The organism is Pontibacter kalidii, assembly GCF_026278245.1.
GTDB classification, from domain to species: Bacteria; Bacteroidota; Bacteroidia; order Cytophagales; family Hymenobacteraceae; genus Pontibacter; species Pontibacter kalidii.
In genome coordinates this window covers 1-57,671 of record NZ_CP111080.1, presented here as the reverse complement: position 1 = coordinate 57,671, position 57,671 = coordinate 1, and the positions used below count along the sequence as shown (strand labels likewise).

The following is a 57,671-nucleotide window of genomic DNA, read 5'->3' as shown; positions in this document are numbered from 1 at the left end:
CTGTGAAGACTCCGCCGGCCGCCATAGAATTGGAAATCATAGGATATAAAGGAGGGAAGCAGACTGATAAGAAAGCCTACGCTTATACAGGAGGAAAACACTTCCTTACCTTCGAAAGCCAACCAATAGCCAATGAGATATAGCGGAGTATTACCAGGAAAGGAGGCTGTGCACGGCCTGGGCGATTTCTTATTATTTAATTCTATAGTTTGAGGAGCAGTTAATCCCACAGCTTGTGGGACTAATTACACTAAGTCAATGCTACCTATCTGACTTAACTCTTCCTGCCTCCAAATACCTGGAGGCGGGCACCGACCGTTCCCAAGACGGCAATTACCTCCTCCGGGGCAGGCAGCGTGCCATACACGAGGGATCGGAATTCCTGCTGGTAGGCCGTCTCTAAAGAACTCCAGGCTCCTCTCACATCTGCAAACAGCAGGCACGCATCCAATGGCTGCTGAGCCCAGTCCCCCTGGAACTCGCTGTTGCGGGCATCATCGGCCTGTACAGCTTGGATCATCTCGAAGAAGTCCTCGCTGTGCAGAAAGGCGGTCACTGCAGGTGCTTTCAGCATGGCGTGCAGGTCATATACATGGCGGATCTTGCTACCTAATTCATCTACTGGGTTTTCGGCATAAGAAGCCCGCACTAGGGCCAGTACTTTCTCTGTGAAGGTGCGCTCTAGGCTCACCACATTTACCTCAAAAGGCTCTAGCTCGTACTGGCGGATCATTTCCAGCAAACCACGTTGAGCCATAAACTGGCTGATATAGGTCTTGATCGGCATCAGCTGGTGTGGATTAGGGCTGGCAAAGGAGTTGATCTCGACCAGAATCTTGTCAGTTGCTTGTCCGTAGTCTCCCTGCACGGAGGCTCCGTAGTCGTGCAGTGTTTTGCGGAAGCGGGAGCCTTTGCTGGTCCGGTGCGGGTCATCTACTTCAACCATGTCCTTTGTGATCTCTTTTGAGATTTTGCGGATCAGCTGCATGACCTGGTTGTTTGTCATGCCCTCGTCGGCGTTGATGGCCAGGTCGATGTCCTCGGAAAAACGCTCGATCAGGTTGTAGGCTTTGGATAGGGAGGTGCCGCCCTTGAAGATGGCTTGCTCCACGTAGGGGGAGTGGGCCAGGCGGTAAAGCACCAGCGTCACCCAGTAGTCTTTCTCCACATACACATCCCTGATCTGCAAGGCCTCTGCCGTGGCCGTAATGGCATCCCGGAATACCTCCGGGTTTTGGTGCAGGTTCATATAATATTCCAGTCTTTTCTGTTGGGCAAAATGCTCTCGCTAATGCCCAGTTTGTATTTAGTCAGCGGGTTGAGTGACTGCTTTAGCCTGTCTGCCTCCTTAGCATATCCCAGCTGCTCCAGCAGGGCTCCCAGCAGGGCACGGGTAGCTGGGTTGTAGTCCAGCGCCAGCTCTATAAGACGTGATGTGTCACGCTCAGTCAGCTTCCTGATGTACTCCAGTAAAATGAGGATGGTCTTTTTGTTGTTACGGTCCGGAATCTTCTTGTAACCGCGCAGGGCGTCCAGGATTTGAAGCTTGTCTATGTCGGACTCCTTGAAGCTGGTGGGGCTTTGGACATAACGGATCTTGGTCTTCCCGACGCTGGCCACCCGCCGCTGCTTGCGGGTCACCAGCGTCACCTCCCGGGGGACCTGCGTGGTCAGACCCAGCTGGTTGTAAAGCCCCAAACCGCTCTCGTAACCTTTGACTTTGCCTTTGGAGGTGCTAAGACTCTTGATGATCTCTTTTTCGGATGGTCTCACTTTCCCGAAAACAGTTTCCTTTGGCTTGTAGTAACGGCCTTTCGCCAGCCGGTTGATCACCCCCTGCCTGGTCAGGCGGCTGAGTGCCGCTGCCAGGGCCTCCAGCTGGCTGTCGCTTACCTGAAAATCGGCGTAAGTCAGCAGCTGCCCGGGCTGTGCCTGCTCGATTCTTTCCCGGACTTTCTGCATAATGCTCATCACTTCCTTTCTAAGTTGTGCACTGGTTTAGCCTAATGGTTCTATAAAGGTAGTAGCTTAGCTATTACATGTCAAGTTTTTTTGTTATTAAACTTGACAAAATAAAAGAAAGTGCTTTAAAAGGAGCCTCTTAAATCATCCAGGACGCTTTTCAAGCTTACCACCTCTGCTTGCAAAACGCTTATCTCACCATCTAATGCTTCACTACTGATTTCAATATTCGATTTTTCGAGTTTAGAGTCAGCTATCTCCGCTTCAAAAGTTTGCTTTATCCTATCTTGCAATTGAATCTTTAACTCTACTTGCATCTCGTCAATGCGCGAAATAGATCTCTGGCAAGCCTCTACTTTATCAGAAAAGGTCAATACATCCTGACCATGTTCAACCAAGAGAAATAAGCTGCTCTTGGTAAAGACCTCCAATAGGTTAGTTTCAGAAAGCACAGACCGAAGCTCAGCCCCCTCGAAAAGCGTTCCCACAGCTGACTTCGGTATATATTTCACTCGAGCATAATGAGGTCTTATCAGCTGGAAGTATTGATCTACCTCAGGTAGAATTTGGTAACTTACTCCCGCTATTGTTATTTGCCCCAGTGTAGGAAGGTCGGCCTGCTTCTTCAGCCAGTAACCTTTCTCTACGAATGCCCGCGCAAAGCTTGCCTCTAACTCTTTGCCAGTCTCCAGGAACTCTGCACGCAGTGTGTTCACCATTTCATAATGGCCGTATTCGAAGTTCCTGTGGAAAGGGTTTGAGCGGCTTTTACCAGTTATGAGGTCATAAGTTTTATCAGCAAAAGCTATAAGATTTGTTAGGATTTGCATCCTGTTCTCTACTCTTTCCTGTAATCGTTGTGCTTTCCTCTCCGCACTATCTTTCTCCTGTTGGAGCCCGTGAAGCTGCTGGGTTAATTTTGACAGGTTTTCTTTTAACTCGGTATGAGCAGCTATTCTTCTTTTCTCTTCAGCCTTTCTTTGCTCCAGGATTCTGGCCTGTGCGGCCCTGCGTTTTTCGGCTTCATTTTCTTGTTCCCTTTCAAGGAGGGCTCTTCTGTTTCTTTCCCGGGCAACGGCGAGTTCCACTTCTCTCTTCTCCTTCTTCGCATCGTGAAAGTAGACTTTATAGCTTACGGTATCAAAGGTCAGGTCGGAAAGGGTAACATAAGTCATTTCCCAGGTATCCATTATCTCAAGCCCCTGCCGGTAATACTTCTTGTAGTAGCACTTCAGCACCAGATCGTTCTCAAGATCTGATTTCCTGCTACATTCCTCGTCGAAAACATAAGCATTATGGTGATTGGTAAAGATCACATCATTATAGGTTAGCTTTCTGACATCATCATCCAGGCTGAACTTATGAAACACCCAGGGTATATAGCTGCCCTCTTCCTGATAGAAATGCTGCCTGCCGGTAATCACACTCAGCCAGGTGGTGGAAAGCTGCAACTCAATAGCCACGCGCTTATCCTGGAAAGAGGCATTGATGTCAGGCTTACGCCACTCCTTTTCAATGAGCTTGCTTTTAACAACCTTTTCTATCTCAACAGAGGATACCCCCTTTTTAAACAACCTGTTTTTGTTCAGGTAAGCAGCGATCTGTTCCTTGAGGTGAATGTGCAGTGCGCTCTCTTTGGCACCATTGTATTTGATGCGGTCAACCTCCTCCCGTGTGTATACATGGTTGGTTTTTATATGGCAGGCTGCGCTATCTTTTAGATGAGCGAAGTGGAAGCTGTCCTTTTTACTTTTTCCGCTGTTAAAATTCCCACCCCTGATCCTGATCAGCTGCTTGCAGTAATAGCAGACGTACAGCGGCTCCCGGTAACCTTGAATAGCTTTCTGTAACTCTGAGCGGTGCTCTGTGATTTCATCTAAAGGCTTTTTAAAAAAAATATATGCGCTCACTTGCTCTCCTGTTTCATAATTCAGGACATCTTCAATGGTCAGTTTTCCTACTTGTCTCATAAGCCTCAGTTGATGAGGGAGTAGAACATAAAATTTATGAAGTTGTGTTAAATCCTCTAGTGCTGAAAATAGTGGCAATACTGATACCATCGGTTGTACCATTGAGTAACATTTGCAAGTATTTAAGTACTTGCTTAAATACTTATCATTTATTAAATTTGCTTGACAGAAATTGCTATGGAAGAAGAGAAGTTATGTATTCGGGTTTACACCAATAAAGAAAGACTGCAACTATGCTCTGATCGGCTGGAGACTGCAGCCGGTATGATACAGACCCTGAGCCAGGTCTTTAGCCTGGCAGGGAGTGAGACAAGGCTTAAGCTACTATACCTGTTGGAGCAGGAGGAATCGCTGTGCGTCTGTGATCTAAGCGACGTGCTGCAAATGACCATGCCCGCTGTCTCGCAGCACCTGCGCAAGCTCAAGGATGCTAACATCATCCAAAGTAAGAAGGTAGGGCAGACCGTGTTCTATTCCCTAAAGCAGGAGCGCCAGGAAGTAATAAAGCCCCTGTTGGAGCTAATCATCAGGGAAATAGAAATAAAAACAAACTAAGTGAAATGAGAAATACTTCATCTAAGCTTGCGGGTAGCAGCATAGTGGCTGCATTTACGGCCTCTCTTTGCTGCATCACACCGCTGCTGGCCGTAATGGTAGGTGCCACAGGGGTTGCTTCTTCTTTTGACTGGGTTGAACCACTCAGGCCGTATCTGATAGGCATTACCATCGCAGTCCTGGGCTTGGCGTGGTATCAACGTCTGAAACCGGGCAGGTCAGCCTCTAGCTGCGACTGTGAGCAAAATGATAAGTTCTCATTCTGGAAGTCGAACAGGGTGTTGCTATTGGTGAGTTGCCTTGCGTTGCTTCTGCTTACCTTCCCAAATTATGCAGGTGCTTTCTATGGGCAAACAAATCCGATAGCCAACGGTGCCGAGGGCGACATTAAGCAGACAATGGAACTGAAAGTGGAGGGAATGACCTGTGCGGGCTGTGAGGCGCAGGTGAGCCAGGTGATAGGCGAGGTGCCGGGAGTCTTTCATGTGAGCACCTCGTACAAGGCTGGAAGCGCCACCATCTCCTACGACAGCACAAGGGTGAAGCCCTTGGATATCCTACAGGCGGCTAAAAAGACGGGCTATACAGTGGAGGTAGCTAAGAAGAAGTAAGCATGGGAGAGACTAGTCTAAGCTCAGTTATCACCTGTCCGGAGTGCGGGCATCGAAAGGAAGAGCAGATGCCCACAGATGCCTGCCAGTACTTTTATGCGTGTGAAAAGTGCAAGAAGCTTCTGAAACCGAGGCCAGGGGACTGCTGCGTGTACTGCTCCTACGGCACAGTCCCTTGCCCGCCTATTCAGCAAAGCAGAAGCTGCTGCTAGGTTGTTTATCACTATTTTTATCATTGGATAGTGTAAACCAGCAGAATTTGCAGCGTAGAACGCTCGAGCTATAGATTAGCACCAGCTAACTCTTAATCTTTTAGCAAGTACCATCTTAAAGGCGTAAACTAACGTAACATTATATTGGCCCTTTCAAGGGATCATTATAGGAATAATTTCAACATCCGCAATGCCATTGCATTATTTTTTCTCTTACCTTTGCACTGAATGAGGTTTATACTCTCCATATTGATTCTGCTATTGCTCACGCTTTCCCTGAAACCATGCATGGACAGGGCAAGTGCGGTTTCGAGTGAACGGCAGGCAGTGGCTATGGCTGGCACACATCAGGACCATCAGGATAATATTGCGGATGGATGCTCCCCATTTTGCTCCTGCCATTGCTGCCATACCCATTTTCAGGCACAAAGCACAGCCGTAATCGAGCACACCTCCCCACAGCAGGCAATTCAGAAGGTGGATCTGTACAAGAGTAGTTTTATCCCCTTCCTTTCCTATTCCATCTGGCAACCGCCGAAGGTAGCCTAACCCGTTTCCCTTTCTTTTTTGTGAACAGACCTGTACATAACCGGCACTGGTATGTACGTGTCCTTCTGTTCCTGTTTATTCCTTCGAATTCAGAACGCAGTAACCCGACGAGAGCATTCTAAAACATTTTGCCAATCGGAATTGAAAAAAGTAAGCAAGAAAAAAGCCAATAAGAGAAGGAAACCAGGGCAGAGAAATAGGCAACACAACTGGCGGGGGCGGCAACCTAAGTGGCAGAGGCGGCTAAAAATGGCCGTCCTGATTGCTGCCACCCTCCTGGGCGCTTTAGCCGTCATCGCCAAGGCTTACCATTTCTTCTCTGTTCATTTAAAATAACCTAACAGAATTTTGATTTAAAAACTTTAATTATGCTTGACCGCATTATACATTTCTCCATTTACAACAAGTTCATCATCGGTATCTTCACCCTTGCGCTTGTTGTCTGGGGCAGCTATTCCGTCACGCAGCTGCCCATCGATGCCGTACCCGACATCACCAACAACCAAGTGCAGGTGATTACCACCAGCCCCTCCCTGGCAGCCCAAGAAGTAGAGCGCCTCATCAGCTTCCCGGTGGAGCAGACCATGTCCACCATCGCCGATATTGAGGAGGTGCGCTCCATTTCCCGCTTCGGCCTCTCGGTGGTGACCATTGTGTTTGAAGACAATGTGGACATTTACTGGGCCCGCCAGCAGGTGAGCGAGCGGCTCGTGGAGGCCAAAAACATCATACCCCCAGCCATAGGCAGCCCGGAGATGGCCCCCATTTCCACAGGCTTGGGCGAGATCTACCAGTACGTCGTGCATCCCAAGCCTGGTTATGAGAAGCAGTATGACGCGATGGAGCTGCGTACCATCCAGGACTGGATCATCAGACGGCAGCTTCTCGGAACGCCCGGCGTGGCGGAGGTTAACAGCTTCGGGGGCTTTGTGAAGCAGTATGAAGTGGCCATCGACCCTGCCAGGCTCCGCAGCTATAACCTGAGCATCAGTGACGTGTTGGCTGCGATGGAGCGCAACAACCAGAACACGGGTGGGGCTTACATCGACAAAAAACCCAACGCCTACTTTATCCGCAGCGAGGGGCTTATCAGCAGCCTGGATGAGGTCAAGAAGGTCGTGGTCACTAACACTGCCAATGGAACTCCTGTGCTAATCTCTGACATTGCCCAGGTACGCTTCGGCAGTGCCAACCGCTACGGTGCCCTTACGGACGCCACAGGGGAGGCCGTGGGCGGTATTGTGATGCTGCTCAAGGGCGAGAACACCAACCAGGTGGTGGACCGGGTCAAAGAGCGGCTCGAACAGATAAGGAAGTCACTGCCCGAGGGCGTGGAGATCCAGGCGTTTCTCGACCGGAGCGAGCTGATCGGGCGCGCCATCGGCACAGTGGAGAAAAACCTGATTGAAGGGGCATTGATCGTAATTTTCGTGCTGGTGCTCTTCCTGGGAAACTTCCGCGCAGGGTTGGTGGTAGCCTCTGTCATTCCGCTGGCCATGCTCTTTGCCATCATCCTGATGAACCTGTTCGGCGTGACAGGTAACCTGATGAGCCTGGGAGCCATCGACTTTGGCCTTATCGTCGACGGGGCCGTCATCATCGTGGAGGCGACCATGCACCACCTGGGGCTGCGCAGCAAAGGCAGGCTGACGCAGGCGCAAATGGATGAGGAGGTGTACGAATCGGCGCGGAAAATCCGCTCCGCCGCTGCTTTTGGCGAGATCATCATTTTGATCGTGTACCTGCCGATACTCGCGCTGGTTGGTATAGAGGGCAAGATGTTTAGGCCCATGGCGCTGACTGTTTCCTTTGCCATACTCGGGGCCTTCATCCTCTCGCTCACCTACGTGCCCATGATGTCGGCACTGCTGCTGAACAAGAACATTACACACAAGCGCACCATCTCCGACCGCATGATGGATTTCTTCCAGCGGCTCTATACTCCGATCATCCATGGAGCGCTTCGCTTCAAGGCACTTGTTTTGGCCATAGCCGTAGGTTTGTTTGCCCTGAGCCTGGTGCTTTTCTCCCGCATGGGCAGCGAGTTTATCCCCACCCTGGAGGAGGGCGATTTTGCGCTGGAGACAAGGCTGCTGACCGGGAGCTCTTTGTCTGAGACGATTGAAAAAGTAACCTTGGCTTCCCGTATCCTGAAAGAGCAGTTTCCTGAGGTTAAAGATGTGATCAGCAAAATCGGCGCGGCAGAGATACCGACAGACCCCATGCCGATGGAGTCCGCCGACGTGACCATTACCTTAAAAGACAAGGAGGAGTGGACCAGTGCGGAGACACGGGAGGAGCTGGCCAACAAAATGACAGAGGCGCTGGAGGCCATACCGGGAGTTACCTTTGGCGTTTCACAGCCAATCCAGCTGCGCTCCAACGAGCTGATCTCCGGGGTGCGCCAGGACGTGGGCATCAAGATCTTTGGAGAGGACCTGCAGGAGCTGACCCGGCTGTCCCAAGAGGTTGGCAGCATCGTGTCCACCGTGCAGGGGGCCGAGGACCTGTACCTGGAGCAGGTGTCCGGCCTGCCGCAGATCGTGGTGGACATCAAACGGGATCAGATAGCCAGGTTCGGCTTGGACGTGGAGACGGTGAACCAAGCCATCAACGCGGCCTTTGCCGGCCAAAGCGCCGGGATGGTCTACGAGGGAGACCGCCGCTTCGACCTGGTCGTGCGGCTCACGCACGAGAACAGACAGGACATAGCCGATGTGCGGCAGCTCTTTGTCACTACACCGAATGGGGTACAGGTGCCCCTAGAGCAAGTGGCAGACATTGTGTTTCGGCAAGGGCCAAACCAGATACAGCGCGAGGACGCCAAGCGCCGCATCATCGTGGGGTTTAACGTCCGGGGGCGGGATGTCGCCAGCGTGGTGGAGGAGGTGCAGCAGAAAATAGACCGGCAGGTGCAGCTTCCCACGGGCTACTTTGTCACGTATGGGGGGCAGTTTGAGAACCTGCAGGAAGCCAACAAGCGGCTCTCGGTGGCTGTTCCGGCTGCCTTGGCGCTGATATTCCTACTGTTGTATTTCACCTTCGGCTCCGTGCGCCACTCGCTGCTCATCTTCACTGCCATACCGCTGTCGGCCATCGGGGGCGTACTGGCCCTGTGGCTGAGGGATATGCCCTTCAGCATATCGGCCGGTGTGGGTTTCATTGCCTTGTTCGGGGTGGCAGTGTTAAACGGTATTGTGCTCATCGCTGAATTCAACCGACAGCGCAAGGAGCACAATAGCCTGAGCCTGCGGGATGTGGTGCTCAACGGCACCTCCACACGTCTTCGCCCCGTGCTGATGACGGCTGCGGTGGCCTCCCTTGGCTTTTTGCCGATGGCGCTCTCCAACACGGCAGGGGCTGAGGTGCAAAAACCACTGGCCACGGTAGTGATCGGAGGGCTTATCACCTCCACCATGCTGACGCTGGTGGTGCTGCCCGTGCTTTATATTCTCATCGAAGGGTATCTCTCCAGCAGAAAGCAACGCAAAGCAAGTGACAGTGGATTTCCGGCAACCGCGATAGTGACGGTTTTGGCCACGGTTGCCCTGCTTATGGGCAGGGCGCAGCCGGCACAGGCCCAGCAGCAGCATCCGGTAGAAGTGTACACGCTCGATGAGGCCGTTGCCAAGGCAATTAACCGAAACCCCTCCGTAGAGGCCGCCAGGCTTGGCGTCAAGAGGAGCCAGTCGCTCAAAGGGGCAGCCTGGGACATCAATAAGACGCAGCTGCAGTACTCCACCGGTAAGCTACAGTCTGGAGAGTATGACACTGAGGTTTCTGTGTTGCAGACGTTTGCCTTTCCGACTCTTTATGCCAGACAGGCAAAGCTTGCCGGGGAACTCACCCAGGCAAGCAGGATCGGCCTGACCCAGCGCCAGCGGGAAGTCGTCCGCGACGTGAGGCTCAACTACTACGGAATAGTCTATGCACGCTCCCGACTCAGCTTGCTCACCTATCAGGATAGCCTGTACACAGCTTTCCTCCGGGCCGCCCAGGTCAGGCTCCGGACCGGTGAGACTCACCTGCTGGAGCAGGTGACGGCCGAGACGCAGCTGTCGGAAGTGCGCAACAGCGTCTTTCAGGCGGAGGCCGACAGGGCCGTGTTCCAGGAGCGCCTGCAGGCCTTGCTGGCAACCGACACGCTGGTAGCCACGGCAGACACGGTACTCAGCCGCTTGCCCCTGCCAGGCATAACCGAGGAAATGCTGGAGCGGAATCCGCGGCTCCGACTGGCCCGCCAACAGGTCGAGGTGCGGCAGGCGGAAACCAAATTGGAGCGGTCCAGGCTACTGCCGGACCTACAGCTGGGCTATACGAACCGAACCATTGCCGGGAATCATGGAAAAAGGGGGGGAGAGGAGTTCGAGGCGCCCCAGGAGGTGTCCTTCGGCGTGGCCATCCCACTGTGGGCAAAGCCACAGAGGAGTCGTATAGAGGCGGCTAGGATACAGGCAGACGCAGCTCAAATGAACCTACAGGATACACAAAACGAGCTGCGGGCAGACGTAGAGGGTGCACTTCAGCAGGCGCTGAAGCTGCAGGGTAGCCTGGACTATTATGAGCAGACAGCCCTGCCACAGGCAGAGCTAATCATCAACCAGGCTACCCGGGCTTATCGCGCAGGGGAAATTAACTACCAGGACTACATCCTTAGCCTGAACAGGGCATTGGCCATCAGGACCAATTACCTGGATACCCTCTACCAGTACGACAGGGCAGTCATCGAGCTGAACTTCCTGATAGAAAACCAATAATAAAAACTTTAAAGCTGAATTTGTCCCACATGAAAAGGATTCTGAACATAAATCTATTTTTTATCGCAGGCTTACTGTTTTTCTCCTCGTGCAATGAGGAAACTGCCCCTACCCATGAAGCAGAACAGGAGCAGGAAGCTGGCCACGGTGAAGAGGAAAACCCCAACGTAGCGGAACTGACCGCGGAGCAGTACCGGGTGGCAGGCATTGCGCTGGGCAAGCCGGAAATGCGCAACCTCAGCAAAGGCCTCGTTGTGACGGGGCAATTGGAAGTACCACCTCAGAGCACGGCCTCGGTGAGCGCCCCTATGGGGGGATTCGTCAAGGGTACCAGTCTGCTGGAAGGGGAGCGCGTGAAGAAAGGGCAGCTGATCGCCAGGATCGAGAACCCTGATTTTGTGACCCTGCAACAGGATTACCTGGAGGCAAAAAGTAGGTTAGGCTTTATGGAGCAGGAATACCAAAGGCAGAAGGAACTGGCGGAAGAACAAGTAACGGCCGCCAAGACCTTCCAGCAGACAACAGCCGAATACAGAAGCCTGCAGGCACGTGTGCAGGGATTGGAGGAAAAGCTAAGGATTATCGGAGTCAATCCAAGCTCCCTAAGAGCGGGCGGTATTAGCCGTATACTTCCCATATATGCCCCCATTGATGGGTATGTCACATTCATAAACGCAAGTGTCGGCCAGTATGTCGCCCCCACGGATGTGCTGTTCCGGATAGCGGATACAGATAAAATGTTTGTGGAGCTTACTGTATTTGAAAAAGATGTAGCTGCCTTAAAAGTTGGGCAGCCTGTCTGGTACGCCTTGCCAAATGAGCAGGCGGCGCAGCGTGTGGCCACGATTCACCTTATTGGCAAAGAGATAAGCCAGGAGCGAACGATTCAGGTACTGGCTCAGATGAAAGAGCAGGACAAAGAGCTGACTCCGGGGATGTTTGTGAAGGCCAATGTCGAGCTTAACGGACAGCAGGTATTAGCCTTACCGGAAACGGCTGTGGTCCAGGATGCGGGGAATGACTACATCTTCCTCTTCACAGGAGAGGAGAAAGAAGGTGAGGCAGTCATGAAGCGCTTCAGGATGGTACCGATAGAAAAAGGCGTGGCAGAGAGCGGTTACGTGCAGGTGGCGCTTCCTGCCGGTGTAGATACGGCCTCAGCAAATTTCGTCACCAAAGGAGCCTATTCACTGCTCTCGAAGATGCGCAATTCAGAGGACGAGGGCGGACATCATTAAACCTGGACCTGCAATAGGTTTCTCTGCCTGCAGAGAAACCTATTGCAGGCAATCAAAGGGGCTAAGCGCTCAGTATCCGTGCCGTTTTCACTTTCTTCAGGAAGAGAACATGGTGGAAGAGTTAGCCGCAAGAGCTTCTTCCAAGGTAGTGAATAAGTCGTTTATGTCCCGCGCAGGTAACCGAATGAGCTTGTAGAGCGTGCTTCTTCACCGTGTAGTATGTGGAAGAATGAGTGTAAAGTCAAAAATACTATGGATAGTGGCATGGATAGCAGTTGCTATGGTATCCCTATACCCACTGATGCTTTCTGTGGGCAACATCGAGGCGCCACATAAGCAGAAGTCTTGGCTGGGAGAAGTTGTCCTGATAATTCAGGGCAACTTCTCCTTTCAAGATTCAGAGCAATACATCCTCTGGCTGCTGCTTGGGCTCTTATTAGCAATCTTCCTCCTGAGAGTAGCAACCGGTAATAAAAAGCTTCAGGCAATAAGGGAGTTTCAGGTCGTAAGGCAAATCATGGGCCTCATTAAAGTGGGAGAGACTCAGGTTGTTGCCCTACTGCCAAGAATGCTGGGAGCTCCTGGGCAATCAAAGTTCTCATCTGGTCCGGCGCTGGCTGTAGCTAGTACAATGGCAGGCTTGATGAACACGCAAGGGGGCTTTCTTTTTATTGGCGTGGACAAGGACGGCAGCTGTAGGGGAATGGAAGAAGACTATAAGGTTTTGGGAAACTCAGGCCGCGAGAATTTTCGTCAGCACCTCCTGCAGGTGGTAGAAAGCGTGTTGGAACCTAGCTGCTGCGCACTGTTAAAGGTAAGCTTCCAGGTAGTTGAGGGAAAAGACATTTGTCGTATACAGGTAAAACGTGCTTCCTTCCCTGTCTACGTGCACGTGGGTGAGCGCTCGCATTTTTATATCCGGGAGGGCGTAAGCACCCGGGAACTAGAGGTAACAGAGGCCCTGGAGTATATTGAAAGAATGAGCTAGGAAGGCCTCTGAAAGTACAGGGTCACGCAAAAGGCAGCATCTTAAACAGAAGAATTATGAACAGTGAAGACAGCAAGAATAAAGCGATAGAGACGGGTTTCAAGCCCCTGGAGATCACTTCCCCGAGGACAGCGGAAGCACCAGGGCCGAATGTGGGGGCAGAATGCTGCTCTACAGATGGAAGAACAAAAGTTAAGGGGGCTCAGGAGCATGAGGAGGCAGAAGAAGAGGCAAAGGCTTCCTACATCCCCACGGCCATCAGCCTTGTCCTGCTACTGGGAGGCATTTTGCTTGACTACCTGGACACCCCTTGGTTTACAGGTTACCTTCGTTTTGCAGTTTACAGTATAGCCTATGTGCTGGTGGGCTGGCGGGTGGTGTGGCATGCCATCAAAAGCCTGCGTTCCAGCTTCTTCAATGAGTTTTTCCTGATGAGCATGGCTACGTTGGGTGCCTTCTATATTGGCGAATATGCAGAAGGAGTTGCTGTGATGCTTTTCTATGTCATAGGTGAGCACTTCCAGGAAGCAGCTGTGCTGCGCTCCAGGCGTTCTATCAAGGCACTCATCGACAACAGGCCGGATGAGGTTGGGCTCGTGACCGCTAATGGGGTATTGACGGTGAAGGCGAAAGAGGTGCAAGTGGGGGATGTAGTACAGGTGAAGGCCGGCGAAAAGGTGGCTTTGGACGGGGAGCTGCTCTCTGAACGATCCTCCTTCAACACCGCCGCCCTGACAGGCGAGTCTAAACCAGATACTAAAAAGCAGGGCGAGACGGTGCTGGCCGGGATGATTAACCTGGACCGGGTAATCGAGCTGAAGGTAACTTCTGCTTATGAAAACAGTGCCCTTTCCAAAATATTGCAGCTGGTGGAGGAGGCCGGTAGCCGCAAGGCCAAAACGCAGCAGCTTATCACCCGTCTGGCCAAAGTGTACACGCCTGTTGTCTTCTTCCTCGCCCTTGGCCTCACTTTCATCCCCTACTTCTTCGTGGAGGCTTATGATTTTAATCAGTGGCTCTACCGGGCGTTGGTCTTCTTGGTCATCTCCTGCCCCTGCGCGCTGGTGATATCCATCCCGCTCGGCTACTTCGGGGGCATCGGAGCCGCCTCACGTAACGGCATCCTGTTTAAGGGGGCTAATTTCCTGGACCTAATGACGCAGGTAGACACGGTAGTGATGGACAAGACCGGCACGCTGACCGAGGGGGTATTTAAGGTACAGCGAGTAGAGACATTACTGGATGATAAGGCCTGGTTCCTGGAGGCTGTAGCCGGACTGGAGAGTAAATCCACGCACCCGATCGCCCAGGCTATTGTTTCAGAAGTGGGGCTGACCTACCAGAGCCTCTCGGTGAGAAACGTGGAGGAGATTTCCGGTCATGGACTGAAGGGCCAAGTGGAGGGCAGGCAGCTGCTGGTGGGAAATACCCGATTGCTGGATAAGTACAGTATTGTCTATGATTCCAGCGTGAAGGAGATAGTGGAAACGATCGTGTTGGTGGCCGTAGACGGAACCTATGCAGGTTACATCACCATTGCTGATAAAGTTAAAGAGGACGCTCCCTTGGCTGTGAGGAGAATGCGTGAGCTGGGGGTGAATAAGCTGGTGATGCTTTCCGGTGACAAGGAGAGCATCGTGCAGAAGGTTGCTGGTGAGCTGCAACTGGATGAGGCATATGGAGGCCTACTGCCGCAGGATAAAGTAAGCGAAGTGGAGAAGCTGAAAGCAGAGGGCAGGACAGTTGCCTTCGTGGGCGACGGAATCAACGATGCGCCGGTGATCACACTGGCCGATGTGGGCATGGCTATGGGGGGGCTTGGCTCGGACGCAGCCATTGAGACGGCGGACGTGGTGATCCAGACAGACCACCCTTCCAAGATCGCTACGGCCATCGACATTGGCAAGAAGACCAAGCAGGTCGTGTGGCAGAACATCACGCTGGCCTTCGTGGTGAAAGCCATCGTGCTGATCTTGGGGGCTGGCGGCCTGGCCAGTCTATGGGAGGCCGTGTTTGCCGACGTGGGCGTCGCTTTCCTGGCCATACTGAACGCAGTACGGATCCAGCGAATGAAGTTTAAATAAGCATAATAGTCATCTTTGTGGTGTGGCTCATGTATTTTCATTGGAAGCTACTGGTAACTTCCTGTTTAAGCGAAGAGGCTGGCTGGCTGTGCTGGACTTGGCTTTAAGGACACTCAAGCGCCACGCATATTGGTTTGAAGAGAGCGAGCGCTCTTTACTACCCTGGAGTGCTACCTAGTTGCCAGTAGGCACGTAACCTGCAAGAAGGTATTAATCTAGGCTATACAACAACATCGAAGATCAATGGAGAAGCTCAAAATAGAAATCCCCCTCCTTTTACCCCAAGTGCCGGATGAAAAAGACCGCTGTGTACGTGAGCTAATGGACCGGCTGCAGGGCCGGGAAGGCATAGAAAGCGTGCATGTCTCCAACGGGCAGGAGGATGGCGTGCCGCAGCTTTGCTTTCACTATAATCCGGAAGAGATTTCCATGGCCCGCATCGAGGCGCTGGCCAGGCAAACTGGAGCTTCACTGGCTGAAAAAATTGGGCATAGGCTCCTGGCAGTAGACGGTATTCGCCATGCTCGCCATGCCCGCCACCTAGAGCAGGCTTTACAACAGTCAGAGGGGGTGATTCAGGCTTCCGTTGCCCCCACAGGCATGGTGCGACTAGAGTTCGATAGGTCCAGCACCAGTGAAGGAGAAATTATCTCTACTCTAAGGAAGGAAGGCGTGAATGTTCTGGACGCCTCTGTTAGTGCTGAAGACTATACACGCCAAACTGGAGGTCGTGTAGCGGAGGCAGAAGCAGAAGGGCACCAAAGGTTAAAAAAGAAAATGGAGCCAGGCAGCGACCACACGCACGAGCATGGGGGCATCTTTGGCAAGAACACCGAGCTGATCTTTTCCATTATCTGTGGTGTGCTGTTAGGTACGGGCTTCGGCTTGAGCTTCGTGGAGGGTGCGGCGGATTGGGTAAGCCTCTCGCTCTACATTGGAGCCTACTTTTTTGGAGGCTTTTTTACCACCAAGGAGGCGGTGGAGGAGATACTTAAAAGGAACTTTGAGATAGACTTCCTGATGCTGGTGGCAGCTATCGGGGCCGCTATCCTGGGAGAGTGGGCCGAGGGGGCGCTGCTGCTGTTCCTCTTCAGCATGGGGCACGCCCTGGAGCATTATGCTATGAACAAAGCCCGCAAGTCCATTGCAGCGCTGGCGGAGCTGGCGCCCAAAACAGCCTTGCTCAAACGGAATGGCAAAACCGAAGAGGTGGGCATCGAGACTCTTCGCTTGGGCGATGTGATCGTGGTGAAGCCTAATAGCAAGATTTCGGCGGACGGGGTGGTGGTCAAAGGACGCAGCAGCGTGAACCAGGCTCCTATTACGGGCGAGAGTGTGCCTGCGGATAAGCTGCCGGTAGAGGACCCGGAGCAGGACTTTGGGCCGGATAGTGAGATCAGGGCCGAAAGCCGCGTGTTCTCCGGGACTATCAACGGGAATAACACGTTGGAAATAAAAGTGACCAAAGAAGCAAAGGACTCCACTTTATCACGCCTGGTACAGCTGGTGAACGAGGCTCAAACCCAAAAGTCCCCCACCCAGCGCTTTACCGATAAATTTGAGAAGCACTTCGTGCCCTCCGTACTCCTGCTGGTGCTGCTGCTGAACTTTGCCTTTTTGGTCGTCGACGAACCGTTCAGAGCGAGCTTTTACAGGGCGATGGCCGTGTTAGTGGCAGCCAGTCCCTGCGCCCTGGCCATTTCCACGCCAAGCGCCGTACTGAGCGGCGTAGCGCGCGCCGCTCGCGGAGGTGTCCTCATTAAAGGAGGCCGCCCATTAGAAGACCTGGGTGTGCTGACCGCACTGGCCTTCGATAAAACCGGCACACTGACAGAAGGCAAACCTAAGCTCACGCACGTTATTCCAGTTAGTGACATACAGGAGCATGATCTCCTGAAAAAAGCCGTCGCCGTGGAGGCGCTGAGTAACCATCCGCTGGCCAGGGCTATCGTCAGGGACGGAAAGGGAAGGTTGAAAGGCATGCCTGTTCCCAATGCGGAGGACCTAGAGGCTGTGCTGGGGAAAGGCATCAAAGCCTCCCTCGAGGGGAACAGGATTTATATCGGCAACCTGGAGCTCTTCGAGGAACTGGATGCCGTAAAGCCTGGAGAGGAGCTGATAGACAGAGTGCAGGCTTTGGAGGCAGCGGGAAACACCACCATGCTGGTGCGCGAAAATGACCGCTATATCGGTATACTGGCCTTGATGGACACGCCGCGTGCAGCGGCAAAGGCCACCTTGGAGGAGCTCAGGAAGATAGGTATCAAGCGGATGATCATGCTCACCGGCGACAACCAGAAGGTAGCGGACGCAGTGGCTGCGGAAATCGGCCTCACTGACGCCTGGGGTAGCCTGTTGCCTGAAGAGAAGGTGAACGCCATAAAAGAGCTTCGCCAAAAAGAGAGCAAAGTAGCGATGGTGGGGGACGGGGTAAACGATGCCCCGGCTATGGCCAACAGCACGGTTGGCATCGCGATGGGGGCCGCTGGGTCGGATGTGGCTTTGGAAACCGCCGACATTGCCCTGATGTCCGACAAGCTGGAGAACCTTCCCTTTGCCATTGGGCTGAGCCGCAAGTCCAGGAGCATCATCAAGCAGAACCTTTGGGTAAGCCTGGGCATAGTGGCGCTTTTGATCCCCGCCACCATTCTGGGCCTCGCTAACATCGGCGTGGCGGTGCTGATTCATGAGGGGTCTACCCTGCTGGTAGTCTTCAACGCCTTGCGGCTTCTGGCATATCAGAAAAAGTAACCCTGCGATGCTGATCAAAAATAAATACCTGCCGGCTTGCTGCTTAGCAAGACCAAATAGGAGCTACTAGCCATCGTATAGGCAGCTTATTAGGAGAAGTACTAGCGGACATGTTCAACGTATCCGAAAAAAACTAAGCCTGGCGCTGCACCTGGCTGCCGGGGTCGTGCTGGCAATGATCGGTATAGAATTAGTGCCTTAGCCTGAGGCTGATCCGCCTTATATACCTATTCTGGCAACTATGTGGAAAGTAGTTGTTGCCGATGTGGGTGTAGCTTTTTTTGGTTAAATTTAAATGTTATGAGAATCTAACGGATGAGGTGTTGATTTTCTGGTAAACCTATACATTCCCCACCAGGCGAATGGAGCAAGTACAAAGACACTTGCCATTCCTGGGAAATAACTGTCGCCTCCATTCGTGAAGAATGGAAAAATAAAATGAGCGAGTTCTGTAATACCCATAGCTGCAAAAAAGGTCCAGGCTAAATAATATCCAAAGGCATACCCCCTGCCATGGAGAAATGGAATGGACAACCAAGCACCTACAGATGTAAGCACAAGCAAAGTTATAGGTACAGAAGTTATTTCAGAAACCGGAACCCTTGTAAGGTCGAAAGTCAGGCAAAAATCCCGAAAAAAGTTTCTTCTATTCTATGGACCAGGAATAAGCAGAAGGTTACCCAAAAATTGAATTTTTATAGATGAGAAATCTGGATTTGTGGGCATAATTAGCCATAAAATAAATCAACCTTAAAAACCGGAGGTAAAAATAACCGTAGGCCATATGCCAAAAGAAATATAACCCAGGGTAAGAATAACTATTGTAATAATAAAGGCAGTAATAGTTATAGATGTCTTTACCCTCATGTTTTGCATTGGTTTAAACCCAAAGCCAATGCACAGACTTTTCTCGAAATAATTTAAATTTAACAAAGATTTAAATTCCTTATTTATAGCTTCAATGGAAAAATATGATGCAGTTATTATTGGCTCCGGCCCTGGGGGTTATGTATGTGCCATCCGATGTGCCCAGCTTGGTCTCAAGACAGCCCTTATAGAAAAATACAGCACCCTTGGCGGCACCTGCCTGAATGTGGGGTGCATACCGTCTAAAGCGTGGCTGGAGGCATCGGAGCACTACCATAGGCTAGTGCATGACTTCCCGAAGTTCGGGGTGACTTTTGAGAATCCTGCTGTGGACATCGCTAAGATGAACGGGCGCGTGAAAGCAGTGGTAGAAGAGATTATCAATGGGGTTTCCTTCTTAATGAAAAAGAACAAAGTGACCGTGTATCAAGGGACAGGCACGATCAAAGATAAAAACACTGTTAAAATCACCCAAGAATCCGGTACACAAACTATAGAATCCGCTAATATCGTCATAGCCACAGGCTCAAAACCCAGTTCCCTTCCTAATGTCGCGCTGGATAAGGAGCGGATCATAAGCTCTACGGAAGCGCTATCCTTAACAGAAATCCCTAAACACATGATCGTGATCGGAGGGGGAGTTATTGGGGTGGAGCTTGGATCAGTCTTCAACCGCTTGGGGGCCAAAGTAACGGTGGTGGAATATATGGACACCCTGATTGGCGCAATGGATTTGGCACTGGGCAAAGAACTGCAGCGGTCTCTCCGGAAGCAGGGGATAGAATTTCTTTTGCAGCACAAGGTAACAGAGGTGATACGTACTGGTGAAGAAGTGACGGTGACCGCGCAGGCGCTTGAATCTAAGGAAGAAATTTCCCTGACAGGAGACTACTGCCTGATGGCGGTAGGCCGCAGGCCTTATACCACTGATTTAGGGCTAGAGAATATTGGCATCGGGACAGACGGAAAGGGCATGATACCGGTGAATGAACAACTGCAGACAGCTGTTCCAGGCATTTATGCCATAGGAGATGTTATAAAGGGCGCTATGCTGGCGCATAAGGCCAGCGAAGAAGGTGTTTTTGTGGCAGAAACCATAGCAGGCCAGCGACCCCTCATTAACTATAACCTTATCCCCAGTATCGTGTATACAGCGCCGGAAGTGGCCGGAGTAGGCGTCACGGAAGAGCAGCTCCGGGAGCAGGGCATCGCCTACAAGGTGGGTTCTTTCCCGTTCAAAGCAAATGCCCGGGCCAAGATAAGCATGGATACGGACGGCTTTATCAAGGTGCTGGCATCCGCGCAAACAGACGAAATACTGGGTGTGCATATGATCGGTCCCCGTATCGCCGATACCTACGTGGAGGCCGTCGTGGCCATGGAGTACAGGGCTTCTGCAGAGGACATCGCACGCATGACGCACGGACACCCTACCTTCTCAGAGTCTTTCAAAGAGGCTTGCTTGGCGGCCACAGGGGGCAGGGCTGTTCACATGTAACGGGAAGGTGATAGTCTCCTTTGAATTACACGCGCTCTGCAGCCCGATGGACTTGCGTCACGCTCCCGTTGCATCGCTCTCCAAAGAGGATCGATCCAGGCTCAGAGCTTATTTTGCTTCAGTATACCATATAGGATATGCCATGTTAATACTTGCTACATGGCCTTTGCAACAAAATAATAGACCCTACTATGTCCCACTGGCCAGCCTTGATTAATGACCAAGCTAACTGGCAGCGTTGGTTTAGGAATGGAACAATCAAGGGTCGTCATGGTGTTCTATCGGAAAAACGACATGACAGGAAGACATTTTATGAAATCCATCAGCTTCGCTCTAGTTGTCTTTGCTGTTGCTCTCAGCATGGGCTTTGTCCTCAAAGGCAGCGGCAAAGGCAGCGGCTCTCCCCCAGTAAAAGCAGAAACAAACCTGCATAAAGCGGCTGTAATATCAGAGAGTCCTGTTGACAAGAGTGCTTCTGTCACTGATTCCGCTCCCAAGGCTGTGTTTGAGCAGTATGTAGAGGGCTCCTATAAAGAGGCAGGTTTAGAGTTGATGGGGCTCTCGCTCGAAACATTCAGAGAAGCAGTTACGGGGTATCATAATCTGATGTCAACGGACTCTTTATCACAGAATAAGGCATTGATCACCATTGTGGATTTTAACCAGTCCAGCAAAAATCGTCGTCTGTGGGTCATTGACTTGGCTACAAACAAAGTGGTGTACAATACTTGGGTAGCTCATGGGCAAGGCAGCGGTGGAGAATTCGCAACTACCTTTTCTAACGTTCCTAACTCGTACCAGAGCAGCTTAGGATTTTATCTTACCCAAGAGACCTATGTCGGCAAGAATGGGCTCTCGCTAAAGCTGACAGGATTAGACGCTGATTATAATTCAAATGCCTTGGGTAGGTATATTGTGGTGCATGGAGCAGCCTATGCCAGCGAAGGCTTTATCAAGGCCAATGGCCGCTTGGGTCGCAGCCAAGGTTGTCCTGCCCTTCCTGTGGAGGTAACCAAACCTATCATTGATACAATCAAAAATAGGACAATATTATACGTAGACGGTCCCTCTAGTGGCTATACTTCTCCTTTCCTAGATATTGAGCAGGCAGCTCTGTGCTTGAGTGCTGACAAAGATGGAAAGGGTCATCTTCAGGTTTGATGTGTTCTTCTCTTGGGCTATCAGGTATTGGAAATACAATTGGTATAGAAAAAATCGATTAACCCACAAGCCTGAACGATAGTACTTGTAGGTAGTGGGCATCAAAACTCTTTAGTAGGCATAATATATCCATGTTCCCTTCTATACTTTAACCATATAAAAGGGAGCTTATGTGCTATAAGATTATTCGGGGCAGGGAATCTCTGTCGGTTCGATTTGGGCCATGATAGCGTAGAATGGAGGCAATGTGCCTGTATCGTGTATCGTGCCCTTCGTCTCGTGCGCTATCTGGTTCCTCTACGTAACAGACAGAGTCTAGTCTACCCAGAAATGCCAGGTATGTACGTCCGGATGGTTCATAAAGTCCATTTTCCTGGGCTGACACTTCTTTAATCTTATGAGCCCGGCACCATTTGCGACAGCAGGCTATCGGCCTTGAACATCACCATTACCAAGGTAGTGGTGATGTTCTCAAACCCGCCGCTCTTTCCTCCAAAGCGGGGAGAATAATATTGTAGCTTGCTTTATATCAAGCCACAAGAACTGCGTTGTGCGCATTCAAAACTTTTTTGTCAACTACTGTGGTGGGGTGTGTGAAACCTTAATGTGGTGCTATCTTCCCGAAGCTGTATCCCTAACAATATGATAGTCGTCCCGTACAAATTACACCACAATAAAAGCTAGACACTAATTGATAGATAAGCCTATGCCACAGGGACACGCTGTATCTGCAAGCAGCCAAAATAAAGGCCGGCTTAAACTGGTACTAGCCTTTACATCGCTGTATTTGATTGTTGAGGTGGTGGGAGGCATTTTAACAGGGAGCCTTGCCTTGCTTGCTGATGCCGGCCATATGCTAACGGACGTGGGAGGGCTTGCTTTTGCGCTCTTCGCCATTATACTGGCAGAGCGGCCTGCCTCCCCTGCACGCACCTACGGCTACTATCGTGCTGAGATATTGGCTGCGCTTGCCAATGCGGTGGTTCTGATTGGCATCTCGCTTTATATCCTCTACGAGGCTTATCAGCGCTTTCTTGACCCACCAGAGGTAGAGAGCAAAGCCATGCTGCTGGTAGCAGTAGTCGGTTTAGTAGTGAATCTGACAGGTATGTTTATCCTACGGAAGGGGTCTAAGGAAAGCCTGAACATGAAGGGAGCTTACTTTGAAGTTCTTTCTGATATGCTTACATCTGTAGGAGTAATCGTAGCAGGTATCATCATGTGGACAACCGGTTGGTATTATGCCGATCCGATTTTGTCAGCAGGAATAGGGCTTTTTATCCTTCCCAGAACCTGGATACTGCTTAAAGAGGCAGTTGGGGTGTTGTTAGAGGGAACGCCTTCAGACGTGAACATAGATGAATTGCGCACCTCCATGAAAGCGATAAAAGGAATTGAAGAAGTGCACGACCTGCATGTCTGGTCTTTGACTTCTGGCGTCAATGCGATGAGCGCGCATGTAGTCTTAGCTGCTGATAACAAGGCCTCTTACGACGAATTGCTAAGCAGAATAAACCAAACTGTCACCTCTAACTTTAAAATATCGCACACCACCATCCAACTTGAGAGCAGTGGATATAAGGAGAAAGGAACTCACTTGTAGTGGCGCCTGAGTGGCACGGTGTTCAGTAAAAAGAACAAGATGCTACCAACAAGTTGCTTACACACATGCAAGAAACCGAAACCGGCGGGATCATAGGGTTGAGCACTGCAGTCCCTAGAAGAAGATTCTGCGTGGCACAGTACGACCAAGTGGGGCAACAAACGAGCTGATCACCAGCAGTCTCATGAATTAATTCTCCTTGCAGGAACTTTGGAAAAACAAGCATACCATCGATGTTATTTAATGTAAATTACCCTGATTCCATTGCAAATAAAATCCTCAAGCCCTGAATGTATTGCAAGTAAGGGAACTAGGGACACCTGTTTCCGTTTAAAGAACGGCAGTCTTATGTTTGTGTTGATTGCGTTGATTGTGCCCCAAGGTCTTTATCTAAGGTCTTGGGGTTATTAACCTCATGCTCCTCCTCAACCATGCGTCTTGAGTAAGAGATGCGAAACATTGTTCATCCGGTTTCCCAAGCTTGGTATTGCCTGTCAGTAGTATAACTATCAAAGCCCATGTTCCTTACTGTCAACTAAAAAGAAGGCAACTTATTCTTAAACTTTTGGTGCAGCTAAGACCGCTCATAATGATGAACTTCCCATGACTATTTTAAGTTATAGCATTAGTACATCCTCTTACATAATGTGAAATGAATTCGATCAGGAAAGCAGCTTTGAGTTGCATATTAACCATCCTTGCCATTACTTCTGTAGCTGCAAAAGACAAGGATGATTTACATCAAACCATCAAGGCTATAGCGGCTAAGTTTGAAGCAATGGGTGTAGGCGCTTCGTATGTCACTGCCAAAGGGAAGCCGGTGGTGCAGCAGGTGTCGTTTCTGCAGGAAAAAGACCTGACGTTCCCTGTTAACGGCAACCTGCGTCAAATTGCTCTCATTCGACATGGCGAACCTGATTTGCGAAAGACGGGTAAGTTTTCTTATATGGAAGCCAGGAAGTTTGCAGTAGATTATGATAGTGTAGGCATAGTGACGCCAGATGCTCCTTTCTTTGAAATTCAGAACCCAAAAGAGGTGGCCGTATTCGCCAGTTCTATCAACAGGGCCAGAGCGACAGCACAATATGTGTTTGGGGCAGATAGCCAAATGACCGTCTCACCGGTTTTTAGAGAGTTTGAAACGGCCATGGGCGAGCATAGCCCTAGCTTACGCATGCCAATCAAATTCTGGACCACTGCTGCCCGCATCAAGTGGGTGTTGGGTATAGACCGGCAGGGGGCTGAAAGTTTCGCGGATGCCCGCCGACGGGCACAGGAGGCAGCCCAAATCCTGGTCAGTGCAAGCGCGGATAGGCCTAAAGTAGCACTTGTAGCCCATGGCTTGTTGAACCGCTATATTCAGGAGAACCTAGAAGACATGGGGTGGCATGTCGTGCGTGACGGGGGGAGTGGCTATCTGGGAACCACCATATTAGTAAAATTGGACAGCTAATCAGTGGTACGGGCCTTTCAGGCGGTGCTACTCCTAGGCCAGGCTGAATGCTAGTACATGATATACCTGTTGTGGCTCCACTTTTTCCTGTATTTATCTTCCACTCTTTGGTGCCGTTAGGCCAAAGGGAGTTTTGGCTGGCTCTATTCTTTCCCCTTTTCCAGACTTTATCATCTGTGCAGCCCCGCTTCTTCGTCAGCAGAGTGAGCAACACTGTCCGTGGCAATAAAGCGCCTATATGGCCATTCGTTCAAGGTAAGTCGCCAAATAGTCAATTATCGATGTGATGCAGTTGGAATTAGCTGCCAATTATAACTCTAAAAGTTAATTCAAAACTAATGCTTTACAATTATTGGCTTCTATGATAAATAAATATACTGTTTTATTAATAACAAGCATTAACTATTTAACATAAGGTAAATTATAAGACAATTTATATATAGGGATGTTATTCATAAATAATTTACCGTATGTTAGATAAGAGGGATGAGGTTGGAAATAGCAGACTTGTGAAGTTTCCCCCTAGCAAGAGGCTGTAAAATAAACTGTGTCAAAGGATTAGCAGTATTACCTTTAACACAGTCAACATGGAAGACAAAAACGAGCTGAATCTGGAGAAGATCAAGCGCCAGTTCCTGGATGAGTTCCGGAGCGGCAAACCCACCTTTGGCAAAGATGGCGCCTTAGGCCCCCTGTTAAAGCACTTTCTGGAGGCCGCCCTGGACGCGGAGATGGACCTACACCTATCGGATGAGCAACGCCAAAAGGGCAATAGGCGCAATGGCAAAGTATCCAAACAGGTGCGCACCTCGGACGGGGTGATTGATGTGGAATCATCCCGCGACCGCTCGGCAAGCTTTGAGCCGCAGATCATTCGAAAGCGGGAGACGGTGCTGGCCGAGAACCTGGAGCCCCGTATCCTGAGCATGTACGGTTTGGGGATGAGTTTGCGGGACATTTCGGCTCATCTCAAGGAAATGTACGGCATGGACATTTCCCATGATACCTTAGCCGCCCTCACCGAGAAGATCGTGCCCCAGGTCAAGGAGTGGCAGGCAAGGCCGCTGGACAGGCTCTACTGCATCGTCTGGCTGGACGCCATGCACTACAAGGTGCGGCAGGAGGGGCGTATTGTCAGCAAAGCCGTCTACAACATCCTGGGCATAGACCGCCATGGCCACAAAGAGCTGCTGGGCGTGTATGTATCAGAAAGTGAAGGAGCTACCTTATGGCTCTCAGTGCTCACCGACCTGCAGCAGCGGGGCGTTGCCGACATGCTCATTGCCTGCATCGACAACCTAAAAGGCTTTGCGGAAGCCATCAGCAGTGTCTTTCCACAAACTGAAGTGCAGAGTTGCATCGTGCATCAGATACGAAACAGCATCAAGTACGTCGGCTCCAAGGACCAGAAGGAGTTCCTGCGGGACTTAAAGCCGGTGTACCGGGCTGAGACAAAGGAACTGGCTGAACTGCGGCTATTGGAGTTGGAAGAGAAGTGGGGCAAAAAGTACCCCAAGGTGCTCGAGAGCTGGCAGCGGAACTGGGAGAGGCTCACTACGTACTTTAAGTACACCGAGCCGATTCGCCGCCTGGTCTACACCACCAACACGATAGAAGGCTTTCACCGCCAGGTGCGGAAGGTGACCAAGACCAAGGGGGCTTTCCCCTCTGACATGGCCCTGCTGAAGCTCATTTACCTCTCGCACCAGAACATCAGCCGGAAATGGGTCATGCCGCTAAGCAACTGGAGCCAGACAGCCCAGCAACTGGCCATCTGGTTCGGCGACAGGATGCAACTGGACTTGAAGTGAACCTTGACAAAAGGGAAATGATGACACAGTTTGAATTACACTCCCTCATTATTTTTTACTATACTTGGTAAACTCACCTGACTGCACTTATGAACTTAGAGAACCAATTAGGCGTCAAATCATTTCGGAATGAATGGCAGAAAGCCAGCATGAGTATTCTGTATACGTATGGCTTTCTTTCGAACAGCTACAACAGATTCTTTCAAAAGTATGGCCTGACGGGGCAGCAGTATAACGCCCTGCGCATCCTGCGCGACCAGTACCCCCGGCCCGTGTCCACTTCCTTCCTGCGCGAGAAGATGTTGGACAGGATGTCCGATGCCTCGCGGCTGGTAAGCCGTTTGCAAGGAAAGGGGCTGGTGGAGGTCACTACAAACATAGGAGATAAGCGCTTGGTCAATATCCTGATATCAGATAAGGGACAGAAAGCTTTGGGAGCTATTGATAAGGATTTGCACCAAGTGGATGCCATGATAGAGAGCCTTACTGAGGAAGAAGCTAAAGAATTGGCAGAGCTGCTTCACAAGGTAAGAGAGTCCCTAAGAGAGAGAGCTTGGGGGAACGCTTGCTGCAGAGCAGACTGACGTGCAAGAATAGCTCACCACTAGCAGGACCTTTTCCTACAGTCTTTTCTTGCCCTTAAAAGTGCCAACAGCGGCACCCCTCCAGGAGCCTGCAAACGGCCTTTCCCTTATAACAGCTATTATATAAATATTACTCTTTATATGTGCCAGTTAAGAGCAAAGCCTTCATGACATACTTACAACACGCTTTGTGTAGAAGAAATAATTAAGTCTATACTGTTTTGGCAATCTCTTTTACCAGATGGCGCAGCATGAACAGGATGAAAAGTGTCTACTATTTAGCCTTATAATTCAAGTATTCGTTCTTCTCCCCTGAAGCCTCATTGTAATTGAAGGTCTTCTCATCTATCTGCTTACCGTTCTTGTAAATAACAAAGCGCATCTGCATGGAAGCAGGGCCATCCTCTACAGCACTGAACTCATTGGCAGCGTGTACAGTAAGTTCCCTTACATTATCCGCTTCAAAGGAATAGGACGTTTCCGAAAGGTTCCCGTCAAATAACACGGCCGGCATAGCTTCGCTAGTACCCCTCACTTTGAAATCGCCACCTCCAATAGTAATAATCTTAATGAATTTCTCATAATCCCCAGACTGGCTGTAATCTACCCGATAGGTAGCAGTATCAGGCAGGACCGGGCCCTCGCCTTCGTCATCACAACCAGCAAAGAGTAGAACTATGCACAACAGAAGGGAGAAGAGAGATAGCTTTTTCATAGCCTAAAAACTAAATGGTTTATAGTTAGGTGAAAAATATTTTCTACAGAGACTTAATTAACCGTAACAGCCATGCGAAACACAGAAACTGCATTTCATCTCCTACAGTCTTTGACTGCTATACTAGATTCCAGATCATAACTTCACTTTCACAGGGGTACGATTCTCTTGGTTGTTTTTGGGATGTATGATGTCGTTATAGTCTTTATGGCCAAGGGGCTTATGCACCTGAAGTCCGGAACGAATACCGGAGTTCTTCTCAAAGGCAAAAAGGCTCAGCTTGTCTACGGGAATATCAAACTTTTTCTCATCCAAGTTGAAGGTGATACTGTCGGCATTCTTTGTAAAGGTGTAAGGCTTACCTGCTATCGCCGTGGCCAGATAGATATCATAGATCTTTCCCTGGTAATCATTATCGAAAATGGTATGCTTTTGGGCATGCAGCCATGCCTTCAGGGAAAGCTCCACCTGCATTCTCGACATCCCCCCGCCAAACGAGACGAACACTGAGTTGCTGAAGTCCCGCTTACCCTTCTCCAGCTGATAGAAGCTCATGGCATCTATAGGGTTCTCCGCAAAGTAGACATGGCGTGTAAGAACCGGATTCTGCGCAAAGTCGGCTACCCAGACACCGTGCTTGCGGTCGCTGCCCGCTGCCACGCCCTTAAAGCCATAATTACGCAGGTCGTAGCCTATCGTTTCGCTACTAGCTGGCCTTTGCAGTGGGAAAGCGATATTGGTATAGGCATTATCCTTCTCTGCGTCCCGCACCAGCCTAATGTAAGGCAGGAACAGCTGCACCGTCTCGCTAGAGAGACCTCGTTCCTTGATCAGGTAATGCAGCTTAAAAACAGAGGCCTCCGATTCGACAAACCTGCTTTTGTCAAAGGGCTTTGCTTCCGTAACATTGTAGATTGGAGCTTTGGGTTGAGAGGCATAGGCATACCTAGATAGCACCCTATTGATACCGTCGATCTCATTGCGAAAGCTTCCCTGGAAGCGGTGCAGCCGGTTGGCCACAAAATCTATCACCGACCCCTTGTCGTTGCTTCCATCCCGGTTGAAGTACATCTGCCGGGAGCTGTCGCCTGGGTTGTTGATAATGATTCTGTCTCCGTCAGGGTGCTTGAACTCAGGGCTCTTTCTCCCCTTCAAGGGATCAAACACATAGCCTAGCGATTCGGCGACCTGAATGATCGACACCTGCTCTCTGTATTCCTGAAAGGTCATAGGCAAGTTAACGTTTGATAGACACAACAGGGGTTTCCTTCACTGCCAAGGTGTGGCTTTCTTTTAGGGAGACCTGTCCCTCCACTATCTTTAGTCCTTTAGGATCATTCAGATCCAGGCGGGCCGAGATCAGCTGATCTTTTGCTTTGGAATAAAGCTCCAGGGTGCCGCCTTGCCGCAGGTGCTCTTTCTGATCAGTACTCAAAACTATATCCTTGATAGCACTAGGCACTTGGATATCACGTACCCTCACCCTTAGAATCTCGTTGGTCTCCTTATCCAGTTGGAAAACATACAACTCCTTCTCCCCATTAAGCGATTTAAATGGCTTTACCAGTAACTCCCCGTTTTGCAGTTTCTCCAACTCCTGCTTACTGGCGCCAATCTCGTTCTGTATCTCCCTCCGTATGGGGTGGATCAGCAGTGATAGGGTGTTGTCTGGATTCATCTTCAGGCTCAATTTTGCATCCACGGTAAGAGGTTCCAGACCGGCATCCTTGATAGTAAAGGTATGCAGGCTCGTGCGCCTGCCCGTCAGCAGGCTGACCAAATCGCCAGACTTCATGGAGAGCACGTCTTTTTTGCTCATCCCCAAACGCTCGAATTGACCATAAGGCAGGTCCTTTATATCAAAGTTCATAGTTTACTTATATCGTAGATATTGCTAAATAAATCTACGTAAAAATATTACACGAGTATAGATTTACGGATTATTTTTAATTATTTCAATTATATTATATATAATAATAAATAAAATACTTATAATTTATATAAACAGGATTGTTGTTACTCTTATTACCGTGCTTAGCAATTTGCTTATCCTAGAAAAAAGTCTATTCTATTAATTGTATCAGGGGTTATGGCTTTCCCCTATAGGAGATAGTGAGAAACGGCAACAGGAAACAAGAATGGTTGTGCCAACAAGAACCGCTTTACTTAACGTACCTAAATGCGTGTGTCGCCTCAGCTATAACCATGTTGCAGCAAAAAGCACATCCCAGTTGACATACCGACAGCGCTATCACCGACCCACATCCATGTAGGGCTGCCAATTCACGATCAATACCTTCTCCTCAGGCAGGAGCATATACCCATAGTCATAGCAGAGATAGTAGGTGTTTCCCTTCTGGGTGCGGTAGACCTGGGTCAGGTAGCGGAAATCAAAGCCTGCCAGCTCCAGGTACTGGCGGGGCAGGGTGGTCTTACCCTGCGGACTGAGCTGTTTGAGAATGCTGCGGTTCTTTCTTAATGCAGCATTGATTTGGAGAATCCTGCGTTCGTGTTGGTTCTGTACCTTGACCATATTGTTGGCCAGGTGTCTGCAGGGGTCAGAGCAGTAGCGCTTATCGCTCCTGCCTACAATGGCTGTTCCGCACTGGATGCATGTTCTGGCTTGGCTCATAACTTACCCGCGTTTGTACTCGCGTATATCCGTGTATACTCGCGTAATAACACGGCTACGGTTTTGAAAGGTTTTACCTTTGCCTTCAGTAACTGTCTCATTTGCCATGGCTTATCCCGATCAAAAACCTATTTTGTACCTTAACCCGCTGGAGCACGCGGGCAAAGCTATTATCCGCATCTGGCACAAGCCCAACCCCTTCCTCTCCAAACGACTGAAGGAGGCTGGCTGGATCAAGTACAGCAGGACCTACAAGTGCTTTGTGATGCACCGCAGCAGCCAGGCCATCGAGATGACGCACCAGCACTTCCAGGGGCTGGCCAAGGTGGACACAAGGTACCTGTTCCGGCCCAAGCGCCTGCGCCCGGCGGAAGGAACCGTTATCCTGCAACAAGATAAGCATGTGGCAGAGCCATTGGGAAAGGTGCCCGCACGCCCCGTCGTGCGCCTGCAGCCCCTGGAACACCAGGGCAGACCGTATGTACAGCTCAGTTATCTTTACAACAAGGAAATCCATACCTGCCTGAAGCAAAGCAAAGTGGCCAGGTGGCTGCACGACATGCAGTGCTTTGTCATCCGCACCGAAAGCAGCAGTCTGCACACGCTGCTAACCGAGGTAGAGCGAGTAGCCCAGGTGTGGCTGGCGCAGACCATGCAGGTGAAGGACATGGCCCTGCAGGCCCGGCTCTGGGAACAATGTTACCGGAAGGGCGACGGCTATATTGCCTGCCCGCTTCACTACGTGGAGAAGCTGTTCCTGCTCAATTACAGCCTCAGTACCATCCGCACCTACCACAGCCTGCTACTGCGCTTTCTGAATGCGCACAGGGATAGCGGGCTGGAGGGCATACATGCTTTCTCGGAAGAGGCCATCAACCACTACCACCGCCAGATGGTGCAGGCCGGCACCTATTCCGTATCGTTTGTGAACCAGTCCATCAATGCCGTGAAGTTCTACTACCAGCGCGTGCTGCTGCGGCACGAGGTGCAGCTGGGCCAGGTGGAGCGGCCCGAGAAGCCCGAGCGGCTGCCGCAGGTGCTCAGCAAGCAGGACGTGCTGAAAATCCTCTCTGTGACCGAGAACCTCAAGCACCGCTGCATGCTGCAGCTTTTGTATGCGGGTGGCCTGCGTATTGGCGAAGTGATCAACCTGAAACTTACGGACGTGCAGTCGGAGCGCAACCTGCTGCTGATCCGTGGCGGCAAAGGCAAGAAGGACCGCACCACGCTGCTCTCCCAAAAGCTGCTGGAAAGCCTGCGTGCTTATTACAAGCAGTACAGGCCCAGGGTGTGGCTCTTTGAGGGGCAGACGGGCGGGCAATATACGGTGGAGAGCATCCGCAGCGTGTTCCGGGCCAGCAAGGAGAAGGCAGGCGTGAAAGCACCCGCCACGCCACATACCCTGCGCCATTCTTTTGCCACTCACCTGCTAGAGCAAGGAACGGATTTAAGGTATATCCAGGTGCTGCTGGGACATCGGAGCAGCAAGACCACCGAGATCTACACCCACATCACCACCCATGCGCTGGATAAAATTGTCAGCCCGTTGGATAATCTCTAGCAATCACCTATATTAGCTTAACTATATAAACGCATGCGCACTACAGCCACAAGTATCAGATCCAGTAAGCAAAAGTGGACTCAAGCAGTGTTTAGCTACTACGTACATAGTGCAGATAAGCGTATGTTGTCGTATATACTATAGTTATGTATCATAAGTAATAATGAAAAAGGTTTTAATAGCTTTTTTAAGTTTTATCGCTCTCATATCTGTTACATCCTGCCAATCATATGTAATTAAGAAAAAGGGTTATTTGACACAGGAAAATAAGAGAATCACTTATAAGTTAAATCCACCAGATGGATACATAGACAAAATTGAGTCGCAGGCTCATGGTACGTCTTATGAGTTCAAATACGAGAACGACGGTTTATTTTATTTTTCTACTGAAGACTTTGGATGGAACTATGAAGAAGTTGCAAAGGCTGGAAAATTCATAATTGGTGGACCCAATAGAAATGAAATAAATTCTATCACTGGTAGTGAAGGAAATAAATATTGGAGAAAAGAAGAAGTAAAAGGCCTGTATTGGATAGGTTACCAAAATATACCCAAAGAAAGAAAAGATGAGTTTGATAAAGTTATCAATGATTTTATCTCAAAATATAACGGTACATAACCACACCTTTACGGTAGCTGTGCCACCGCAAAGCCAAGTACGTTACCTGTAAGAGAAAAGTATGAATGACGATGAAGTATAGTATAGACTTCTTATTAAAGGCACATAATCATTGTCATTCTCATAAAGTAGAAGTACTTGCCAGTGAAATGTGTGTATGCTTCTACTGTCAAAATACTTTTAGTCCTAATGAAATAAAGGAATGGTTTGAAGAAAGTGATGGTAGAGTGACAGCTGTTTGCCCAAAGTGCAACATAGATTCCGTTTTGGGTTCTAAATCTGGCTTGCCTCTTACGGATAAGGAATTTATAGACGAAATGACTGAATATTTCTTCTCTTAAAATTCTTCGTTTCATCTTGAACAACAAGAAAAAGAAAAACTCAATCAGGTAACAAAGCACAGGCACCATGTTCGGCTGATGCCGCACCCATTGCCTGTACGAGACCGTTGGCACATATTTCAAGTTATGAATGCTATCCAAGTAACCAATACGAATAACTAAAGCGATGAAAGAAGCACCAGACATAGTTGGTGGAGCAAAGGTTATACTTTATGCTTCTGTAGAAGGAAGAAGGGCTACGGGAAAAACTGTACACATCCATATCGGAAAAACAGTAAACCCCACTGTTGGACTTGCTATCTGTAAATATGATAATGAAGAAGGATTTTACCTGTTCGGTTGTGATTCAAGTTGGGAATCTGTAACCGATACATGGCATGAAACTATAGATGACGCAATAGACCAGGCAGAATGGGAGTATGAAGATTTGGCTGGAGCTTGGGTGGAGAAATAAAAGAAAAACATGTGCCAACACAATGCATGCTCAACCTTCGCTACGCTTCAGGCTCCGCATGCACCCGTCCGTTGTATGGTATTCCCCCCATATTAACTATTGATTTCTCCCGCTAACGTTGCTGCGTATCTATTTTGTATCCCTTGCAAGACCGGTTTCTAATTGACGCTTTAAAGCTCGGGTGGCATTCTGGTTGGAATGTAGAGAGCCCTTCTACTGAGGAGGGCTTTGAGGTGATTTCAGTGGCGGCTCCCTCGGGAGACCCCGATCAGGATACTTTCAAGACCTAGCGTACATTCCCCTGGGATCGTTTTTCACTTTATTCTTTACCACTATGAAAAAGAGAAACACGCCTATGGAGATTGTCAACCAACATGCTGCCGGCATCGACGTGGGCAGCCGCTCGCACTTTGTGGCTGTGGGCCAGGGAGCGGATCAGGTGCGGGAGTTCGGCGTTTATGAGGACGAGGTGCGGGAACTTACCCAGTGGCTCCTTTCCTGCCACATCTCCACCGTGGCCATGGAGAGCACGGGTACTTACTGGCAGAGCCTGTTCACGGCCCTGCAGCAGGCAGGCCTGGAGGTATTGCTCTGCAACGGCAAGTTCACCAAGAACATCAAGGGGCGCAAAACCGACGTGCAGGACTGCCAGTGGATTCAGCGCCTGCACGCGCTGGGGCTGCTCTCGGGCAGCTTTTTGCCTGACCAGGCCACCGAGGAGCTCAGGACCTACTGCCGCCACCGCGCCTCGCTGCTGGAGACGGCCGCCGTCACTACCCAGAAGATGCAGAAGTACCTGCGCCTGCTGAACCTGCGGCTCGACGTGGTCGTGCGCGACATCACCGGCCAGACGGGCATGGCCATCATCGAGGCCGTTTGCCAGGGGGAAACCAATCCCGAAAAGCTGGCCTGCTTCCGGCATGGCAACTGCCGAAAATCGAAAGAAGAAATCGCCCTGGCCCTGCGCGGCAACGGCCGCCGTGAGCTGCTCTTTACCCTTGCCCAGGAGCTGGATATGTACAAGATGCTGCAGGATAAGATTGCGGCTTGTGACGCGGCCATCGAGCAGCTGCTTAGAGAGCAGATTGGAGCAGATAAAGAGAGGCGGGAGCTGAGAACAGACCCTAAACCCTACAAGCGGGTCAACAAGAATGCCCCGCAGCAGATGGATCTCAACCAGTTGGCCTACCAGTACTACGGTGGGGTGGACCTGCTCCGAATCGAGGGGGTGAGCCATGCGACGGTGATGGCGCTGATGAGCGAGGTGGGTGCCGAAGGCATCCGCAAGTTTCCCACGGCCAAGCAGTTCACCAACTGGCTCAAGCTCTGCCCCAACACGAAGGTGAGCGGGGGCAGGGTGCTCAGCTCCCACATTCCCAAGGGCAGCAACCGGTTGAAAATCGCCCTGCGGAACGCGGCCAATGTCATCGGCAACCTGCGTGAGACGCACCTGTCGGACTTCTTTAAAAGAGTGGCCTTCCGCAAGGGCAGGCAGGCGGCCGTGAGCGCCACGGCCCGCAAGCTGGCGGTGATCATCTGGCACATGCTCACTTACCGCGTGCCCTACAACCCGCCCACGCAATACCTGTTCCTCGACGAGAAGAGAAAGCTCAAGCTGGTGCAGCGGATAAAGAAAAACATCGCTAAATTAGACCTCAAGCCTGAAGAACTGGGCTTTGCAACGGCCTGAGAAATAAACGTTAGTCAGGATTAAAAGCATGAATAACACTCTCTCAAAATCCTACGTCTATTTTGCTCTTCATGGTGATGACTTTGAACCAAATGAAGTCACCAGAGCACTTGGAATAGAACCAACAGACTCTTGGAAAAAGGGAGACAAAGGGCAGTACATTGCTAATCAGAAATATGCCTGTTGGAAGTGGTCAACTGGAAAAGGAAAAGAAGCCATATTCATAGACAACCTTGTAGATGAATTGGTAGAGAAACTGAAAGACAAAGTTGGACTCATCAATAAGCTAAAAGAAAAATACCAGCTGACTTCTGTACTTGAAATTGTGATGTACATTGATGTCAATCCAGAAGAGTCAACGCCTGCTTTAGGACATGACTTAAAAACTATAGAATTTCTTTATCAGACGCAGACTGCTACTGATGTAGATATTTATAGATACGATTCGGCAGAAACTGAAGAATAACAACCATACAACAAAGTATAGCAGTACTGCTGCGGCTACGCCTTGCAATCTGCTATACCAGCACGTTAGCCAAAAGTGAAACCATAGAAAATGATAAGAACTGTTTTCATTCTGGTAGTTTTTATACTGGTGTCCTGTAAAGCAACAGACAGTAGTCAAGGCGACTATTCTCAGCTCGCAGACAAGAAGCCGATTCGTCTGTTGCAGATTGATACCACTGCCAACCAGTTTATCTATGAAAACAGCAAGGCGTTGATCTTTATTCCTCTTTCAGTTTTACAATCTTATATTGTCGAGAACCTTTCCGACAAGGACTTATGCCAAGAGAAAAAGAATGACCTCAGTAAACTGAACAAGCAAATACGAACAATAGAAGGAAATGCCGATCTATTTAATATAGAACATCTTCCTGCTCCAGACTATCACAAGGATATGGGGCGGAGATACTATAAAGAATACAAAAGGCAGTTTATAGAGCCTTATGGCTATGCGCCAGTTTCTAAAATTTCAGAGCCAAATGTAAAAGCAAATGAAAGTTACAGGTGGATCGTCAGCGATCTACTGCTGTTGGGTAAGGCAAGCGTATTCAACAAAGCGGAGAGCAAGTTTGAAGAAAGTATTGTATATGAGAATGTGATACTCGAGGACGGTCTTAGAATAGAATCTCTTCTTTTTAAAGAAGGCAGGCAATTCTTCTTAGTAAAAGCCGAATCTCATATTGCGTGGCCTGACTTTGATTGTCTGGACTCTCTTGAAATGAGGAACTACGGTTCAAGATAAAACACATTTGGCTAACCACGCCTATAATTTAGCTTCGCCACATTATAGGCCAGTACGTTAGCAAAGAATAAAATCATCAGAAAACCCTAAAATATGAAAACACTAACTCTATCCCTCTTTATCCTAATAGTCCTTATCTCCTTTTCATCCTGTAAAAAGAAAGACGCTAATCCCAGAGAAGAACTTCCAGCAGATACTATGGAAGGCAAGAACACTTTCGGTGCTATGGTGAACGGAAAGGTGTGGTTGCCAAAGGGCAGACCCAGTACGTTCCAGTCAAATTTTAATGTTATTTACGACCCTGCTTATAAAGGTGGCACTTTAAATATAGCAGCCTACAGGGAAACCAAAGAAAGTCCTGCAGAGTACGATTATCTTGTTATAGCTATGGCTCAAGTTGATAAAGCAGGAGTTTATACATTTGATAATGCTGAGATAAGCGGAGTAAGCTTCTATAACGAATACTGCGATTACGACAAGAGTCCTGAAGTATCCCGCAGCGGCACACTTGAAGTTACTAAACTTGATTTAGAAAATGGTATCATCGCAGGGAAGTTCTCATTTACACTGTCCAAGACTGGATGTGAAGTTATTAAAGTTACCGAAGGCAGGTTTGATGGGAAACTGTAGAATACCAAAGAATATCTCTTGCTAACACTGCACAGGCTCTATACTCGGCTGCGCCTCGCTCGCAGCCTGTACTAACACGTTAAGGGGTATCAAGCAAACGTATCACCTCCTCAATCTGCGTGGAAAACTCACTTTGAGCCAGCTTCAGCTTTTCAACAGCAATGCTGTTGATGCTGTGGCTGTTGGATAGCTTCTCGTGCTTTTCCAGGATGTCAAAGTTGTCGGAAAAAAGAAGGTCCACGTGAAAGTGCTTGCTGTAGAAGCTGAACAGAAGTAAAAGCAGTTCGATCGTCCCTCCCACCCCGTTCTCCAGCCGGGATATCTGGTTCTGGTTCACCCCCATGGACTCTGCCAGGCTCTCCTGCGATAAATCAAGCCGCTTTCGCAGCAGCTTTAGCCTTTGGCCTAACTCCTGTATGCTCACGCTCATACCTGTAACGCTGTGATTAGTGTCTTAACCTCATTTCTAACTTTATTGTAGTTTGCTCTCAGGATTTGGTCTTTTTGGTCGGGGGTACCAAAGTTATAAAATTTTGGCAGGTCAAGATACTGCTTTTCTTCCTGTTGTATGTTATCAAGGTCGAGATTAATTTTACAGTGGTAGGTACTGGCAACATACTTCCCGCTATACTCTTCGCTATCGGAAGCCACCTGTCCTACCAGCTCACCCGCCTGCAAATTGGCTATTTTGGATGCCGGAATGAGCGGCCCCATTTCCTCGTTCATGTTGACGGAGGTACGGTTACGGTCCACACTAAGCCCCTCCTTTAGCTGCCTCACCCTACCAAACAGTTTTTCCAGCCAGTCAAGCGTTTCTTTATTACGAGCAGAGCCCGAGAGTACATTGGCCGCTACAGAGCAAATGGTGTCGGCTGTTTCCCTGCCATACTGCTGCCGCAGCTGCGGAAGTTCCTGCAGGCCCAGCAGCACAGCTATCTTGTTGCTCCTTGCAGTAGCGATCAGGTTCTCCACCCGGTGTATGTAAAGCGTAGGAGACTCATCCACGATCAGCCCACATGGCAAGTTCCCCTTTGTATTGATCAGGCGTGTCATGCGATTGAGGATAAGCGCGTTGCAGGCGCTGTTAATGCTCTGTGTGGCCGGGTCATTTGCAATCACCAAAACAGAAGGGTTTTCCGGGTCCGTTATCTTTAAATTAAAGTCGTCTCCTGATAGTACCCAGAATGTTTCTTTTGTGGCCAGCCGGCCAATATTAATCTTTAAGGTGCCAATCTGCCCTTCCAGCTGCTCAAAGGCTCTGTTCTTATAGGCTGTGGCAAAAGGCGAAAGCAGACTCTCCAGCTCAGGTTCGGAAAAGAGCACCTCGAAAATCTGATCATAGCTAAGGTTGATGAAGGAAAGTACATGCGGAAACGAAGAATACCGCCCCCCTTCGTGGCGGCTCAGAAAGTAGATGCAGCTGGCTAGGAAATTAACGGCTGACTGGTTGAAGAATTGTGCAGTCCCTGAGTCCCTGTCTCCTTTCCGCAGCGCCTCCAGCAGCGCCTCAGCCGTTTCGGTGGCATCAGCCAGGGTAGGCAGGTACTCCGGCTTTAAAGGATTAAACCTCCTGCTGTGCTCTACACTGTTAAAGTTGATGACATGGAACCTGTGGTTTTTCAATGCCCCTCTCTTTTTATTGACCAGATAATGGTAATAAGTCGTTCTGGCCAGGTCTGGAAACTTGAAATCGTAGACCATCATAGAGAAGCCTTTCCCCAGAAGCTGCTTGATAAAAGGCAACACCACCGAGAAAGACTTTCCAGAGCCAGGCGTACCGATCAGCAGTGTTGCCCGAAAGGGATTTACCACATTAAGCCACCCGCGCTGTATTCGCTTTTGGTAATAGTAAAGCATTGGGATATTCACCGAGTAAGGCGTATGCACCGGTTTCCTGGACTGCTCAAAGGACTCATTCTCCACGTTAAATTTGTCCTTCATCAATCGGTGCTGTATATGCTTGGAGATATTATCCAAGGCTATATGAATCATCATCGCACCTAAGAAGGAGAGCAGGATGTAAGCCGCATCAGACAGGGACACATCCCAGAAAAGAATACGGCTGCTTTCAAAGAAATAAAAGAAACCCGAGCCAAAGAAAAAGGCGCAGCCGATGAGCAAGGGAAGGAAGATATGCCAGAGCGGGTCAAGGTTCAGGTTCTTCCTGGCCTTTGTGCCAATGCTCACGATCAGAATCAACCCGAAAGTAAAAGCTTTGGAGAAGTAGATGTGCTCATAAATAGCCATGCGCTTTACCTTGCGCAGTACAGGCTGCAGCTCATACATACTGCCCGAATCCATAAAGAGGAAAACAGCTACCTCTACCACAATTGTGAAGTAGATAAGCCCCTGCAGGAAGGAGTAAAGTTTTTTGATTTCGCTGGATTCTTCCATATCGTTACTGACAAAGGTTATCCAATATTATCAGATAGATGTGAGGGAAAGTCTTAGCAGAATTTCTTTCCTGTGGAAATTCCCGTCGACTAGCCAAATCCTGCTCACAATGGAATTTTGATGCCCGCCAGCAAACCAGCTCTGAAGTTATGGTTTACCCGGAGTACACCCTCGTTTTTCTGTTGGAGCATCAGCACCAAATTTCCCGGCAGCACATAGCCCAGCTCCAGGCCTGCCTGCAGGGCTCCTATGAAGTGCTCGGTGTTAGAGCCAATGCCCGCTCCCAGGCGCAGCTTGAGAAACGTGTTTCTGGATCGGGTAAGCATGGGTTTGTAAGCAACCCCCACTAACCAGTTTTTGCTGTCATCCACGTTGCTCTTATAGGCATCACCGAAGATCTCATAGGAATTATAGTGGCGTTTGCTGAACTCCAGGGCAAGGTTAGCAGTTAAGGCATCCTTGTACATCCAGCCGCCTGCCAGGTTCAGGTGGGTGTAGCCCTCTTGCGCTCGGCACGGCAGCACAACTAAGAGCAGTAAGAAAAGGAGTAATGACTTTCTCATAAGGTGTCTGCATGAAGGATGTCGGAATAGTCAATTTTAAGGGAGATGGTGCGCCCAGAAATCTGCTCCTCGGCCACCTCAATATTGAATACCTTTTCCTCTGGGAAAGTAAATTTCCTGAACACAAACACGTTCCGGTACTGGCGCTTGAAGTGACCCGTGTCATAAAGCTGGAAACTGGGCTGTAGCTCCACCTGCTGAAAGTTAGTGGCCTTCACAACTTTTTTATCCTCTATCTTAAATCGTATTTGATCGATTGTATAAGGAATGTTGGTATCATTCCTGAGGGAGAGATCAATAAAGAAATAGTCCCCCACCGTATAGATGTTGTTCAGCCTTGCCTGCATCCCCTGCCCTTTCGTAGTCACACCGTTGAACTGGGGTTTTCGCTGGAGAGCCAGCAGCGCAAACCGCGCCATGTCTTCCCGGCTCATGGCCACAGCCGGGTTCAGGTAATCATCTACCTGGGTAGGGTCTATACGCACCTCCGTGTCTGCCCGATCCGCCCGGCTGTAGGCCAGCTTATACTGTACAAGGAAGCGCTCTCCAACGATGGTGATAATACCCGGTTTTGCTCCGTCATGCTTGGGTTTGACCCGAAGGATATTGGCAACAGGTATGTCCCCGGCTACATCATCTGTGGAGATATCTACATACTGTATTGGCTCAGGGCTTACAATATGTGTGGAGATGCTTTCATGCACGTGCACTACCTGAAGAGAATCCTGTGCCGAGGCTGAAAACAGCAGGGCAAACAACACATATAGAAGGAATAGCTTTTTCATATTACAGGGCTTTGTTATCTATCAAATAAACAATGGTGTTGTACTTCAACTTAGCTTTGTTCTTCCGGATGGCTTTGCCTGCGGCGCGGGTAGTGGTCTGAGAAACCCTTTCCAGCATCGAGTAAAGCATTTGGCTGGCATTGTCAGGTGAATCCTCAAAAGTAAATGACTGACCACTGCTCACATTCCCGGCAAGCTCTTTTGTAAAGTCCCGGAACTGTGAATCCGGGACATACAGCCCAGCCAAGCCGTCGTTGTCGTAGATACTCAGGTCTACCGGGATGATTTGGTTGCCGTAGAGTATAGAGCGGATGGCTATCTCAATTCGTTGGGCACTGAAACCGGAGACCGTGCCGTAGAGGTAGCTGCCTTTCTTTATTTCGTAGTCCCGCACATAGATGTCGTCCAGCAAGCGAATCCTGATCCTGCCGCCTTGCATCACCTTCAACCCTTCGTCCAGGATAGCTCTGATAAACTGCTCCTCACCGTCGGCTGTAATGGTGTTGAAAAAGGCTTTGTTCGTATTTCTGTATTTGGTTACGGGTAACGGTGTCGGCTCTTGCTTCTCGAAAGCCGGTGCATGGGCTTTCGTCGGCTGTGGGCCCCTACGTGAAGGCACAGGCTCCTCTCCTACCCGGCTCAGGCTGTCAATAAACATCATCTGCTCCCGGAACAGCCGCATTTCCTTTTCGTATTCCGATTCAACTTTTCGCATAGGGCGGGTTGACCGTCCAGGCACAGAGGCAGTCGCCGATGCATAGCGCTCTGAGCTGAGGCGCTGACGCTGGCTTACCCGCTCCATAAACCTCTCCGGCTGCTGATCCGATAGGATGCGGTTATTGAGACTGTCGAGCATCCGCCGCTCCTCCTCCGTGTACACGCTGCCATAGGCAATGTCCCTGGGGTCTACCCTATCCTCCCCGATTTCCTGCATGGCCGAGTAATCGGTCCTATACTTAAACTCGTCCTGAAAAGCCGAGAACTTATCCTTCATGTCCCGCTTTCTCAGATTGGCATCCGGAAGGGAGGTATTAAGGGCTGTTGTCTCGGTGAGTTCCACTTTCGTTTGTGCGGCGGTGGCCGCCGGTGTCATGTCCAGCCACAGGTAATTAAGCAGGACAAGGAAAGGCAGTATGATGAGCGGGATGGCATACCTGGGATGCCGAAAGTTAATTCGCTTCATGGATGATTCGGTTTAAACGCTGATCAATAGCTTTGAGAAAAACACTGTCTTGGGCACGCAGACTGTCAGGATTTAGCTGCCTGGCCGTGTTGTAGAGCTTTATCAGCTCCAGCATATCTGCGGTACTTGACCTGCCTATAGTCATCTTGTCGCCAGAAGTATCAAGCTGCCTGTACAGCTTGCCAGCCGACACGGCATAGGTCCCCTGGTGCAGGTGCCGGACGATGAGCAACCCTATGACAGCCACAGAAAGTAAAACCAGCATGGCCAGCACTACTGCTTTAGGATTCGAGGCACAGTAGTCCCTGACACTTTCCTTGAGGGATGAAAGCTTTTGCTTTGTGTTGTTGCTAAAAGGATTTCTTTTCGACATACTCCAAGTCCTTGTTTAGGACCGTTTTCCAGTTCTTTATCAAAAGTCCATGGGGGTTGTTCTCTGTGCGTGGCACTTCCTCAAGATCCCCCTCCGTGACAAGAAGTCTTTTCATCACAGAGGTCTCCCGCTCAATGCGCTGTGTGGCGTAGTAGGTAAAGTGCCTGTTTTCGTCCACTTTAACGCTATCGGTTTTGATCGTCAAAACCGCAGAGCTTGCCAGGATCTGGTTATAATAGCCCTTCTCCTTCAAGTTGTTGTATTGTGCCAGACCGGATTCATCCACCAGGTACATGGCCTTGGAGATGTTATTTTTCATGTAGGCGTCATCTGGAGGTAGCGTGAAGAAGAGCAGGTGAAACATGTTCACGTGCGACTTGTACTCTACCGTCCGGTTTACCCCCAGCTCGGTCTGCTCCACCAGCAGCGGCACCGAGTGGTCGATCACATAAATCTTCTTCCGCTGCTCCTCGGCATAACGAAAGGCAAAGGCGCAAACCGTGCCTACTATAATGATGGAGGAGATAAAGCTGCCGATACTCACGGCAAATGCCAGCTTCATTTTCTTTTCGAGGTTGTTTATCATAGCAAGCGCTTTTTAGTTTATTTTAAAATTCCTCCGGCCGCCTTCGCAGCTCCTCCTGCCATTGTACCAATGGCATTACCCACACCCGTGGTGTGCACGATCCAGGTGGAAATAATGGGAATGGTCAGCATGGCCAATCCTCCCACAATCAAGGAGACGATGTAGAAGCTGATGCCGCCCGAGGGAAAGGAAACGTAGGCAATGAACATCTCTTCGTTGCCCAGTACTGCCTTCAGGATATCTATTTCCTTCATCAAGCCATACTTGACCAGCACAAAGGAGATGGACATAATGATATAGCCCAGCCCCGAGTACAGCCCTACGGAGATATAGCGGGCAATCCAGGTCAGGTAAGAGTCCCGAAAGCCCGGCAGCACGCTAAGGGCAAAGGAGAAGGGACCCAGGATCACCAGAATGCCTGCAAAGATGATCTGCAGGAAATAGATAATGTAAGAGCATACCTGAAAGATGCTGATCACAATCCACTCCACCACCATCATCGCCGTAAAGTGCAGCTTGGCCATCAGCATCAGGTAATAGCCTTTCATTTTGTTAAACAGGGGCTGCAGGTCAATTCCCATGGTCTCGTACCAGCTCGCGTCACTCGCCTCACTCTCAATCCGCTCAAACTCGGCGCTGCTCTCAGAGAGCTTTCGGGCCACAGAGTCCACCAGCGCGAGGCGTTCCCGGTGCAAATCCTCCACCTGGTCTACCTGTGCGCCGTACATGCCCTTTGCCTGATCATTGACTAGCTGCAGCGGCAGGTTCACAGCGTCAATAAACCCTGGCCAGAAAACAATCACCAGTGTCAGGGCGAAAGGGCGCAGCAAAGGCATGATGCGAAGCGTTTCATCCCCGGCCATCATTTTGTATGCCTCCAGGCCGAAGTACAGCAGCATGCTGATGGCGCAAAGCGCCTGCGCATCATACAAGAAAACACTCACCAAATCCTGTATATTGAGAAAGAGCCCGTCGAACAGGTCAAATATGGCTTTATCGATCAATTCACGCATGGCATCAGTCGGTTAAGTCCTGACTCGTTTTAAAGAGAGAGATGAGCCGCCTGAAATCATTCCTCAATGCTGTAAGCTCCCCGATGTATACCCGCAGCTGCTCCCCTTTTTTGGCATCGTCCAGGTAAGCGTCCAGGATGATCCCGATGTCGGCGTTAATTCTATCCCGCTCGGCATGGATGGCCAAAATATAATCTGCCTGCACCCCGGCCTGCACCGCCTCAGCATTCATCCCCAATAGGGCAGTGTTGAGTTCATCGATCTTCTTTTTATACAACAGGTGGTATCCTTTATTCAGGGACCTGTCAGCAAACTTGAACATCTCCTGCTCATATACCTGGCTTACTGCTTCCTCCTGCGCCTCCGCCTTCACCTTGTTCTGGTTCAGCAAAGCCATGGTAGGGGCAAGCTGCAGCATGTTCCGCCTGTCAGGTCCTTTCCTGTACTTGTTATGAAACAGAATAAAGTACCATTTCGGATTGAACTTTCCCCAACGGGTAACAACCTCCCGCTCCAGCTGGTACCTTGTGTTTTTACTGTTAACTGGCTGCACGCCCTGCCCCAGGGCATCTGTGAAGAGTATAGGAAGCAGGGCCAGGCACAAAGCAGGTACACATAACGTCTTCATAGCAATAGAGATAATTTACTTCTTGATTGCCTTGTACTCATCCATCAGGGAGCGGATGATCGCCTGGCTGTTGTCAGGGTAGGCAAGTCCCATCGGGTTCATGGTCTTCAAAAGGCCCGCGTACTTGGCCACACGCATCTTGCGCGTAATGGAATAGGCCAGGCCCCGCATCACCCGCAGCTCATCCACCACATGGCGGATCAGGGTGAGCCTGTCGGCGTTGTTCATCAGGTTCACATCCGTGCCGATAACAGCCACCTGGTAGATATAGGTAAACAGGTCGGATGTACGGTTGAGCAGCTCCAGCTCTGTCTTGGCAGCGATCAGGAGCAACTCGTTGTCACCGCGCGCCAGTTCCATCATTTGGTTTTGGTAGTGGCCTATGTCTGCGGCAATTTGGGAGGCATAAATAATGTTTTTACTCTGCCCGATAATGGATTGAACGGATTTGAGAGAGTTGTACATCTTTTCCTCCAGCTCTTTGATCTGCGTCATCTTCAGGCTAATGGTAGTCTGCAGGGCCGCAATCTTTCCTTCGTTTTCCTTAATGTCATTTAAGGCCGCCTGCTGGGCCGTATGGTTCACAACAAGTGTGGAGACGACCGCTGGGTCAAAAACAACCTGCTGGGCTAGTACATGCCCTGTTACCAGACCCAGAAAGCTAAGTGTGTAGAGGTACTTTTTCATAGCTGCGTTGCAAAATAAGGTGAACAAATTCGTTTAGCTTGAGCCCCGAGGCCCTGAAGTCTGCGACAAATCTTTCCAGGGCTTCCCTGAAATCCCCATACTTGCTCAGGTACACGTGCATGGCCTCTTTTTCCTGGCGCTCGGTGGTAAAGGTCAAATACTCTTCCAGCGATACCTCCACCCCGTATACCTCACCAATGGCCCCGCGCTTGATGTAGACTTCCTTGAAGCGGCCCCGCCCCTCTTTGTTGTCGAGGCTGTTGATGGTGAAAATCTTCTTGCGCTCCACCTCATTGAGGGAGAGCAGCGTGGCGATCTCGTCGAAATTGTCCTTGAACTTGGTCTGGTCTAAGAGGCAGATGGTATCGGAGTTGTTGATGATGGAGTTCTTAACCACAACATTGCCGATGATATCATCCAGCTCCTGTGTCACGACCACGGCCTCTCCCCAGAATTTGCGGACCGTTTTATAGACGTAGAGGATATAGCCGGCCATCAGCGGAGAGGCAATGGCCTTCCAGGCCTCCTCGATGATGAGCGCCTTACGGTTCTTCTTGTGGCGCATCTTCTGAAGGAACACATCCATGATGATCAGGGTGGTGATCGGGAAAAGTACCTTATGCTCCTTGATGGCATCTATTTCGAAAACAATAAAGGGCTCATCAAACAGGGTGGTATCCAGCTCGTTGTTCAGAATCTGGCCATACGCCTCCCCTTTGCAGAACTTCTTGAGGATAAAGCGGTAACTGGTCAGGTCAAAGTTAATAGACTCTTTTTGCGTGATCTCCTCGATCTTTCTGATGGAGAAGTCATAGAAGGACTGGAAGGAAAGGTAGCTGCTCTCCAAGCCGTTTTCAAAGTAGTGTTGGTAATAGGAAGTGATAACGGAAGAGAGGACGCTGTCCTCAATTTGGCTGACAGTGCCCCCGGCACCTTTCCAGAGCAGGCCCACCAATGACTTGAGAAACTCCCGCTTCTCCTCGTTGAATTCGGCAGCAGAGATCCGGAAGGGGTTCATGGTGATCGGCTGCTCTTCGGAGTAGGTAATGTAGCGGCCCCTGTAGTAGGCACACAGGCCGGAGTAACTGTGTCCGGTATCCACCAAAATAACATCTGTGTGCTGCAGGGCATACTGCCGGATCAGGTGGTTCATGAAAAATGATTTTCCCGCTCCCGAAGGTCCCAACACGAACTTGTTACGGTTATTCATCCGGCCTGAGAAGATAGGCGCATCACTTGTGTCAATCGTGATAGGAATCCCCTGCCGGTCCGTGAAGTATACCTGAAAACTGGATGACTCACTTTGCAGCAAACGTTCTTTAAAAAGCAGACATAAGGCCGCGTCTGAAGTAGTCAAAAACTTATCATATACTTTAAGCTCCGAACTATTGCCGGGCAAGGCACACCGGAATAGCTCGAGTTGGTTATATGCGTTTCGGGAGGGAATAATGCCAATGGAAAACAAAGCGCTTTCCAGATAGTTAGCGGCACGGTCTATCTCCTTTTCTCTGGCTGAAAGCAGCACGCTGTAATGCCCGTACACAAGCAGCTGGTTATCCTTGGCGATATCGGCCATCACCTGATCAATATCCTGCACACTCAGATCATTGGCCGGGTCAGGCATGGAGAGGTGTTTTTTTCTTTTGGCCTGCAGCCTGGCCAATTCATGGCGCTGATCAGGGATTTGGATCACCTGGTTGTACACCAGGCAGTCACAACCTGGCACCTGGTGCAGAAAATGCATCAGGTCTACCGGGAGGCTGTACCCTATGTGAAGCGCTGTGTTTGGCTTAAGATTGGACGGGAAGTTAATCTCATCTATGTCCACAAGCGAGATACATCGGATAACGCTGCCACCGACTTGCAGGCCTTCCTCTGAGGCAAGGAGGTTATTGAGCGCATAAACCTCATCGGAAAAGTTGAAGGCAAGCATGCGGGAAATAAACTGCTTCACCTCGGTCTCTTTCAGAGCATAGGGCTTGAAAGACCTGCTCTCCAGTATGTCCAGCACTTTGGCAACGTTCCGCTGGAATGCTTTGAAGTCTTTCTCGTCATAGGTAAAGAAGCTGGAGCGCCGCACGCCCCTTGTTATAGTCAGGTATGTAGAGACGTCCAGGTAGTCTCTTCCTGCAAATGTCTCCTGAAATTTCTGACTCAGGAGGTCATCCGTTTGCTTCGGCACATAGCACTTCCTGGCTAGTATGTCCGTTTTCTGAAGGGTGTAGCCTGCGCCTAAAATTTTAACGATGTTGGCAAAGGTCTGGTGGAAGAGATGGTAAGCCTCCACGTCTGCACAGTACTGCAGGGCAGGATTTTGTACTTTGATGATAACCGAATAGTCTCCGCGCTCATGATATAGAATATCATGGGCATGACGGTCTATGCCAATGTATGGCAGACCAAACCGCTGCTTTTTCATGGCTGAGAAAAGTGATGACGTTAAAGTTGTGCTGCCAGGGCCAGGCTCCTATCTTCGTGCAGAACGCTTCCATTGTGCGGGCATGATGTATACCCCTTTGGACCTCGTTTTATGATGCAACCCTTTCTTCTGCTGCATAGCCGTAAACCCCATACCACCGAAAGTCACAATCACCAAGGCTACCAGACCTGAAAAGAAGTTGAGCGAAACAGATAAGACAACTGCTGCAAAGAAGCCAGTTAGAACGGAGGCCAGGCCCCAGTAGATATATCTACCTTTCAAGGATTTAAATACAAGGGGCTTTTGCAGCCCCTTGTAGACATTAAATCCTCTGTTATCTTCGGGAGCCACGGCTTACAAGCCGAAGAAGGCTTTGATCACCACCCCCACCACCATTAGGAATACGCAGGAACCCATCCACCCCATGACAGCCTTTTGTGTGTCTTGGTCTCCGGAGTTCCACTTGATGTACACTCTAACTCCTCCAATCAGGCCAACAATAGCTCCGATGACCAGGATTAAGTTGCCTACAGGGTCAATGTAAGTTTGGAGCTCAGAGGCTCCGGCATCAATGCCTCCGGCCCCTTGAGCAAAGGAAGATGGGACAGCGAGGACTACCAATACGAGCATAGCAAGTAACTTTTTCATAATCTCTGTCATTGAGTTAAAAATTTATGAAGAAAAAGGTATTGCGTTTGAAAGTCGCCTGGCGTTCTGAAGGAACTCCTCTAGGGGTATCCCCTGCCCTATCACGGGCATGGCGACACTATTCTCAGAGGCCGTCTGATGCGCAAAGGCATGCCCGTCGGCTGCAACAGGATATTCTTGGGGATCGCTATCCAAGGGTTGCTCCTCCTGCTCGTAATCCTCATAGTCCTCCTCGAATTCTTCCTCCAGGTAATCCTCGTCCACAACGTCTTGGGGTGCCTCTGTAGTGTCTACTAAATCTGAAACACTGTACTGCGCTACCATATCTGCGGCTACGCCTTTTGCATTTCGAAGGTACAGGTCAAACAACAGGTTACCTGCATAATAAAGCACATAGAGTACTGCTACCGTAGCAAAGAAAACGCCCCAAGACATAGCTATATAATTTAAGTTAAAACATCGATTTAAAGACTAGACATTCCTAATTTAAATATATAATCGATATGAAATACGGTTTTATACTTATACGTATATTTTAAGATTAGATTATTTATTTATATACTTTTTTACCTAATGTTATAGATTCAGCTTAGTTCAAGAACTTGTTATCCGTCCTATCACGTAGCCTTTGGATCTCCTCTTTATGCTCTTCAATGAATTTGGCAAACAGGTAGCTTGCCAGCACATTGATTTTGATCCCTCCTTTTTTCTTCAGCAGGTCTAGCACTTCGTGTATATGCACGTCCACATAAACTGTTTTGGAGGTAAAGGTAAACTCATCCTTCGCACTATCGAGCTCAGCAAGCAGTTGTTCAAAGCTCAAACCTGACGCTGCTTTACCCGAAGCCTTTGCAGCTGTCTTTTTCGAGGAAGGCGCCTCCTGCTTTTTGCCTGCTGTAGCGGTAGAAGAAGCCTTAGGCTTTTCACCTTTTTTGCCCGATTTTGAAACTGCGGGCGCCGTCTCTTCTTTTTCCTCAGGAACTGGTTGAACAGCTTTCTCTTCTGCGTTTTTCTGCTGGGGAGCCTGTCCTATGCTTTGCTTAAAGCTCTTGATGTCAAACCCTTTGTTACCTGCTGTAGCCATGAATATTATACGTTATTTAATTAAAATGTTTCAATTATTGAATATTAATATAAATTTTATTTAAAGAATCTTCTATGTTGTCTCTAAATACTCATTATATATATATCCAAAAGACTTGTCGAGCACCCCTCGGATATCCGAAGAGATAGATACGGTATCTATGCGTTGAAATCCTACCCGGTCTGGCAGCGCCGGAGCTACAGTGCCGAACTGCGCCAGCTGCTCATCCACTGCAGCTTTCAATTCATAGTTCACGGAGGACTTCAGGCGGTTTGGCAGGAACACGATCTTTACCTGCGGGTTAACATGCTTGGCCACCTGAACAAAGAACATGGTGGACTCAAAAGTCATCTTTTCATAGGCAAACGGACAGACGATTACTTCAGCGTCCTGGTATACAGCAATGAGCTCGTTCGTGTCCAGCCTGCCAGGCATGTCCATAATAACATGCCCCCCTTGCAGACTATCAATGTGCACCTTGTATTTCGGGTACTCCTCTACCTCCATCTTGATAACCTCGTACAGTGGGTCATTGGCATACAGCTCCTTCTCCTTCTCCCATCTGGAGTAGATGGAGTCCTGAAAGTCCATATCCAGGATGATCACATTGTCCTTTTTCTCCAAGGCCAGATAGTTAGCCAGCAGTATACAGGTGGTGGACTTGCCTACCCCTCCTTTTTGATTTGCTACTACAATTTTCATGTATTAATCGTCTATGTGTATTATCGTTTTCGTTGATTCTTTCTCTTCCTATTCTCTCCCTGATCAGGTCCGAGGTTTGACTCCATAAGGTAAAGCATAGAAGCTGCCAGTTGACCGATGGTCCCGGAAGACTGGGTCCATGCGTCCTGCAGCCTTTCCTCTCTCGCCCGATCACTACCCTTATCAAGCTCAACAACCTGCACAGCATGAAAGTCAGGCCTCTCTTTTGTCAGATCTGCCCAGGCATACACCCGTTTCTGCTGATGATCAATCAGGAAGTGCTTTCCGTCTGCATGAGCGATGCTCCAGCCGCAACTGTCCAGCATTTCCTGCAGCGGCCTGCCGCTGGCAAGGCCGCTGTGCAGTTTGGCGGCTACCACCTCCTTCTCCAGAGGGTCAGAAGCCTTCGCAACCGACAGATCCGACTGCTTTACAAAAAACAGCCTGGAAAGCAGCCTCATATCCTTGTCGCTCGTCACGGCGTACTGCCGCGCCTCCTGCAGCCTTTCTTGGTAAAGCAGCGCCCTGACATGGGCCTTATCAAGCATCAGAACAGGGATGCTGCCTTCTTCATCTCCCTTGATGCGGATCTCTCCCTTTTTGTTGACAAGGAGCCCTGTTGCCTCCAGCTGTCTTTTGAAACCGGTGTAGCACAGCCCCCTGTCTGCAGAAAGCTTGGCTATGAGCTCCCGTCCAGCCTGTATTTTCTCTTCTCTGTTAACACTGGAAAGCAGCTCGTCGAGCTTCATCACCTGGGAACCCTTCAGCACCAGTTTGCTGGCATGGTCGAGAATCGTGTAGCCATAGGGAGTGCTCTTCCCCTTTGCCTGGTGCACCACCAGCTCTATCCCAAACTTTTCCTTTAATAGCCCGGAGAACTGCTCCACCGTTAGGCCTCGTTTATACTTGCGGAATATGGCTTTCAGCTGCCCTACACGCGTATCTGGTGCTTTATACTTTGCTATCCTGTCAGCAACTTCTTTCCTTGCAAAGGCATGCACCACTGAACCGTACTTAATGAACTGGTACTGTCCATCCTTCTCCGTGACTTTCACGCCTTCCCTTTCGAGCAGTAACTTAAACTGAGCTTCAGAGGAAAATCCATATGCCAGCGCTTTCCTCAAGTATGCTTTTACCTCGTATGCCACATCCTGCATCAGAATCTCCTGCATCACTTTCTGAGACCTCATGTTTTCATACTTGTCGTTCACCTTCTTCCCCTCTTTGCTTACCCTGGTAGATACTATGTGTACATGGTTGTGCGCAGTATCTGAATGAAAGTAGATAAGGTAGGGGTTATCATGGTACCCCATGCGCTGGAGGTATTTCTCCGCGATTTCCAGGAGTTCCTCCGCACTCTTCTCCCTTCCCTTACAGGAAATAATGGCATGGAACTGGGACTTTAGCACTGACTCGTTTGTGTTTGCCACCAACGTCATGTACCTGATATAATCCTCCTGCTTCAAGTTTCCCGCAGCCAGGTTCAAGAAACCGAAGTTCTCAGCCTTGAGCAGCTGAGCTGCACCCTGTGCTCTTTTCTCTTCATTGTAAACAACGCCATTGAACCCGGCAGCGGCAGAAAGGATTTTCACGATCATAGCCCACTCATTAACGCTTCAAAAATATAACAAATAATAACTTTCACATAAAAGCTACTATATATTATTTAACAATTTTAAACTATTATCTTTTACTTAATAATTATTAGTTATTATTTATAATATTAAACTTAAAATTTAATAGTTAAAACTTATTAATTCTTACTTATTAATTCTTACTTATTAATTCTTACTTATTAATTCTTACTTATTAATTCTTACTTATTAATTCTTACTTATTAATTCTTACTTATTAATTCTTACTTATTAATTCTTACTTATTAATTCTTACTTATTAATTCTTACTTATTAATTCTTACTTATTAATTCTTACTTATTAATTCTTACTTATTAATTCTTACTTATTAATTCTTACTTATTAATTCTTACTTATTAATTCTTACTTATTAAATAATAAATATTATTTAAACTTCTTGAACCTTGCAGCAGCAATCCGAAGAAAAGAGCGAAGCGCCTTGACCAATTCTTTTTCTATGATACTAAACTCTATCATGTGTCTGTTAAAATCGGCAAGAAACTGCAGGTTTATCATATTGTTTGCCTTCAGGTAATTGACATACCTGGCTACCTGATTGATATTGTTGCCGACCCTGCTGATCTCTGGGCCGAGCCTATCCAACACAGCGATTAACTCTTTGGGATTAGCAATAAATTCGTCAGGCTGCGCCAGTGCCTTCCTCCGCAGGTAAACAGACAACGATTCATGCCCTGCAGCCGTCATCTCCGTCTCCAGTTGCTTGTATTCGCTATCGGAAAAGGTCAGCTTTAACTGTCTGGCCCTCTTTAATTCCGGCGATAGTTTTGGACGCCCTCCTTTTGGTTTCTTAACACCTTCCATACATTCTTTGCTCAATAAAAGACACGAGTTGCGAGTGGGTTTATCCCCCTTGCTGATAGCTACGCTGAAAGCAAGGCAAGAGGTTTTGAGGGACTCAAAACACATCTTGCAATACAAAGCCCACCATACACCAAAAGAAAGAATTCTAGGTAAATAATACAAGAAGAGGGGAGATTAGGAAGAGTAAGGTTCCAAAAGCGGAGCATTGGGTAAGCTGGAGGGAACAGGGGAGTATGGATAACAAGTACCTACTATAAGAAAAAGCTTCAAATACTAAATCCAGCGGTACAAATATTTAATAATTATTATTTATCATGTATTACCTAACAGATAATAAGCATTATCTAATAAGTAAAATGTGTTATGTGTTATGTGTTATGTGTTATGTGTTAAATAATAATTATTTTTTTTTTAAAGCTAGAAATATGTGTCAATTAAAGGCAAGCAGCTTAATAGTCAAAGTAGATAGTTTGAGACGAAAAGCAGAAAGAGTCAGAAAAGGGTAGACAGGTCAATAGGGGAGAGGTAAGGTTCCAGAAGCCTTCGGCTCTTAAAAGCCCGTACATGGCAAATCCTACTACCGTTATCGCATGAATTTATCCAAACCTCTGCAAAAAAATCACCCATGTAGTAGAGGCATACCCGATACTCTCCATCTAGGCGGCTTGAAAGAAACTGCCCCTCATCCCATACCGCCTGTGCCCTTTCATTAAGTGAAAGAATACTATTGAACTCATATAGATTCATAGGAGAACAAGCTAGAAGTTGATTAATAGAATAGTAGGCAATGTAAAGCTTTGCATCTTGTGCCTTGTGAAGCTATCATTTAGTTATCCTTCAGCAGGTGCCGATTTCTTGATTGTTTCGTGAAGTAAGGCAAAGAGCTTGATCGCATCGACATCCAGTAGTACCGCAAGGTCCAGCAATTCGCTTACACGAAAGGAGCGGGGATCGCCAATCTTGTTTCGAAGTCGCTGGTTATTTATGCCTAGTGCTTTGGCCACGGGAGTATACGGTACGATATCAAACAGCTCAGTAAGTGAAGTCAGCTGTTGCTTTTCAAGCATACGCTTGCCTAGTTCAAACTTAGGGCTCTTGTCTTCTATCTGCATTATTCTATAATTAACGAATCCTGATGGCTTATCTTAAGCCAAATATCTAAGAAATGACACTTACAAATATATACGTAACATATACAAATTAATACTAAAAGTATTTGACAAGTTTACTTTTATTCTTTCTCGACCTGTTACTTAAGAGCAATCAAGAAGGCAGAAGTAGGAGAGAGGAAGATGAACGCTTTAGAGGGCCACAAGCACCCATTATAGTATCCATTGAGTCTTTAACAAGACAGCAAGAAGGACCACAAAAAATGGCCATATTTGCTTTGAGCTGATTATACGGCAGACGCTTCACATAAAGCCTACACCCCAAAAGTAATCCCGCCGAAGGCGGGTCGCCATAGCAGGATTTCACCTTTCAAATTTCCGCAGTTAACTCCATCAGTATTGAAAATGAAAGATCTTGCCTGATGTTACCAGGCAAGATCTTTCAAAAGGCTACGCTGCCATAGTTGTTGGTTCTGCCGCCAGATTACTTTCTGCCTGTAGGTTTAGGATATAGCTGGCCGCTTTAAAAGCCTTTGTGCTTGCATAGATGATCATTGTCTTATCATCCTTAAATTTCTTCGCCCATCCCTGCAGGTAAGCCACCGAGTTTTCAAAAACCTCCGCTTTGATACCTGTAAAGGCATTGAGGAAACTTGCTCCCATCTCGGCTATCAGTTCCTCCTTAGAGTAATTTATGTCGCCAAACCGGGCCGCCTTCTCTTCGTCAGCAAAACGGTTAAGCCTGGTTTGATGGCCTGTGGAGTGAATCAGTTCGTGAAACAAAGTTGCGTGATAAGCCTGAGAGGAAACAAAGCTGCTCAGCTCCGGCATCTGTACCGTATCATTAAAAGGCGCATAGTAGGCCTGGGAGCCTCCGTGCAGAACGTTCGGGCGTGGCATAGGGTATTGATCCACCACCTCCTGACAAGCCTCTATTACCTGCAGTTCGGTACGCTCATGAACAGAAGGGAGGGTAAACTCGATTCCTTCCACTTGATCAATATTAAATACCGTCCAAATAAAGGGGACAAATCTTCTCTGGTACACCTCCTGTGTCTCTCCTGTAGTGCCATTACCCTCCCTAGTATCACTTTTGGCGTAAACTTTCCAGTAGATGATCTGGCTTCCTTTCTCTCCCTTCTTTACATGCCCGCCCAGTTCTTTAGCCTGTCTATAGGTAAGAAAGTAGGGTGTCCTAAAGCTTTTCTTATCAGTCAGGTAGTTCAGAAAGAAAGCATTGAAGCCTTCATAATAGCGGCCAGATACATAGTTTTTAGGCAGTCCGTAAGATGTCCAAGGCTTTCTCCAGAATACCTGGCCTTGCTCTAATTGCTCGATGACCTCATTTGTTACCTGATCTGCCAGTTGAATGAATTTTTGATAAGCGCTCATAACTTTTAGCTTTAGAAGGTTAAACAAAACTCATATTGATATATACGTTTAGTATATATTTAGTTACATTTAGTGTATATTAATTATCCACAAAATAGAGTTTTTATTTCCCCTTATGTTAGCGCTAAATTGCCTGTGTGCTATTGTAGAACAGGCATTGCTACAGAAAGAAAAAAGGAAAACCCGCCGTCAGGCGGGCCGCTACGGTTGGTTTAACAGCCGAGATTTGAAAGAGTGAGGGACTTTTATAAAAGTCCCTCGTCTGCAAAAGAATAATAGCCCTCATTAGTAAGGATGATGTGATCCAGAACAGCAATATCAAGTAAGTTACCGCCCTCTTTAACCTTTTTAGTAAGGCTGATATCTGCACTGCTGGGCTTTAAGTTGCCCGATGGGTGATTATGGGCTAAAACGATCCCACTGGCATTGGCTTTGAGTGCAGCGACAAAGATAAGTTTCGGATCTGCCACCGTACCGGCCACGCCACCGGTAGAAACTTCAAATATTCCCAGCACTTTGTTTGCCCTGCTTAATAACATAACCTTAAATTGCTCGCGGAACTGTATGCTGCCTTCATCCCACAGCTGTAGGAAGAAAGTGTAACTGTCTTTAGAACTCGTAATCTGCGGGCGCTCGGAGGCCTTCACCTGGGGATGATAGCTGAGCTTTACCTCTGCAATCTGGGTTACGGTTGTTGAAGTCTGTTCCATACACACAAAATTTAAAGGGGTTGATATAAAAAGTATATTTATATATACGTTATGTATTTAAAAGGTTACAATATGTATATATAATTTTTATGCTTTTATCATATTTTTGCTGGCCCTGTGTATGGAACCTTTAGGCTTCATAGCTAGTCATTAAAGCACTGGACATATTTTAGCTGTTTTTGTAAAGAAGTTGTGTAATTTTCGCAGCCCAAGTCTCTTTCTCTTCCCTTTTGTTAAATCTTTATTGTTCACGAACCCCTCCGACATTTCAAATTCCTATTTATAAGGAAGTATATAGAAGTATATATATTTAGTGGCAATACTTGAACGGCTGTACGGAATAGAGCAAATGGGCTGCATTATGGGTGTGACAATACTTGAATGACCTACTACTACTGAGGCAATACTTGAACAGCTTTGGAGAAGCGTGGCAATACTTGAACGACTTGAGACAATACTTGAGTAGGTAAAACTGCTATTATTGAGGGAAATAGCCAATTTGTGGCGATACTTGAACGCCTTGAGACAATACTTGAATGGATTGTGGCAATACTTGAACGGTTCCGGCTACTGAGGCAATACTTGAACGGCTCAGAAAGAGTGTGGCAATACTTGAATAGTAAATATTCCCTTGGCTTAAGAAGGCATCCATAAGGTAAAAGATCGATTCGATGCATTAAACCCGCCGCTTCATAAGGCTTGCAGTAACGCAACCTGTCAAGAGACCCTCATAAAGAACGCCTGTGGTATGCTGGAGACATTCGCTAGGAGTTTCTATCATCATTATTCAAGTGCCTTCGTTAAGTCTCTGTACAATAGAGACAAATCGTTCCTGCGCATAATGTCGATTCTCTCCACATTGCACGTTATAGAAGAATTGACTGCTCAGCTTGTCATACACTATTTCGATAACGCTGCCTCTTTGGTTACCTAATCCTGTGAGCGTACCGCTTACTTCTACATCTTCTCCAAGTCTGTATTTTGCAAAAGTCATATCTCATCCATATATTAGATTGGCTCTTTATGTTTCGTATGCGTGGCAGTACTTGAATAATAGGCTGGAACCCTTGCTTAAAGTCCTTCCAAGGGCAATGTAGGGAGTTTCCATATAGACTTTAGTTATGCCCTCTGTGACAATACTTGAATAGCTTTTTAATTATCGTCGGAGAATAGACCTCCCCGAATAAGCTTTTTCGCCATTGCCAGTGTGATATCCTTGTTGTGCACCTTAAAATATGCTTTGCAAAGCTCATTTGCTTTGTGCGTCAGGTCCGCGTCCGAATTAGTCAGCCAACGCTGAAAAGTATCTTTCTCTCCTGTGATTTGGACATGGTTCCCATATGTATGGTGGAAAAGATCCCGCATGCGCTCCAGCAAGGCAATGTAAAAGTTGTGATCCTCCTTCGCCTCCATAACCTCGTGGTATACAGAGAAGTCCAGACTAACCCAATAGAGCTCCTGGTACTTTTTAGTTGGATCCCCTTGGACAAAAGTATAGTCAAAAGGCAGCTTTCCCTTCTCCCGAATGTAGTCCAGTACCCTCTTCACACTTTTTTTCTTAAACCTAGGTTCCTCTGACTCAATATGGGCAACCGAGGCCAACAGGTCTATGGGCATCTTCGTGATGCGTTGACCTGAGCTGAGCAGCTGGTGACGCGTCTTGTAAAGGAAAATATATAGGCTCTTGCGCCCGTCGCCGCCACGCCCTTTTCCTACATGCTTATAGCCGTTGGTGTCAATGGTATAGTACCTGCGGAAAAACCCTTCCATAAGCTCATCCGATATCCGGACATCGTAAATCTTGATAGTGTTGGTGTGTCTGTCGATGCTAACCTTAATATCCTTGAGAATGGCAAAGTTCTTCAGCTCTATCACCTTATCCTGATGCTTATACTCGTAGGAGCGAGAGAAGATGATGTTATTGCTCAACATGTGGAACAGGGCATAGTCAAAGGTTGTCTCAAACCTGTGACCGAAATATTCAGGCACTTCCGCTTTGGGGTTGTTTTTGAACTTGGGGTGCACCTCACACAAGGTCTGCTTGTTACGTCCAGTCTCTTTGCAGAACTCTGAAGCGTGAACCTCGTGAACCCGAAAGGTCCTTTTTCATTTTCCTCGAAATGAAGACGATGAAATCTTTCACAATACCGGCATCTTCATCAAAGGACTTCTCAATGTCTCTGATGTTATCGGCTACGCTCCTGTCAAATTCTACTCAGGAAGTAGGTCGGATCGCTTAAAAGGGCCTCAGATGGTTTGTTCTCGTGTTGCATAAGTTACAAAAATACAGGTACGGATTGGCAACTCAGCCACTGGTACAGTCCTTCCTCCTCCTTATAAGGACGGGTTGGTAAAAATCTTTGAGTAAGTTAATTTTTTTCAAAGTTAACAATGTA

At 48.7% G+C, this 57,671-nt stretch carries 54 protein-coding genes; 23 read left to right on the top strand and 31 right to left on the bottom strand.

Going from position 1 to position 57,671, the window contains the following annotated elements:
* Nucleotides 1-274 precede the first annotated feature (274 nt).
* The 3 genes from OH144_RS21435 to OH144_RS21425 form a co-directional block, all read right to left on the bottom strand.
* Nucleotides 275-1,249 carry a nucleotidyl transferase AbiEii/AbiGii toxin family protein gene (locus OH144_RS21435; protein ID WP_266206377.1) on the bottom strand — a complete coding sequence of 325 codons (975 nt, stop codon included), beginning with the start codon at nt 1,247-1,249 and terminating at the stop codon, nt 275-277.
* The gene (locus OH144_RS21430) at nt 1,246-1,971 is read right to left on the bottom strand and encodes a type IV toxin-antitoxin system AbiEi family antitoxin domain-containing protein (RefSeq protein WP_116541366.1); all 726 of its coding nucleotides are present in this window, start codon (nt 1,969-1,971) and stop codon (nt 1,246-1,248) included. Before OH144_RS21430 ends, OH144_RS21435 begins: the two co-directional genes overlap by 4 nt.
* A 116-nt stretch (nt 1,972-2,087) precedes the next feature.
* The gene (locus OH144_RS21425; RefSeq protein ID WP_133242695.1) at nt 2,088-3,932 is read right to left on the bottom strand and encodes a DUF6035 family protein; all 1,845 of its coding nucleotides are present in this window, start codon (nt 3,930-3,932) and stop codon (nt 2,088-2,090) included.
* A gap of 264 nt (nt 3,933-4,196) precedes the next feature.
* Between OH144_RS21425 and OH144_RS21420 the strand changes: the two genes are divergently transcribed.
* The 9 genes from OH144_RS21420 to OH144_RS21385 all read left to right on the top strand — a co-directional run bounded on the left by OH144_RS21420 (nt 4,197) and on the right by OH144_RS21385 (nt 17,677).
* Entirely contained in the window at nt 4,197-4,487 is a 291-nt protein-coding gene (locus OH144_RS21420) for an ArsR/SmtB family transcription factor (protein WP_266206376.1), read from the top strand.
* Between the two features lie 5 nt (nt 4,488-4,492).
* Nucleotides 4,493-5,098 (top strand): mercuric transport protein MerTP, encoded by a 606-nt coding sequence (merTP, locus tag OH144_RS21415; RefSeq protein WP_116541363.1) that lies wholly within the window; start codon nt 4,493-4,495, stop codon nt 5,096-5,098.
* Between the two features lie 2 nt (nt 5,099-5,100).
* Nucleotides 5,101-5,310, top strand: coding sequence for a GDCCVxC domain-containing (seleno)protein (locus OH144_RS21410; protein WP_116541362.1), 210 nt, complete (start codon nt 5,101-5,103; stop codon nt 5,308-5,310).
* Between the two features lie 228 nt (nt 5,311-5,538).
* Complete coding sequence (locus OH144_RS21640) at nt 5,539-5,859, top strand: DUF6660 family protein (protein ID WP_133242694.1); 321 nt, start codon at nt 5,539-5,541, stop codon at nt 5,857-5,859.
* Nucleotides 5,860-6,227: 368 nt separating this feature from the next.
* The gene (locus OH144_RS21405; protein ID WP_137761640.1) at nt 6,228-10,616 is read left to right on the top strand and encodes a CusA/CzcA family heavy metal efflux RND transporter; all 4,389 of its coding nucleotides are present in this window, start codon (nt 6,228-6,230) and stop codon (nt 10,614-10,616) included.
* Nucleotides 10,617-10,645: 29 nt separating this feature from the next.
* Nucleotides 10,646-11,854: an efflux RND transporter periplasmic adaptor subunit gene (locus OH144_RS21400; protein WP_137761641.1), complete on the top strand. Its 1,209-nt coding sequence runs from the start codon at nt 10,646-10,648 to the stop codon at nt 11,852-11,854.
* A 229-nt stretch (nt 11,855-12,083) separates the two neighbouring features.
* Entirely contained in the window at nt 12,084-12,842 is a 759-nt protein-coding gene (locus OH144_RS21395; RefSeq protein WP_137761642.1) for an AlbA family DNA-binding domain-containing protein, read from the top strand.
* Between the two features lie 56 nt (nt 12,843-12,898).
* Nucleotides 12,899-14,926 (top strand): heavy metal translocating P-type ATPase, encoded by a 2,028-nt coding sequence (locus tag OH144_RS21390; protein WP_137761643.1) that lies wholly within the window; start codon nt 12,899-12,901, stop codon nt 14,924-14,926.
* 243 nt (nt 14,927-15,169) lie between these two features.
* Complete coding sequence (locus OH144_RS21385; protein WP_266206375.1) at nt 15,170-17,677, top strand: heavy metal translocating P-type ATPase; 2,508 nt, start codon at nt 15,170-15,172, stop codon at nt 17,675-17,677.
* A 291-nt stretch (nt 17,678-17,968) separates the two neighbouring features.
* Here the strand turns inward: OH144_RS21385 and OH144_RS21380 are convergent, their stop codons facing one another.
* Nucleotides 17,969-18,235 (bottom strand): hypothetical protein, encoded by a 267-nt coding sequence (locus OH144_RS21380; protein ID WP_266206374.1) that lies wholly within the window; start codon nt 18,233-18,235, stop codon nt 17,969-17,971.
* A 403-nt stretch (nt 18,236-18,638) separates the two neighbouring features.
* Between OH144_RS21380 and lpdA the strand changes: the two genes are divergently transcribed.
* The 6 genes from lpdA to OH144_RS21350 all read left to right on the top strand — a co-directional run bounded on the left by lpdA (nt 18,639) and on the right by OH144_RS21350 (nt 26,654).
* Nucleotides 18,639-20,042 (top strand): dihydrolipoyl dehydrogenase, encoded by a 1,404-nt coding sequence (lpdA, locus tag OH144_RS21375; protein WP_137761646.1) that lies wholly within the window; start codon nt 18,639-18,641, stop codon nt 20,040-20,042.
* Between the two features lie 216 nt (nt 20,043-20,258).
* Nucleotides 20,259-21,203, top strand: a complete 945-nt coding sequence (locus OH144_RS21370) for a murein L,D-transpeptidase catalytic domain family protein (protein ID WP_137761647.1) — start codon at nt 20,259-20,261, stop codon at nt 21,201-21,203.
* 706 nt (nt 21,204-21,909) lie between these two features.
* The gene (locus tag OH144_RS21365; protein WP_137761648.1) at nt 21,910-22,806 is read left to right on the top strand and encodes a cation diffusion facilitator family transporter; all 897 of its coding nucleotides are present in this window, start codon (nt 21,910-21,912) and stop codon (nt 22,804-22,806) included.
* 652 nt (nt 22,807-23,458) lie between these two features.
* Nucleotides 23,459-24,259 (top strand): histidine phosphatase family protein, encoded by an 801-nt coding sequence (locus OH144_RS21360; RefSeq protein ID WP_266206419.1) that lies wholly within the window; start codon nt 23,459-23,461, stop codon nt 24,257-24,259.
* Nucleotides 24,260-24,846: 587 nt separating this feature from the next.
* Nucleotides 24,847-26,070: an IS256 family transposase gene (locus OH144_RS21355; protein WP_266206418.1), complete on the top strand. Its 1,224-nt coding sequence runs from the start codon at nt 24,847-24,849 to the stop codon at nt 26,068-26,070.
* Nucleotides 26,071-26,159: 89 nt separating this feature from the next.
* Nucleotides 26,160-26,654 carry a MarR family winged helix-turn-helix transcriptional regulator gene (locus tag OH144_RS21350; RefSeq protein WP_106219173.1) on the top strand — a complete coding sequence of 165 codons (495 nt, stop codon included), beginning with the start codon at nt 26,160-26,162 and terminating at the stop codon, nt 26,652-26,654.
* A gap of 274 nt (nt 26,655-26,928) precedes the next feature.
* Here the strand turns inward: OH144_RS21350 and OH144_RS21345 are convergent, their stop codons facing one another.
* From OH144_RS21345 to OH144_RS21330, 4 genes are all read right to left on the bottom strand, one after another.
* Nucleotides 26,929-27,369 (bottom strand): beta-barrel fold lipoprotein, encoded by a 441-nt coding sequence (locus tag OH144_RS21345; protein WP_266206417.1) that lies wholly within the window; start codon nt 27,367-27,369, stop codon nt 26,929-26,931.
* A gap of 135 nt (nt 27,370-27,504) precedes the next feature.
* Nucleotides 27,505-28,599: a DUF3991 domain-containing protein gene (locus tag OH144_RS21340; protein ID WP_266206416.1), complete on the bottom strand. Its 1,095-nt coding sequence runs from the start codon at nt 28,597-28,599 to the stop codon at nt 27,505-27,507.
* A 7-nt stretch (nt 28,600-28,606) separates the two neighbouring features.
* Nucleotides 28,607-29,239 carry a DUF4099 domain-containing protein gene (locus OH144_RS21335; protein WP_266206415.1) on the bottom strand — a complete coding sequence of 211 codons (633 nt, stop codon included), beginning with the start codon at nt 29,237-29,239 and terminating at the stop codon, nt 28,607-28,609.
* Between the two features lie 381 nt (nt 29,240-29,620).
* Nucleotides 29,621-30,001 (bottom strand): hypothetical protein, encoded by a 381-nt coding sequence (locus OH144_RS21330; RefSeq protein ID WP_137761653.1) that lies wholly within the window; start codon nt 29,999-30,001, stop codon nt 29,621-29,623.
* A 106-nt stretch (nt 30,002-30,107) separates the two neighbouring features.
* Between OH144_RS21330 and OH144_RS21325 the strand changes: the two genes are divergently transcribed.
* The 8 genes from OH144_RS21325 (at nt 30,108) to OH144_RS21290 (ending at nt 36,542) form a co-directional block, all read left to right on the top strand.
* Complete coding sequence (locus OH144_RS21325) at nt 30,108-31,562, top strand: tyrosine-type recombinase/integrase (protein WP_240773492.1); 1,455 nt, start codon at nt 30,108-30,110, stop codon at nt 31,560-31,562.
* A gap of 163 nt (nt 31,563-31,725) precedes the next feature.
* Nucleotides 31,726-32,181 carry a hypothetical protein gene (locus OH144_RS21320; protein ID WP_266206414.1) on the top strand — a complete coding sequence of 152 codons (456 nt, stop codon included), beginning with the start codon at nt 31,726-31,728 and terminating at the stop codon, nt 32,179-32,181.
* Between the two features lie 71 nt (nt 32,182-32,252).
* Nucleotides 32,253-32,522, top strand: coding sequence for a cytoplasmic protein (locus OH144_RS21315; RefSeq protein WP_266206413.1), 270 nt, complete (start codon nt 32,253-32,255; stop codon nt 32,520-32,522).
* 166 nt (nt 32,523-32,688) lie between these two features.
* Nucleotides 32,689-32,976 (top strand): hypothetical protein, encoded by a 288-nt coding sequence (locus tag OH144_RS21310; protein ID WP_266206412.1) that lies wholly within the window; start codon nt 32,689-32,691, stop codon nt 32,974-32,976.
* Between the two features lie 334 nt (nt 32,977-33,310).
* Nucleotides 33,311-34,666, top strand: coding sequence for an IS110 family RNA-guided transposase (locus OH144_RS21305; protein ID WP_266206411.1), 1,356 nt, complete (start codon nt 33,311-33,313; stop codon nt 34,664-34,666).
* A gap of 28 nt (nt 34,667-34,694) precedes the next feature.
* The gene (locus tag OH144_RS21300) at nt 34,695-35,132 is read left to right on the top strand and encodes a DUF4279 domain-containing protein (protein ID WP_266206410.1); all 438 of its coding nucleotides are present in this window, start codon (nt 34,695-34,697) and stop codon (nt 35,130-35,132) included.
* Nucleotides 35,133-35,222: 90 nt separating this feature from the next.
* On the top strand, nt 35,223-35,912 hold the full coding sequence (locus OH144_RS21295; RefSeq protein WP_266206409.1) for a hypothetical protein: 690 nt from the start codon (nt 35,223-35,225) through the stop codon (nt 35,910-35,912).
* A gap of 93 nt (nt 35,913-36,005) precedes the next feature.
* On the top strand, nt 36,006-36,542 hold the full coding sequence (locus OH144_RS21290) for a hypothetical protein (RefSeq protein WP_266206408.1): 537 nt from the start codon (nt 36,006-36,008) through the stop codon (nt 36,540-36,542).
* A gap of 79 nt (nt 36,543-36,621) precedes the next feature.
* Here OH144_RS21290 and OH144_RS21285 read toward each other — a convergent pair whose 3' ends face one another.
* From OH144_RS21285 to OH144_RS21175, 23 genes are all read right to left on the bottom strand, one after another.
* Nucleotides 36,622-36,972 (bottom strand): helix-turn-helix domain-containing protein, encoded by a 351-nt coding sequence (locus tag OH144_RS21285; protein ID WP_137761655.1) that lies wholly within the window; start codon nt 36,970-36,972, stop codon nt 36,622-36,624.
* Nucleotides 36,969-38,936, bottom strand: a complete 1,968-nt coding sequence (locus OH144_RS21280; RefSeq protein WP_266206407.1) for a type IV secretory system conjugative DNA transfer family protein — start codon at nt 38,934-38,936, stop codon at nt 36,969-36,971. The genes OH144_RS21285 and OH144_RS21280 overlap by 4 nt, the downstream gene beginning before the upstream one ends.
* A 104-nt stretch (nt 38,937-39,040) precedes the next feature.
* The gene (locus OH144_RS21275) at nt 39,041-39,499 is read right to left on the bottom strand and encodes a hypothetical protein (RefSeq protein WP_266206406.1); all 459 of its coding nucleotides are present in this window, start codon (nt 39,497-39,499) and stop codon (nt 39,041-39,043) included.
* Nucleotides 39,496-40,284: a conjugative transposon protein TraN gene (gene traN, locus OH144_RS21270; protein WP_266206405.1), complete on the bottom strand. Its 789-nt coding sequence runs from the start codon at nt 40,282-40,284 to the stop codon at nt 39,496-39,498. The genes OH144_RS21275 and traN overlap by 4 nt, the downstream gene beginning before the upstream one ends.
* A gap of 1 nt (nt 40,285) precedes the next feature.
* Nucleotides 40,286-41,467: a conjugative transposon protein TraM gene (gene traM, locus OH144_RS21265; RefSeq protein ID WP_266206404.1), complete on the bottom strand. Its 1,182-nt coding sequence runs from the start codon at nt 41,465-41,467 to the stop codon at nt 40,286-40,288.
* Nucleotides 41,454-41,840 (bottom strand): hypothetical protein, encoded by a 387-nt coding sequence (locus OH144_RS21260; RefSeq protein ID WP_266206403.1) that lies wholly within the window; start codon nt 41,838-41,840, stop codon nt 41,454-41,456. The genes traM and OH144_RS21260 overlap by 14 nt, the downstream gene beginning before the upstream one ends.
* Entirely contained in the window at nt 41,818-42,426 is a 609-nt protein-coding gene (gene traK, locus OH144_RS21255) for a conjugative transposon protein TraK (RefSeq protein WP_266206402.1), read from the bottom strand. The genes OH144_RS21260 and traK overlap by 23 nt, the downstream gene beginning before the upstream one ends.
* 17 nt (nt 42,427-42,443) lie before the next feature.
* Nucleotides 42,444-43,439, bottom strand: coding sequence for a plasmid transfer protein (locus OH144_RS21250; RefSeq protein ID WP_266206401.1), 996 nt, complete (start codon nt 43,437-43,439; stop codon nt 42,444-42,446).
* A 4-nt stretch (nt 43,440-43,443) separates the two neighbouring features.
* The gene (locus OH144_RS21245; RefSeq protein WP_266206400.1) at nt 43,444-44,067 is read right to left on the bottom strand and encodes a hypothetical protein; all 624 of its coding nucleotides are present in this window, start codon (nt 44,065-44,067) and stop codon (nt 43,444-43,446) included.
* Between the two features lie 15 nt (nt 44,068-44,082).
* On the bottom strand, nt 44,083-44,754 hold the full coding sequence (locus OH144_RS21240; RefSeq protein ID WP_089320824.1) for a plasmid transfer protein: 672 nt from the start codon (nt 44,752-44,754) through the stop codon (nt 44,083-44,085).
* Nucleotides 44,729-47,173, bottom strand: coding sequence for a TraG family conjugative transposon ATPase (locus OH144_RS21235; protein ID WP_266206399.1), 2,445 nt, complete (start codon nt 47,171-47,173; stop codon nt 44,729-44,731). The genes OH144_RS21240 and OH144_RS21235 overlap by 26 nt, the downstream gene beginning before the upstream one ends.
* 48 nt (nt 47,174-47,221) lie before the next feature.
* A complete protein-coding gene (locus OH144_RS21230; RefSeq protein ID WP_266206398.1) occupies nt 47,222-47,524 on the bottom strand; it encodes a DUF4133 domain-containing protein in 303 nt (100 codons plus the stop codon).
* Between the two features lie 3 nt (nt 47,525-47,527).
* Nucleotides 47,528-47,821 (bottom strand): DUF4134 domain-containing protein, encoded by a 294-nt coding sequence (locus OH144_RS21225; RefSeq protein ID WP_025603778.1) that lies wholly within the window; start codon nt 47,819-47,821, stop codon nt 47,528-47,530.
* A 24-nt stretch (nt 47,822-47,845) separates the two neighbouring features.
* Nucleotides 47,846-48,256 carry a hypothetical protein gene (locus tag OH144_RS21220; protein ID WP_089320821.1) on the bottom strand — a complete coding sequence of 137 codons (411 nt, stop codon included), beginning with the start codon at nt 48,254-48,256 and terminating at the stop codon, nt 47,846-47,848.
* Between the two features lie 154 nt (nt 48,257-48,410).
* Nucleotides 48,411-48,905, bottom strand: a complete 495-nt coding sequence (locus tag OH144_RS21215) for a hypothetical protein (RefSeq protein WP_018480017.1) — start codon at nt 48,903-48,905, stop codon at nt 48,411-48,413.
* 72 nt (nt 48,906-48,977) lie between these two features.
* Entirely contained in the window at nt 48,978-49,607 is a 630-nt protein-coding gene (locus tag OH144_RS21210) for a ParA family protein (protein WP_089320820.1), read from the bottom strand.
* A 20-nt stretch (nt 49,608-49,627) separates the two neighbouring features.
* The gene (locus OH144_RS21205; RefSeq protein WP_266206397.1) at nt 49,628-51,205 is read right to left on the bottom strand and encodes a relaxase/mobilization nuclease domain-containing protein; all 1,578 of its coding nucleotides are present in this window, start codon (nt 51,203-51,205) and stop codon (nt 49,628-49,630) included.
* A gap of 421 nt (nt 51,206-51,626) precedes the next feature.
* Nucleotides 51,627-52,064: a plasmid mobilization protein gene (locus OH144_RS21200; protein WP_266206396.1), complete on the bottom strand. Its 438-nt coding sequence runs from the start codon at nt 52,062-52,064 to the stop codon at nt 51,627-51,629.
* A gap of 830 nt (nt 52,065-52,894) precedes the next feature.
* Nucleotides 52,895-53,176: a hypothetical protein gene (locus OH144_RS21195; RefSeq protein WP_089320895.1), complete on the bottom strand. Its 282-nt coding sequence runs from the start codon at nt 53,174-53,176 to the stop codon at nt 52,895-52,897.
* Nucleotides 53,177-53,623: 447 nt separating this feature from the next.
* Nucleotides 53,624-54,592 (bottom strand): ArdC family protein, encoded by a 969-nt coding sequence (locus OH144_RS21190; protein WP_266206395.1) that lies wholly within the window; start codon nt 54,590-54,592, stop codon nt 53,624-53,626.
* Between the two features lie 218 nt (nt 54,593-54,810).
* Complete coding sequence (locus OH144_RS21185) at nt 54,811-55,275, bottom strand: JAB domain-containing protein (RefSeq protein WP_266206394.1); 465 nt, start codon at nt 55,273-55,275, stop codon at nt 54,811-54,813.
* Between the two features lie 478 nt (nt 55,276-55,753).
* Nucleotides 55,754-55,927: a hypothetical protein gene (locus OH144_RS21180; RefSeq protein WP_266206393.1), complete on the bottom strand. Its 174-nt coding sequence runs from the start codon at nt 55,925-55,927 to the stop codon at nt 55,754-55,756.
* A 500-nt stretch (nt 55,928-56,427) separates the two neighbouring features.
* A complete protein-coding gene (locus tag OH144_RS21175) occupies nt 56,428-57,264 on the bottom strand; it encodes a hypothetical protein (protein WP_266206392.1) in 837 nt (278 codons plus the stop codon).
* Nucleotides 57,265-57,671: the final 407 nt, after the last annotated feature.

Bases quoted from the DNA above. Each gene is read 5' to 3' on its own strand.
- OH144_RS21435 (WP_266206377.1), bottom strand. From the start codon at position 1,249: ATGAACCTGCACCAAAACCCGGAGGTATTCCGGGATGCCATTACGGCC.
- OH144_RS21430 (WP_116541366.1), bottom strand. From the start codon at position 1,971: ATGAGCATTATGCAGAAAGTCCGGGAAAGAATCGAGCAGGCACAGCCC.
- OH144_RS21425 (WP_133242695.1), bottom strand. From the start codon at position 3,932: ATGAGACAAGTAGGAAAACTGACCATTGAAGATGTCCTGAATTATGAA.
- OH144_RS21420 (WP_266206376.1), top strand. From the start codon at position 4,197: ATGATACAGACCCTGAGCCAGGTCTTTAGCCTGGCAGGGAGTGAGACA.
- merTP (WP_116541363.1), top strand. From the start codon at position 4,493: ATGAGAAATACTTCATCTAAGCTTGCGGGTAGCAGCATAGTGGCTGCA.
- OH144_RS21410 (WP_116541362.1), top strand. From the start codon at position 5,101: ATGGGAGAGACTAGTCTAAGCTCAGTTATCACCTGTCCGGAGTGCGGG.
- OH144_RS21640 (WP_133242694.1), top strand. From the start codon at position 5,539: ATGAGGTTTATACTCTCCATATTGATTCTGCTATTGCTCACGCTTTCC.
- OH144_RS21405 (WP_137761640.1), top strand. From the start codon at position 6,228: ATGCTTGACCGCATTATACATTTCTCCATTTACAACAAGTTCATCATC.
- OH144_RS21400 (WP_137761641.1), top strand. From the start codon at position 10,646: ATGAAAAGGATTCTGAACATAAATCTATTTTTTATCGCAGGCTTACTG.
- OH144_RS21395 (WP_137761642.1), top strand. From the start codon at position 12,084: ATGAGTGTAAAGTCAAAAATACTATGGATAGTGGCATGGATAGCAGTT.
- OH144_RS21390 (WP_137761643.1), top strand. From the start codon at position 12,899: ATGAACAGTGAAGACAGCAAGAATAAAGCGATAGAGACGGGTTTCAAG.
- OH144_RS21385 (WP_266206375.1), top strand. From the start codon at position 15,170: ATGGAGAAGCTCAAAATAGAAATCCCCCTCCTTTTACCCCAAGTGCCG.
- lpdA (WP_137761646.1), top strand. From the start codon at position 18,639: ATGGAAAAATATGATGCAGTTATTATTGGCTCCGGCCCTGGGGGTTAT.
- OH144_RS21370 (WP_137761647.1), top strand. From the start codon at position 20,259: ATGACCAAGCTAACTGGCAGCGTTGGTTTAGGAATGGAACAATCAAGG.
- OH144_RS21365 (WP_137761648.1), top strand. From the start codon at position 21,910: ATGCCACAGGGACACGCTGTATCTGCAAGCAGCCAAAATAAAGGCCGG.
- OH144_RS21360 (WP_266206419.1), top strand. From the start codon at position 23,459: ATGAATTCGATCAGGAAAGCAGCTTTGAGTTGCATATTAACCATCCTT.
- OH144_RS21355 (WP_266206418.1), top strand. From the start codon at position 24,847: ATGGAAGACAAAAACGAGCTGAATCTGGAGAAGATCAAGCGCCAGTTC.
- OH144_RS21350 (WP_106219173.1), top strand. From the start codon at position 26,160: ATGAACTTAGAGAACCAATTAGGCGTCAAATCATTTCGGAATGAATGG.
- OH144_RS21345 (WP_266206417.1), bottom strand. From the start codon at position 27,369: ATGAAAAAGCTATCTCTCTTCTCCCTTCTGTTGTGCATAGTTCTACTC.
- OH144_RS21340 (WP_266206416.1), bottom strand. From the start codon at position 28,599: ATGACCTTTCAGGAATACAGAGAGCAGGTGTCGATCATTCAGGTCGCC.
- OH144_RS21335 (WP_266206415.1), bottom strand. From the start codon at position 29,239: ATGAACTTTGATATAAAGGACCTGCCTTATGGTCAATTCGAGCGTTTG.
- OH144_RS21330 (WP_137761653.1), bottom strand. From the start codon at position 30,001: ATGAGCCAAGCCAGAACATGCATCCAGTGCGGAACAGCCATTGTAGGC.
- OH144_RS21325 (WP_240773492.1), top strand. From the start codon at position 30,108: ATGGCTTATCCCGATCAAAAACCTATTTTGTACCTTAACCCGCTGGAG.
- OH144_RS21320 (WP_266206414.1), top strand. From the start codon at position 31,726: ATGAAAAAGGTTTTAATAGCTTTTTTAAGTTTTATCGCTCTCATATCT.
- OH144_RS21315 (WP_266206413.1), top strand. From the start codon at position 32,253: ATGAAGTATAGTATAGACTTCTTATTAAAGGCACATAATCATTGTCAT.
- OH144_RS21310 (WP_266206412.1), top strand. From the start codon at position 32,689: ATGAAAGAAGCACCAGACATAGTTGGTGGAGCAAAGGTTATACTTTAT.
- OH144_RS21305 (WP_266206411.1), top strand. From the start codon at position 33,311: ATGAAAAAGAGAAACACGCCTATGGAGATTGTCAACCAACATGCTGCC.
- OH144_RS21300 (WP_266206410.1), top strand. From the start codon at position 34,695: ATGAATAACACTCTCTCAAAATCCTACGTCTATTTTGCTCTTCATGGT.
- OH144_RS21295 (WP_266206409.1), top strand. From the start codon at position 35,223: ATGATAAGAACTGTTTTCATTCTGGTAGTTTTTATACTGGTGTCCTGT.
- OH144_RS21290 (WP_266206408.1), top strand. From the start codon at position 36,006: ATGAAAACACTAACTCTATCCCTCTTTATCCTAATAGTCCTTATCTCC.
- OH144_RS21285 (WP_137761655.1), bottom strand. From the start codon at position 36,972: ATGAGCGTGAGCATACAGGAGTTAGGCCAAAGGCTAAAGCTGCTGCGA.
- OH144_RS21280 (WP_266206407.1), bottom strand. From the start codon at position 38,936: ATGGAAGAATCCAGCGAAATCAAAAAACTTTACTCCTTCCTGCAGGGG.
- OH144_RS21275 (WP_266206406.1), bottom strand. From the start codon at position 39,499: ATGAGAAAGTCATTACTCCTTTTCTTACTGCTCTTAGTTGTGCTGCCG.
- traN (WP_266206405.1), bottom strand. From the start codon at position 40,284: ATGAAAAAGCTATTCCTTCTATATGTGTTGTTTGCCCTGCTGTTTTCA.
- traM (WP_266206404.1), bottom strand. From the start codon at position 41,467: ATGAAGCGAATTAACTTTCGGCATCCCAGGTATGCCATCCCGCTCATC.
- OH144_RS21260 (WP_266206403.1), bottom strand. From the start codon at position 41,840: ATGTCGAAAAGAAATCCTTTTAGCAACAACACAAAGCAAAAGCTTTCA.
- traK (WP_266206402.1), bottom strand. From the start codon at position 42,426: ATGATAAACAACCTCGAAAAGAAAATGAAGCTGGCATTTGCCGTGAGT.
- OH144_RS21250 (WP_266206401.1), bottom strand. From the start codon at position 43,439: ATGCGTGAATTGATCGATAAAGCCATATTTGACCTGTTCGACGGGCTC.
- OH144_RS21245 (WP_266206400.1), bottom strand. From the start codon at position 44,067: ATGAAGACGTTATGTGTACCTGCTTTGTGCCTGGCCCTGCTTCCTATA.
- OH144_RS21240 (WP_089320824.1), bottom strand. From the start codon at position 44,754: ATGAAAAAGTACCTCTACACACTTAGCTTTCTGGGTCTGGTAACAGGG.
- OH144_RS21235 (WP_266206399.1), bottom strand. From the start codon at position 47,173: ATGAAAAAGCAGCGGTTTGGTCTGCCATACATTGGCATAGACCGTCAT.
- OH144_RS21225 (WP_025603778.1), bottom strand. From the start codon at position 47,821: ATGAAAAAGTTACTTGCTATGCTCGTATTGGTAGTCCTCGCTGTCCCA.
- OH144_RS21220 (WP_089320821.1), bottom strand. From the start codon at position 48,256: ATGTCTTGGGGCGTTTTCTTTGCTACGGTAGCAGTACTCTATGTGCTT.
- OH144_RS21215 (WP_018480017.1), bottom strand. From the start codon at position 48,905: ATGGCTACAGCAGGTAACAAAGGGTTTGACATCAAGAGCTTTAAGCAA.
- OH144_RS21210 (WP_089320820.1), bottom strand. From the start codon at position 49,607: ATGAAAATTGTAGTAGCAAATCAAAAAGGAGGGGTAGGCAAGTCCACC.
- OH144_RS21205 (WP_266206397.1), bottom strand. From the start codon at position 51,205: ATGATCGTGAAAATCCTTTCTGCCGCTGCCGGGTTCAATGGCGTTGTT.
- OH144_RS21200 (WP_266206396.1), bottom strand. From the start codon at position 52,064: ATGGAAGGTGTTAAGAAACCAAAAGGAGGGCGTCCAAAACTATCGCCG.
- OH144_RS21195 (WP_089320895.1), bottom strand. From the start codon at position 53,176: ATGCAGATAGAAGACAAGAGCCCTAAGTTTGAACTAGGCAAGCGTATG.
- OH144_RS21185 (WP_266206394.1), bottom strand. From the start codon at position 55,275: ATGGAACAGACTTCAACAACCGTAACCCAGATTGCAGAGGTAAAGCTC.
- OH144_RS21180 (WP_266206393.1), bottom strand. From the start codon at position 55,927: ATGGATGCCTTCTTAAGCCAAGGGAATATTTACTATTCAAGTATTGCC.